The 57671-nt window shown below is 33.6% G+C and carries 57 protein-coding genes and 2 other annotated features (2 of these 59 running past the window's edge); of the genes, 53 read left to right on the top strand and 4 right to left on the bottom strand.

Annotated elements, in window-relative coordinates; all coding sequences use genetic code 11:
• The 21 genes from J2S15_RS18180 to holA form a co-directional block, all read left to right on the top strand.
• Positions 1-446: the 3' end of an ABC transporter permease gene (locus J2S15_RS18180; RefSeq protein ID WP_307411145.1), read on the top strand. The gene continues 982 nt to the left of window position 1, outside the view; only the last 446 of its 1428 coding nucleotides appear in the window; its start codon lies off the left edge, out of view; its stop codon occupies positions 444-446.
• 85 nt (positions 447-531) lie between these two features.
• A complete protein-coding gene (locus J2S15_RS18175; protein WP_307411142.1) occupies positions 532-981 on the top strand; it encodes a MarR family winged helix-turn-helix transcriptional regulator in 450 nt (149 codons plus the stop codon).
• Between the two features lie 35 nt (positions 982-1016).
• Entirely contained in the window at positions 1017-2588 is a 1572-nt protein-coding gene (locus tag J2S15_RS18170) for a DUF1538 domain-containing protein (protein WP_307411139.1), read from the top strand.
• Entirely contained in the window at positions 2557-3279 is a 723-nt protein-coding gene (locus J2S15_RS18165; protein ID WP_307411136.1) for a hypothetical protein, read from the top strand. The genes J2S15_RS18170 and J2S15_RS18165 overlap by 32 nt, the downstream gene beginning before the upstream one ends.
• 91 nt (positions 3280-3370) lie before the next feature.
• Positions 3371-3445: a sequence feature (ribosomal protein L21 leader region), on the top strand.
• A gap of 17 nt (positions 3446-3462) precedes the next feature.
• Positions 3463-3774, top strand: a complete 312-nt coding sequence (gene rplU / locus J2S15_RS18160) for a 50S ribosomal protein L21 (protein WP_307411134.1) — start codon at positions 3463-3465, stop codon at positions 3772-3774.
• A gap of 3 nt (positions 3775-3777) precedes the next feature.
• A complete protein-coding gene (locus tag J2S15_RS18155; protein ID WP_307411130.1) occupies positions 3778-4092 on the top strand; it encodes a ribosomal-processing cysteine protease Prp in 315 nt (104 codons plus the stop codon).
• Between the two features lie 3 nt (positions 4093-4095).
• Entirely contained in the window at positions 4096-4380 is a 285-nt protein-coding gene (rpmA, locus tag J2S15_RS18150) for a 50S ribosomal protein L27 (protein WP_307411126.1), read from the top strand.
• Positions 4381-4428: 48 nt separating this feature from the next.
• Entirely contained in the window at positions 4429-4932 is a 504-nt protein-coding gene (locus J2S15_RS18145; protein WP_307411124.1) for a hypothetical protein, read from the top strand.
• Between the two features lie 4 nt (positions 4933-4936).
• Positions 4937-6220: a GTPase ObgE gene (obgE, locus tag J2S15_RS18140; protein WP_307411120.1), complete on the top strand. Its 1284-nt coding sequence runs from the start codon at positions 4937-4939 to the stop codon at positions 6218-6220.
• A gap of 49 nt (positions 6221-6269) precedes the next feature.
• On the top strand, positions 6270-6719 hold the full coding sequence (gene ybeY / locus J2S15_RS18135) for an rRNA maturation RNase YbeY (protein ID WP_307411117.1): 450 nt from the start codon (positions 6270-6272) through the stop codon (positions 6717-6719).
• Positions 6700-7044 (top strand): diacylglycerol kinase, encoded by a 345-nt coding sequence (locus J2S15_RS18130; protein ID WP_307411112.1) that lies wholly within the window; start codon positions 6700-6702, stop codon positions 7042-7044. The genes ybeY and J2S15_RS18130 overlap by 20 nt, the downstream gene beginning before the upstream one ends.
• Before the next feature lie 69 nt (positions 7045-7113).
• A complete protein-coding gene (era, locus tag J2S15_RS18125) occupies positions 7114-8010 on the top strand; it encodes a GTPase Era (RefSeq protein WP_307411110.1) in 897 nt (298 codons plus the stop codon).
• The gene (gene recO, locus J2S15_RS18120; RefSeq protein WP_307411108.1) at positions 8003-8743 is read left to right on the top strand and encodes a DNA repair protein RecO; all 741 of its coding nucleotides are present in this window, start codon (positions 8003-8005) and stop codon (positions 8741-8743) included. Before era ends, recO begins: the two co-directional genes overlap by 8 nt.
• 163 nt (positions 8744-8906) lie before the next feature.
• On the top strand, positions 8907-10289 hold the full coding sequence (locus tag J2S15_RS18115; RefSeq protein ID WP_307411105.1) for a glycine--tRNA ligase: 1383 nt from the start codon (positions 8907-8909) through the stop codon (positions 10287-10289).
• 13 nt (positions 10290-10302) lie between these two features.
• Positions 10303-12045 carry a DNA primase gene (dnaG, locus tag J2S15_RS18110; RefSeq protein ID WP_307411103.1) on the top strand — a complete coding sequence of 581 codons (1743 nt, stop codon included), beginning with the start codon at positions 10303-10305 and terminating at the stop codon, positions 12043-12045.
• A gap of 1 nt (position 12046) precedes the next feature.
• Positions 12047-13255, top strand: coding sequence for an RNA polymerase sigma factor RpoD (rpoD, locus tag J2S15_RS18105; protein ID WP_370872589.1), 1209 nt, complete (start codon positions 12047-12049; stop codon positions 13253-13255).
• A 4-nt stretch (positions 13256-13259) separates the two neighbouring features.
• On the top strand, positions 13260-13919 hold the full coding sequence (locus tag J2S15_RS18100) for a tRNA (adenine(22)-N(1))-methyltransferase (protein WP_307411099.1): 660 nt from the start codon (positions 13260-13262) through the stop codon (positions 13917-13919).
• A 56-nt stretch (positions 13920-13975) separates the two neighbouring features.
• On the top strand, positions 13976-14944 hold the full coding sequence (locus J2S15_RS18095; protein WP_307411096.1) for a PhoH family protein: 969 nt from the start codon (positions 13976-13978) through the stop codon (positions 14942-14944).
• Between the two features lie 48 nt (positions 14945-14992).
• Positions 14993-15460 (top strand): ComEA family DNA-binding protein, encoded by a 468-nt coding sequence (locus J2S15_RS18090; protein ID WP_307411093.1) that lies wholly within the window; start codon positions 14993-14995, stop codon positions 15458-15460.
• A 131-nt stretch (positions 15461-15591) separates the two neighbouring features.
• Positions 15592-17406: a ComEC/Rec2 family competence protein gene (locus tag J2S15_RS18085; protein ID WP_307411091.1), complete on the top strand. Its 1815-nt coding sequence runs from the start codon at positions 15592-15594 to the stop codon at positions 17404-17406.
• Complete coding sequence (holA, locus tag J2S15_RS18080; protein WP_307411088.1) at positions 17403-18341, top strand: DNA polymerase III subunit delta; 939 nt, start codon at positions 17403-17405, stop codon at positions 18339-18341. Before J2S15_RS18085 ends, holA begins: the two co-directional genes overlap by 4 nt.
• A 79-nt stretch (positions 18342-18420) precedes the next feature.
• Here holA and rpsT read toward each other — a convergent pair whose 3' ends face one another.
• Positions 18421-18684: a 30S ribosomal protein S20 gene (gene rpsT, locus J2S15_RS18075; protein WP_307411086.1), complete on the bottom strand. Its 264-nt coding sequence runs from the start codon at positions 18682-18684 to the stop codon at positions 18421-18423.
• Between the two features lie 121 nt (positions 18685-18805).
• Here rpsT and fmt point away from each other — a divergent pair, with 121 nt between their 5' ends.
• From fmt to J2S15_RS18035, 8 genes are all read left to right on the top strand, one after another.
• A complete protein-coding gene (gene fmt, locus J2S15_RS18070) occupies positions 18806-19732 on the top strand; it encodes a methionyl-tRNA formyltransferase (RefSeq protein ID WP_307411084.1) in 927 nt (308 codons plus the stop codon).
• 1 nt (position 19733) lies between these two features.
• Complete coding sequence (locus tag J2S15_RS18065) at positions 19734-20234, top strand: ECF transporter S component (RefSeq protein WP_307411081.1); 501 nt, start codon at positions 19734-19736, stop codon at positions 20232-20234.
• 15 nt (positions 20235-20249) lie between these two features.
• A complete protein-coding gene (gene lepA, locus J2S15_RS18060; protein WP_307411078.1) occupies positions 20250-22052 on the top strand; it encodes a translation elongation factor 4 in 1803 nt (600 codons plus the stop codon).
• A complete protein-coding gene (locus J2S15_RS18055) occupies positions 22052-22543 on the top strand; it encodes a GNAT family N-acetyltransferase (RefSeq protein WP_307411074.1) in 492 nt (163 codons plus the stop codon). The genes lepA and J2S15_RS18055 overlap by 1 nt, the downstream gene beginning before the upstream one ends.
• Before the next feature lie 228 nt (positions 22544-22771).
• Positions 22772-23194 carry a hypothetical protein gene (locus tag J2S15_RS18050; RefSeq protein ID WP_307411072.1) on the top strand — a complete coding sequence of 141 codons (423 nt, stop codon included), beginning with the start codon at positions 22772-22774 and terminating at the stop codon, positions 23192-23194.
• A gap of 12 nt (positions 23195-23206) precedes the next feature.
• Positions 23207-28141: a DUF4132 domain-containing protein gene (locus tag J2S15_RS18045; RefSeq protein WP_307411069.1), complete on the top strand. Its 4935-nt coding sequence runs from the start codon at positions 23207-23209 to the stop codon at positions 28139-28141.
• A gap of 92 nt (positions 28142-28233) precedes the next feature.
• Entirely contained in the window at positions 28234-29367 is a 1134-nt protein-coding gene (gene hemW, locus J2S15_RS18040; protein WP_307411066.1) for a radical SAM family heme chaperone HemW, read from the top strand.
• Positions 29330-29869, top strand: coding sequence for an NUDIX domain-containing protein (locus J2S15_RS18035; protein WP_307411064.1), 540 nt, complete (start codon positions 29330-29332; stop codon positions 29867-29869). Before hemW ends, J2S15_RS18035 begins: the two co-directional genes overlap by 38 nt.
• 15 nt (positions 29870-29884) lie before the next feature.
• Here J2S15_RS18035 and J2S15_RS18030 read toward each other — a convergent pair whose 3' ends face one another.
• The 3 genes from J2S15_RS18030 to J2S15_RS18020 form a co-directional block, all read right to left on the bottom strand.
• The gene (locus tag J2S15_RS18030; protein WP_307411061.1) at positions 29885-31330 is read right to left on the bottom strand and encodes a TrkH family potassium uptake protein; all 1446 of its coding nucleotides are present in this window, start codon (positions 31328-31330) and stop codon (positions 29885-29887) included.
• A gap of 12 nt (positions 31331-31342) precedes the next feature.
• Entirely contained in the window at positions 31343-32701 is a 1359-nt protein-coding gene (gene trkA, locus J2S15_RS18025) for a Trk system potassium transporter TrkA (RefSeq protein WP_307411058.1), read from the bottom strand.
• A gap of 160 nt (positions 32702-32861) precedes the next feature.
• A complete protein-coding gene (locus J2S15_RS18020; protein ID WP_442319975.1) occupies positions 32862-33710 on the bottom strand; it encodes an NAD(P)-dependent oxidoreductase in 849 nt (282 codons plus the stop codon).
• Positions 33711-33812: 102 nt separating this feature from the next.
• On the opposite strand from J2S15_RS18020, the gene J2S15_RS18015 reads away from it, so the two are divergent.
• The 24 genes from J2S15_RS18015 to J2S15_RS17900 all read left to right on the top strand — a co-directional run.
• Positions 33813-34604, top strand: a complete 792-nt coding sequence (locus tag J2S15_RS18015) for a S1C family serine protease (protein WP_307411055.1) — start codon at positions 33813-33815, stop codon at positions 34602-34604.
• 124 nt (positions 34605-34728) lie between these two features.
• A complete protein-coding gene (gene rpsO / locus J2S15_RS18010; RefSeq protein WP_307411053.1) occupies positions 34729-34995 on the top strand; it encodes a 30S ribosomal protein S15 in 267 nt (88 codons plus the stop codon).
• Between the two features lie 52 nt (positions 34996-35047).
• Entirely contained in the window at positions 35048-35578 is a 531-nt protein-coding gene (locus tag J2S15_RS18005; RefSeq protein ID WP_307411050.1) for a GNAT family N-acetyltransferase, read from the top strand.
• 104 nt (positions 35579-35682) lie between these two features.
• Positions 35683-37857: a polyribonucleotide nucleotidyltransferase gene (gene pnp, locus J2S15_RS18000; RefSeq protein WP_307411046.1), complete on the top strand. Its 2175-nt coding sequence runs from the start codon at positions 35683-35685 to the stop codon at positions 37855-37857.
• Between the two features lie 174 nt (positions 37858-38031).
• Positions 38032-39417, top strand: a complete 1386-nt coding sequence (gene pepV, locus J2S15_RS17995; RefSeq protein ID WP_307411043.1) for a dipeptidase PepV — start codon at positions 38032-38034, stop codon at positions 39415-39417.
• Positions 39418-39432: 15 nt separating this feature from the next.
• Positions 39433-40056, top strand: coding sequence for a tRNA (guanosine(46)-N7)-methyltransferase TrmB (gene trmB, locus J2S15_RS17990; RefSeq protein ID WP_442319974.1), 624 nt, complete (start codon positions 39433-39435; stop codon positions 40054-40056).
• 1 nt (position 40057) lies between these two features.
• Positions 40058-40387, top strand: a complete 330-nt coding sequence (locus J2S15_RS17985; RefSeq protein ID WP_307411037.1) for a thioredoxin family protein — start codon at positions 40058-40060, stop codon at positions 40385-40387.
• Entirely contained in the window at positions 40384-40983 is a 600-nt protein-coding gene (ytpR, locus tag J2S15_RS17980) for a YtpR family tRNA-binding protein (RefSeq protein WP_307411034.1), read from the top strand. The genes J2S15_RS17985 and ytpR overlap by 4 nt, the downstream gene beginning before the upstream one ends.
• Position 40984: 1 nt before the next feature.
• A complete protein-coding gene (locus J2S15_RS17975) occupies positions 40985-41713 on the top strand; it encodes a hypothetical protein (protein ID WP_307411031.1) in 729 nt (242 codons plus the stop codon).
• A gap of 17 nt (positions 41714-41730) precedes the next feature.
• Complete coding sequence (gene murC / locus J2S15_RS17970) at positions 41731-43038, top strand: UDP-N-acetylmuramate--L-alanine ligase (RefSeq protein ID WP_307411029.1); 1308 nt, start codon at positions 41731-41733, stop codon at positions 43036-43038.
• Between the two features lie 43 nt (positions 43039-43081).
• Positions 43082-43453, top strand: a complete 372-nt coding sequence (locus J2S15_RS17965; protein ID WP_307411026.1) for a hypothetical protein — start codon at positions 43082-43084, stop codon at positions 43451-43453.
• Positions 43440-43937: a hypothetical protein gene (locus J2S15_RS17960; RefSeq protein ID WP_307411024.1), complete on the top strand. Its 498-nt coding sequence runs from the start codon at positions 43440-43442 to the stop codon at positions 43935-43937. The genes J2S15_RS17965 and J2S15_RS17960 overlap by 14 nt, the downstream gene beginning before the upstream one ends.
• A 6-nt stretch (positions 43938-43943) precedes the next feature.
• Positions 43944-44939, top strand: a complete 996-nt coding sequence (locus tag J2S15_RS17955) for a LacI family DNA-binding transcriptional regulator (RefSeq protein WP_307411021.1) — start codon at positions 43944-43946, stop codon at positions 44937-44939.
• Positions 44935-45131: a binding site (T-box leader), on the top strand. Its footprint overlaps the gene before it by 5 nt.
• Before the next feature lie 27 nt (positions 45132-45158).
• Entirely contained in the window at positions 45159-46385 is a 1227-nt protein-coding gene (gene tyrS, locus J2S15_RS17950; RefSeq protein WP_307411018.1) for a tyrosine--tRNA ligase, read from the top strand.
• Positions 46386-46503: 118 nt separating this feature from the next.
• A complete protein-coding gene (locus J2S15_RS17945) occupies positions 46504-47739 on the top strand; it encodes a peptidoglycan bridge formation glycyltransferase FemA/FemB family protein (RefSeq protein ID WP_307411016.1) in 1236 nt (411 codons plus the stop codon).
• Positions 47740-47872: 133 nt separating this feature from the next.
• On the top strand, positions 47873-48403 hold the full coding sequence (locus J2S15_RS17940) for a hypothetical protein (protein WP_307411014.1): 531 nt from the start codon (positions 47873-47875) through the stop codon (positions 48401-48403).
• The gene (locus J2S15_RS17935; protein WP_307411011.1) at positions 48396-50033 is read left to right on the top strand and encodes a polysaccharide biosynthesis protein; all 1638 of its coding nucleotides are present in this window, start codon (positions 48396-48398) and stop codon (positions 50031-50033) included. The genes J2S15_RS17940 and J2S15_RS17935 overlap by 8 nt, the downstream gene beginning before the upstream one ends.
• Positions 50030-50731, top strand: a complete 702-nt coding sequence (locus tag J2S15_RS17930; RefSeq protein WP_307411009.1) for a pseudouridine synthase — start codon at positions 50030-50032, stop codon at positions 50729-50731. Before J2S15_RS17935 ends, J2S15_RS17930 begins: the two co-directional genes overlap by 4 nt.
• Before the next feature lies 1 nt (position 50732).
• Positions 50733-51611 (top strand): thymidylate synthase, encoded by an 879-nt coding sequence (thyA, locus tag J2S15_RS17925; RefSeq protein ID WP_307411006.1) that lies wholly within the window; start codon positions 50733-50735, stop codon positions 51609-51611.
• Positions 51611-52081, top strand: a complete 471-nt coding sequence (locus J2S15_RS17920; protein ID WP_307411004.1) for a dihydrofolate reductase — start codon at positions 51611-51613, stop codon at positions 52079-52081. The genes thyA and J2S15_RS17920 overlap by 1 nt, the downstream gene beginning before the upstream one ends.
• Before the next feature lie 95 nt (positions 52082-52176).
• Positions 52177-54042, top strand: coding sequence for an NAD(+) synthase (gene nadE / locus J2S15_RS17915; RefSeq protein WP_307411002.1), 1866 nt, complete (start codon positions 52177-52179; stop codon positions 54040-54042).
• A gap of 71 nt (positions 54043-54113) precedes the next feature.
• The gene (locus J2S15_RS17910; protein WP_307410997.1) at positions 54114-54410 is read left to right on the top strand and encodes a post-transcriptional regulator; all 297 of its coding nucleotides are present in this window, start codon (positions 54114-54116) and stop codon (positions 54408-54410) included.
• On the top strand, positions 54403-56694 hold the full coding sequence (secF, locus tag J2S15_RS17905) for a protein translocase subunit SecF (protein WP_307410994.1): 2292 nt from the start codon (positions 54403-54405) through the stop codon (positions 56692-56694). Before J2S15_RS17910 ends, secF begins: the two co-directional genes overlap by 8 nt.
• A gap of 101 nt (positions 56695-56795) precedes the next feature.
• Positions 56796-57671, top strand: the 5' portion of a protein-coding gene (locus J2S15_RS17900) for a single-stranded-DNA-specific exonuclease RecJ (RefSeq protein ID WP_307410992.1). 717 nt of this gene lie beyond the right edge of the window; the window shows 876 of its 1593 coding nt (coding positions 1-876); the start codon lies at positions 56796-56798; its stop codon lies beyond the right edge, outside the window.

The raw sequence follows: 57671 nt of genomic DNA, 5'->3' as shown, positions 1-57671 counted from the left end.
ATGATTATGGACAAATCGATAGAGAAAGTCTGTTTATTGGAATTAGTGAATATACACCTAGACGCTTTATGTCAACGATAGAATCACCAAAGACAGAATTGAATTTTACAGAACTATGGAAGTTTAATATATACTCACTTGGATTGATTATTTTATACATAGCATTTCTGACTAATTTATTTATGCTGTGTACAACAATTACGAAAAATAAAATTGCATCTGCAGTTCTTATGGCAGCAATTGTTGTTGGAGGTAATGTAATAGTGGCATTAAAGTTTACTAGTAAACTGAGTGTAATTAATCCATTTAACTTCAGCAACCCTGTATATAATCTATCTGGATTAAGTGTTTATTATTGGCCATATGCAATTATTGTGTTGTCGTCATTTACCATTGGATTGTATATTTTAAATCGATTATTATTCAAACGAAAGCGCTTCTATTAAGCAATCAAAGTTTGACAATGAATACCTAACAGTGTTAAAATACTAATAGTGTTAGGTATTTTTATATACCATAAGTGGAGGAAACATGAGTTCTGATAATATGAATGTTTATGATGAGTTAGCTATTAATTTCTGGCAAAATATGAAGCTTCTTCATAAATCGAGGGTGCATAAAGGAATCATTGATTCATTAGAAGGGGAAGTATTTCTACTTCAATACATTATGAAAAACGATGGTGTTGCACTACCTAGTGAGCTTTGTCATGAAGGAAACATCAGTTCTGCAAGAGTTGCAGCTGCATTAAAGAATCTGGAACAGAAATCTTTCATCAGTAGGGAACTTGATGCAAAAGATCATCGCAAACTTTTGGTTAGACTTACTTCAAAAGGGAAAGACGTTGCAAGTGAACAACGTGAAAAAATCAAGAAGAATGTTGTAGACTTACTTACTACATTAAGTGAAGAGGATGCAAAGGAATATGTACGAATTACTGGAATTCTTGCAAATAATCTTCTTGAGAAAATGAAGGATTAGAACAAAATAGCATTACATAGAAAGGTGGTAGATTAATGAACAAACACTTAAAAGAAAAAATTGGTGAATCCCTTTCTTCTGTACTTCCTATCGCAATCATTGTGTTATTGATAAGTATTTTTATTGTGCCTATCGAAACAGGTACAATGATTGTGTTTTTAGTTGGGACAGTTTTATTGGTTTTAGGAATGGGACTATTTACGTTAGGTGCAGATACTTCTATGATGCCAATTGGAGAAGGGATTGGTATTGAATTCTCGAAGTCAAAAAAGATTAAAATAATCGCATTACTAGCATTCTTGATTGGTGTAATTATTACAATCGCAGAGCCTGATTTACAGGTTTTAGTGAAACAGGTACCATCCATACCAGATATGACATTGATATTAACTGTTGCTGTTGGTGTTGGCGTGTTCTTGTTGATAGCTACACTTCGTACGTTCTTTAAATGGGAACTATCAAAAATATTGATTTTATTTTATGGTATTGTATTTATTTTAGCGTTTTTTGTACCCAAAGAATTTTTAGCAGTTGCATTTGACTCAGGAGGAGTTACCACTGGTCCGATTACCGTTCCCTTTATTATGGCACTAGGTGTTGGGCTAACCTCACTTAGAAGTGATAAGGGAGCTCAAGATGACAGTTTTGGTTTAGTTGCGTTAAGTAGTATTGGACCAATTATGGCAGTGCTGATTTTAGGAGTTGTATTAAATCCGAGCGGAGTTACTTATACGAACTATATATCGCATGATGTAATTACTACCCAAGATGTTGCGAAATTGTTTTTTCAAGAACTTCCTGACTACTTAAGTGAGGTGCTAATTGCAGTTATTCCACTGTTTTTAATGTTTATTATTTTCCAATTTGTAACTAAACGATTTAAAAGAGGACAAATCGGACGAATAGTGGTAGGATATCTTTATACATTTGTAGGACTTGTCTTATTCTTGGTAGGTGTAAATGTTGGATTTATTCCAGTAGGATATCTGATAGGAAGCGAAATTGGTGCTTCCTCAACCTCGTGGTTATTGTTGCCACTTGGTGTATTAATCGGGTATTATGTTGTAAAAGCAGAGCCAGCAGTACATGTACTTAATAAACAGGTTGAAGAAGTTACAAAAGGAACAATACCTCAAAAAGCAATGCAGTTATGTCTGTCGATTGGTGTTGCGATATCATTGGCGTTATCGATGATTCGAATCCTTACAGGGATTTCAATCTTCTGGTTCTTAATTCCTGGATATGCAATTGCACTGGCGTTGACATTCTATGTCCCTAAGATATTTACGGGGATTGCATTTGACTCAGGTGGAGTTGCCAGTGGTCCGATGACGAGTACTTTTATTCTTCCGTTAGCCATTGGTGCTTGTGAAGGAGTAGGAGGAAATGTCTTACTGGATGCGTTTGGAGTTGTTGCAATGGTTGCAATGACACCGCTTATCGTAATTCAGATAATGGGGTTAGTATTTAAATTAAAAACACAACGAAGTGAAGCGGATATTGACGAAGATGACGATATCGCTATCGAGTTGGATGATTCTGATGACATTATTGATATAGAGGAGGAACTTGATAATGAAGGATTCGATTATCAAACTGAGACTTAAATTAGTCGTTACAATAGTTGATCGAAACAAAGGATGCAATGCAATTAAACTATTTAAATCTTTAGGCGTACATTGGCACTTCACTGTTTCAGGAGAAGGTACAGCCAATTCTGAAATGATGGAACTGTTAGGTCTTGGGTCTTCCGATAAATCAATTGCATTATGTATTATTCCTCAGTTTAGAGTTGAAGAATTTCTTGAAACAATCAATCGAGAATTGCATTTAGATGTCAAAGGGAATGGTGTAGGATTCACGATTCCAATATCAGGAGTTAATCATCCAATTATTCATAAAATAGAAAAAGAAATCAGTATGGAGTCGATAAAAACTATGAAACAAGAACTTGAACAAATGGTAGAAAAACAAAAGAAAGAAACAATTTATTCTGTCGTTCTTGGTGTAATCAACCAAGGATATAGCGAAGAAGTTATGAGTAGTGCGAAAGAAACTGGAGTTCGTGGAGGAACTGTCATCCACGCCAGAAAAGTTGGGGTCGAGGATGCAGTAAAATTCTTGGGAATTTCAGTACAGGAAGAAAAAGAAATTCTGATGATTGTTACAACCAAAGAAAATCGTCACGACCTTATGAAGAAATTATCAAAAGAACACGGTATCACAAGTGAAACTCATGGAGTTTTCTTATCACTACCAGTGGAAGATGTAATTGGAATTCAATTACCAAAAGAATAAATATTCAAACGAAATACAAGGTGAAGAAAGATGCGAAAAACATTGACTAATCCTTGTATTTTGTGTATCATTACTATGTTGTATGTCCTCTTGAGGATTACAACCGCGCATTATAGGGTTTAAAGTATGTTTTACATCACCTTATTTGGCGAGTCTTAAAACTAAAGAAGGAGGTGCAAATAAATGTACGCAATTATTGAAACAGGTGGAAAACAAATTAAAGTAGAAGAAGGTGCAACAATCTTCGTTGAAAAATTAGATGTTAATGAAGGTGACAAAGTTACTTTTGATAAAGTTGTTCTATATTCAGACAAAACTACTAAAGTTGGAACACCATATGTAAAAGGTGCGAAAGTGAACGCAACTGTTGATAAGCAAGGTAAGAGTAAAAAAATCGTAATTTACAAATACAAAGCTAAAAAAGGTAGTTCACACCGTAAACAAGGACACCGTCAACCATATACAAAACTTACAATCAACTCAATCGAGGGGTAAGTCATGGTTAACGTTAAGATTGGTATGAGAAATGATCAGATTCAATCTGTAGTGATTGAAGGACATGCAGACAGCGCTTGTAAAGGTGAAGATCTGGTTTGTGCTGGTGTTTCTAGTATCGGTGTTGGTGTTCTAAATACATTGGATGAATTGACTCATAACAAATGCCATCTAGAGATGGACAATGGTTATATCAATATCCAGGTTAAAGAAAATAATGATATTGTGCAAACAATATTACATACAGTATGGATTCAGTTGAAGACAATGAGTGAATCCTATGAAGAATATATTATGATAACGAAAGAAGAGGTGTAAACTATGAAATTCAGTTTAGATATTCAGTTATTCGCATCTAAAAAAGGGGTTGGATCTACTAAGAATGGTCGTGACTCTAAATCGAAAAGATTAGGTGCTAAACTTGCAGATGGTCAATATGCAAACGCTGGTTCAATTATTTATCGCCAACGTGGAACTAAAATCCATCCAGGTACAAATGTTGGACGTGGTGGAGATGACACACTATTCGCTACAACAAGCGGTATTGTGAAATTTGAACGTTTGGGTAGAAGAAAAACAAAAGTTTCTGTATATCCACAAGCTTAATACAAATTCCTCACTGCTGTGAGGTTTTTTTATCCAGAGAGGGAAAATATGAGAAAGATAGCAACCGTAATGATTGCTTTTGTATGTTTATTAGGAGCATGCAGCAGTAATGATACTAGTAAAGAGACAAAAGATATTATTTCAAACGTTACTTGGTATGCAAGTGATGGTTCAGCGATGGTACTAAAAGATGATACATTTGCTTGGTATCTAGATGAAGATGTTCAAGATGATAATGTATATAAAGGTACTTATGATGTATATTATGGTGAGGATGCAATAAACTATATTACAACTGATTTAAAGGATTATGGTGTTAGCGAAGATGAATTAGAAGATCAATTCAACCGTAATGATGATCAATCCAAAGAGAATTTGTGTGTATTTGTTTTACATAATACATCAGCTATTGTTGATGGAGAAGAAACTGAATTTGATCCATATGATACCCCTTATTTTGGGTTTTATTATGAAGATGATGATAAGACAACGTTAGATTTAGCAAATATGAATACAGGAAATTATGCAACCTTTAAAAATGTAAAGGAGTGATGTTATGCAATTTATTGATAGAGTAAAAATGAAAGTACAAGCGGGTGATGGTGGTAAAGGAATGTCATCGTTTCGTCGTGAAAAATATGTAGCCTATGGTGGACCCAGTGGTGGTGATGGAGGAAAAGGTGGAAATATCGTCTTCGAAGTAGATGAAGGTAAATCAACGCTTTTAGATCTTCGTTATAACCGTAAGGTTGTTGCCAGTAATGGTGGTAATGGAAAAACAAAGAAAATGCATGGTGCTACGGGACAAGATGCCGTAATAAGGGTTCCTTTAGGAACGATTATTAAAGATATTGAAACAGGACAGATATTAGCTGACCTAACCAGAAATAAGCAACGTGCAGTTATCTGTGAAGGGGGAAAAGCAGGAAGAGGTAACTTCCGTTTTAAATCTTCTAAAAATACAGCACCTACTTATGCTGAAAAAGGTGGAATCGGTGAAAGCCGTGAAATTGAAGTAGAACTTAAAGTGTTGGCAGATGTTGGTCTTGTAGGATTTCCATCAGTTGGAAAGAGTACCTTACTATCAGTAGTAAGTGCGGCAAAACCAGAAATTGCTGATTATCACTTTACAACGATTCAACCAAATCTGGGAATGGTTCAGGTATCGGATGGAAGAAGTTTTGTAATGGCTGATTTACCTGGACTAATTGAAGGTGCAGCCCAAGGAAAAGGGTTAGGACATCAGTTCCTACGTCATATTGAACGTTGTCGTGTTATTATCCATGTTGTAGATATGGGAGCACAAGATGGCCGTGATCCAGTAGAAGATTATCAAATCATTAATAATGAATTAGAAAGTTATCAATATCGTTTATTAGAACGTCCACAAGTTGTAGTAGCAAATAAAATGGATTTAGATGCTGCTCCTGAAAACTTAAAACGTTTCAAAGAAGCATATCCAGATGTAGAAGTGTTTGAAACAATGACACTAATTGCAGAAGGATTAGAGCCGGTTTTATATCGTGCCGCAGACTTATTAGATGAGACGCCATTATTCCCGTTATACGACGAGGAAGAGGACACAGAAGGGGTTCTATATAAATATGAAGGTGAAAAACCTGCATTCTATGTACACAACCTTGGAAATGGTCGCTGGATGATTGATGGTGATGAAATTGAAAATGCATATCGTATGGCAAACCTTGACAGTGTTGAAGGGGAACAACGATTTGCAAGAAAAATGAGAGTCTTAGGAGTTGATCAGGGACTGCGTGATGCTGGTTGTCAGGATGGTGACACAGTAGCAATCTGTGACTTCGAGTTTGAATTTGTAGAATAAAGCACAATGTGCTTTATTTTTTCTTTTCTTCTTGTGATATAATAAGAACATGGAATTAAATATAGTAAATGAATATGACTTTACCTTTGAATATGAACAACAATTCAAAGGTTTGCTGAAGCGTGCAATAAAAGTCACAAAAAGAGAAACCAATATCGTTCTTTCGTGTATTTTTGTGGATGATAAAAAGATTCATGAAATTAACAGAGACTATCGTAATATTGACAGAGCTACTGATGTTATCAGTTTTGCCTTGTTAGATGACGATACGTTTTTAGTACCAGAAGAAGAAGCAATTGAGTTGGGAGATATTTTTATCAGTATTGATACTTGTAAACGACAGGCACAGGAGTATGGTCATTCTTTTGAAAGAGAATTATGTTTTTTGTTTGTACATGGTGTTTTACACTTGTTGGGATATGACCATATGAAGGAAGAAGATGAAAAGGTAATGATTTCACTTCAAAAGGAGATTTTGGATGAAACAGTTACTGGCTAAGTTCTCCTATGCATTTAGAGGAGTCGGATTAGCATTAAAAGATAAAAGTGTGATTGTGCAAGTAGTAATTATGCTTTTGGCATTAGTCTTTTTTTCATTCTTTGATTTATCATTAATCGAATGGTGTGTATTGTTGATGTGCTGTGGGATGGTAATCGTTGCAGAGATGTTCAATACTGTGATTGAAAGAATGATGAATTTTATTCATCCTGAGTGTGATGATCGAGTTAGAGATATTAAGGACTTTGGAGCTGGAGTAGTACTTGCAGCAAGTTTTTTTGCATTATTAATAGGAATATTGATAATTGGTAGTAAAATAATATAAGAAGGCGAACAGAATGTTCAGCCCTTTTTAATGAAGAAGGTAAACAGAAGTTATTGAGGAGGATTTTAAATGAGTTTTAAATCAGGATTTGTAGCAATTATAGGACGTCCCAATTCAGGGAAAAGTACACTTTTAAATACATTAATGCATACTAAATTAGCGATTACATCAGATAAACCACAAACAACAAGAAATAATATTCTGGGTATATTAAATCAGGAAGACTATCAGATTGTATTTGTGGATACACCAGGAGTGCATAAACCAAAAACAGCTCTTGGTAAATCAATGAATAAAGGTGTGTATTCTTCAATGCAAGATGCAGATGTTATTTACCTGGTAATTGATGCAACAAAACCATTTGGTCGTGGCGATGAATTTTTAATGGAACGTATTCGTAACACAGATACAAATGTCTTTTTAGTTGTTAATAAAGTTGATTTATTAAGTAAAGAAGAACTCTTAGAAACGCTTATTAAATGGCAAAACCAGTTCGAATTCAAAGAAATTATTCCGATTTCAGCATTGCAGGATAATAATATTGATGAGTTACTAAACACAACGATTTCTTATTTAGAAGAAGGAGTTCAGTTTTATCCAACCGATATGCTAAGTGATCGCAGTGAAGATTTCAGAATCAAAGAAATCATCCGTGAGAAAGTATTATATTATACACGACAAGAAATTCCACATGGAGTTGCGGTTGTGGTGGAAACCAAAGATGAAAGCGATACATGGGTTGATATCCAGGCACTAATTATTGTGGAACGCAAATCACAAAAGGGGATTCTTATTGGTAAACAGGCAACAATGATCAAAAACATTCGTTTGGCAGCACAAAGAGATTTAAAACAGTTATTAGGAAAAAAAGTTACACTTGAGTTATATGTTCGTATTGAAGAAAACTGGCGTAACAAAGAAAATAAGTTAAGTGAGCTAGGATACAAGGAATACGATAATGAATAACAAAACCGAAGTAATCATTTTAAAAAACAGTGATTATCGTGATGCGGATGCACTTTTAAATGTTCTTAGTAAAGACTATGGAAAGATGACATTTGTAGCTAGGGGGATTCGTAAGCCAAAGAGCAAGAATGCTAATAGTTGTTCTTTGTTTCAACAAAGCATCTTTCATTTTGATCTTCATGAACAAAGAAGTATGCAAAGTTTAAGGACTGCAGAGTTAAAGTATAGCTATCGCAAAATCAGAGAAGATTTAACTAAACAAAGCATTGCTTCTATTATGGTAGAGGCGATGGATAAGATAGATATTGAGATTGTGGAAGAGTCTTTTGAATTATTGGAAACTTCTTTACGTTTTTTAGACACAACAGACAACCCAATGGCACTGTTAGGTTTATATATTGCCAGAATTTGTGAGATGTGTGGTATTGATCCATATGTGGATGGTTGTGTACGTTGTCAAAGAGAGGATCATCTAACAGCTATTTCATTAAATGATGGAGGCTTTATATGTTCTTCATGCTTCAATGAGAATCTGCATATAAAAAAAGATCGTTCCGTTTTAAAATTCTTTCGATTATTCAACAAAGCAGATATTACTCAATTTCCATTAATCGAAGAAATTACTCCATGTAATTATTCGGATATTGAAGATATTTTAGCGTTTTTTATGGAATACAGTGGAGTTAACTTGCGAAGTTTGAAGTTTCTGCAACATATTTCAAATTTAAAGTAAAAAAGTATATTGAATTAGATGGAAACCTCCAATTAAAATAAACTGAAAATAAATAGATAAATAAGAGGTTTCTACCTTGAATAGAGTAGCGAATTATGGTATATTTAAACATACATGTACGTATTTTTTTAGTATGTGTTTGTAGAAAGAAAAAGAGGATGTTATGAGCGAGAAAAATTTTGATACAGTTGTTGCTCACATGAAAAACTCAGGATTCGTTTTTCAGGGAAGTGAGATTTATGGTGGATTATCAAATACTTGGGACTTTGGACCAATTGGTATCGAACTAAAAAACAACATTAAGAACGCTTGGTGGAAAAAATTTATCCAAGAAGATCCTAACAATGTTGGGATACAAAGTGCAATTTTAATGAATCCGGAAGTATGGGTAGCTTCTGGTCACGTGGGCGGCTTTTCTGATCCATTGATGGACTGCAAAAAATGTAAGTCCAGATTTCGTGCGGATCAGTTGATTGAGAATTTTTCAAATGGAGAAGAAAATCCAAGTGGTTGGAGCAAAGAGCAAATGAAGTCATATATTGATGACAACAAGATTGCTTGTCCTAACTGTGGGGCTCATGATTTTACTGATATACGTGAGTTTAATTTAATGTTTAAAACATTTCAAGGGGTTGTGGAAGACAGTAAGAATACTATTTACTTACGTCCAGAAACAGCACAGGGGATGTTTGTGAACTTCAAGAATGTACAACGTACAATGCGTAAGAAATTACCATTTGGAATTGGACAAATTGGAAAGAGTTTCAGAAATGAAATCACACCAGGTAACTTTATTTTCAGAACACGAGAATTTGAACAAATGGAAATGGAATTCTTTGTGAAACCTGGAGAAGATTTAAAATGGTATGAATACTACAAAGAATTTTGTATGAATTTCTTAGTATCGATTGGGATCAATAGAGATAACCTTCGTCTAAGAGAACATGATCAAGAAGAATTGTCACATTACTCAAAAGGAACATGTGATATTGAATATAAATACTCATTCGCTAAGGCGCAGTGGGGAGAGTTATGGGGAATTGCTGATCGTACAGACTTTGACTTAAAAGCACATCAAGATGCTTCTAAAAAAAGTTTGGAATATCAAGATCCTCAAACAAACGAAAAATACATTCCATACTGTATTGAACCAGCCGTAGGGGTGGAAAGAATGATGCTTGCAGTTATGTGTGATGCGTATGAAGTTGAGGAGTTAGAAAATGATACACGTACCGTGCTTCATTTACATCCTTATATTGCACCATACAAAGCATGTGTCTTACCATTACGCAAGGAACTTGTTGAAGAATCAAAAGAAATCTTCGCACAACTTGCAGGTGACTTTACCATTACTTACGATGAGGCAGGAAGTATCGGGAAGAGATATAGACGTCAGGATGAAATCGGTACACCATTCTGTATAACTTATGACTTTGATTCTAGAGATGATAAATGTGTTACGGTTCGTGATCGTGATACAATGGATCAAACAAGAGTTAAGATTACAGAATTAAACGATTTTATCAAAGAAAAAGTAAAATTCTAAGAGGTGAGTCAATTTGGCTAGAATACCAGAAAATGTAATAAATGATATTCGGAATCGAACAGATATCGTTGAGGTTGTATCTCAATATGTACCACTTACAAAAAAGGGAAAGAACTTTGTCGGTGTATGTCCTTTTCATGACGATCATAATCCTTCTATGAGTGTATCATCAGACAAGCAGATATTTCACTGCTTTGTGTGTGGTGCAGGAGGGAATGCATTTGGGTTTGTTCAAAGATTTGAAAACATAGGGTTTCTAGAGTCAGTAAAACGGGTAGCCGATTTATCGAATCTTCCGTTTGATTTTGATGTAAGTAGCTTTAGTCAAGTCAAGAACAAAGAATATCAGCCTCTCTATGATGTGTTGAATGATGCAATTGAATTTAGTTCTTATGAATTACTATCAATTGATGGAAAACCATACTATGAATATCTTACAAAGCGTGGGATTCATGAAGACATCATGAAGAAGTTCTCAATTGGATTCAATCCAAAAGAGAACCGATTATACGAGTTTTTAAAAGCTAAAAAGCACAAAGACGAAGATATGGTTTCTGCCAATGTTGTGAGAATATCACAACAGGGAATGCAGGATGTATTCTTCAATCGAATTACAATTCCAATCCATGATGGATTTGGTAATCCTGTTGGTTTTACTGCCAGGGTTATTGATGATTCATCTGATGCGAAATATATTAATACTGCAGAAACACCAATTTATATTAAGGGTAATCTGCTGTTCAATTATCATCGTGCAAAAGATTCGGCGAAAAAACAAGGTAAAATTTATGTGGTGGAAGGTGCTATGGATGTTATAGCATTTGCCAAAGCAGAAATTGATAATGTAGTTGCTACACTAGGTACAGCATGTACAGGTGAGCAAATTAAGTTATTAAAGTCCTTGAATTCGACTGTATGCATTTTCTATGATGGTGATCGAGCTGGTCAGGATGCAACTTATAAGGTTGGTAAACTAGCAGTGGAGCGTGGATTAAGTGTTGAAATCGTAAAAAACGATCACAATTTAGATCCGGATGAAATTATTGAAGCACATGGAAAAGAGGAATTGAGAGAAGTAAGTAAGAAGACAATTTCATGGATTGATTTCTTATTTGATTTCTTAATGAAAAAATTTAATTTAAATAACTATTCAGAAAAGAAAGAATATGCGAAAATAATAGGTGAAGAGATAAGCAGGTTGAGTGACCAGTTTGAGAAAGACAGTTACTATAACCAATTAAGACAAGTGAGCGGATTCGATTTAAGCCAGGGGCAGAGTGATGCCCAAATCCCAGACAGGCAAAGTCAATATGAACGAAAAAGTGAACTTTTTAGGCCTAAAAATGGTCTTATTAATGCACAGTATCAAATACTGTCATTATTACTTATTTCCAAACAGGCAAATGAATTGTATCGACATGATCTTGGTTTTTTACCAACAAATGTGTATAATGATTTAGCGCTGCAGATTATTGATTATTATCGTAATCATGATGAAATAGTTATTGCAGATTTATTAACGTTTATTAAAGAAGAAGACGTAAAGAAAGTACTTTTAGAAATAACCAACTGGGAATTAGCTCCTACTCGTTATCATGAAGAAGTGATGCAGGAAGCAATTTCGAAAATTAAAAATAGTATGATTTCGGAGAAAATCAATACACTTCTTAAACAATCAAACCAAATTAGTGATCCAATCCAGAAGGCGAAGATTGCTGATGAGGTAGTTAAATTACGACGACAAAGGGGAGATTGATATGGCAAAAGCAAAAAAACTGAGTAAAGAAGTAAAATCTTTAGATCAGGTAAAAGAAGATCTATTAAAAGAATACAAAAAGGAAGGTCATATTCAACAATCTTTGATTGATAAATCGATTCAACATTTAGATTTATCTGAGGATGATACAGAAGACTTGTTTGAATGGTTTAATCAAAATGGAATTGATATCGATGAAGATGATTTAGAAATCGATGAAAGTTTGGTTACCTCAGGGAAGGATGTTATCGACATTGAAGATGTGGATGATGTTGATGACGTAGAAGGAATCGATGATGATGAAGATGATGATAAAAAAGAGTTAACCGATTTGGAAACACTTGAACAATCATTTGCATCTTCTTCACAAAATAAAGTGAATGACCCAGTTAAGATGTACTTAAAAGAAATTGGTCGTGTGGAACTTCTTGATCCAAAAGAAGAACCAGAAATCGCGAAACGTATCCAAGAAGGTGATGAAGAAGCGAAAAAGAAATTAATCGCTGCCAACCTTCGTTTGGTTGTTTCGATTGCCAAGAAATATGTAGGACGTGGAATGTTATTCCTTGATTTAATTCAGGAAGGAAACATGGGTCTGGCAAAAGCAGTGGAGAAGTTTGACTATACAAAAGGATTTAAGTTTTCTACTTATGCAACTTGGTGGATTCGTCAGGCAATTACAAGAGCGATTGCTGACCAGGCACGTACCATTCGTATTCCGGTACATATGGTTGAGACTATCAATAAATTAACTAGAATCCAACGTCAGTTGGTGCAAGATTTAGGTAGAGATCCTACAGCAGAAGAAATAGCTGAAAAAATGGAAGGTATTACACCTGAAAAGGTTAGAGATATTCAAAAAATTGCTCTAGAGCCAGTTTCACTTGAAACACCAATTGGTGAAGAAGATGATTCGCATCTAGGTGATTTCATTGAAGATAAAGATGCTTTATCTCCAGATGAATATGCAAATAATCAATTGTTAAAGGATGAAATCAATATGGTTCTTCAAGGTTTAACAGAACGTGAAGAGAAAGTACTTCGTTTACGTTTTGGATTGTATGATGGAAGAACAAGAACATTGGAGGAGGTTGGAAAAGAGTTTAATGTAACTCGTGAACGTATTCGTCAAATCGAAGCGAAGGCGTTACGTAAACTGAAACATCCAACACGTTCTAAACGGTTGAAGGATTTCATGGACAAGCAATAAAATTATGAAACTAAGTAAACGTTTGAAGGCAATTTACGACCTTGTTGATGAGGGCGCAGTGGTTGGTGATATCGGATGCGACCATGCATTACTATCTTGTGCACTTATGCTGAATGGTAAGGCAAAAAAAGTGTACGCATGCGATATTAACGAAGAACCACTGAAACAGGCAAGAAAATCGATAGAATATTATAAGCTAGAAGATCAGATTGATGTTATTCATTGTGCAGGACTTGATAAGCTGCCAAAAGATGTAGATACAATTGTGATTGCAGGTATGGGATATGAAACAATTCGCATGATATTGGATCATCATCCTGAAAAAATCAAACATTATAAACGCATTATTATCCAATCAAATCGTGATGTAGAGAGTATTCGTAAATACATCAGTGAGCATCGCTATCACATTCAGGAAGAAGTTTGTGTCTTTGATCTTCATTATTATCAAATCATTGTATTTGATTGTAGTGAAGATGAAAAATTAACAAAAAAAGAAATTCTGTTTGGTAGAAGGATGAAAAAAGATAATGTGTTTATGCAAATGTGGTTTGCAAATTACCGTAAATATGAAGCGATTTTAAAAAAATTACCAAAATCAAATGAAAATTATGCCAGTCTTAAAGAAGTGATGGATTTAATCGAAGAAGAAATAGAAGTCTAGGACTATCTATTTCTTCTTTTTTTTAGTAAAATGATTAAGTAGAAAGAGGGAACTGAATGAATAGTAAAATTGATATATCTTTAGAAGAAGTACCTTTCGAGTTGGTTGGTAAACTGTTAGGACCAAGTGAAAAGTATCTTCAAGTATTACGTGATCATTATAATGTAGAATTAATCTATCGCAATTCAACTTTATCAGTACTGGATAGTGATGAAGAAGTTGCCAATAAAATAAAAGCAGTTATCAACTATATGATGGAAGCAGACGAACATGGGATTTCTGTACAGGAACGAGAAATTATGTATGCCTGCCGTCTTGCTGATGAAGGTAAGTTAAGTAGACTAGCTAGACTTTATAAGGAAGTAGTAAATAAAACAGCAAGTGGAAAGACCATATATCCAAAAACATTGGGTCAATCTTATTTATATAAAAGTATGCGAGAGAATGATATTGTATTTGCATGTGGAGTTGCTGGTACTGGTAAAACTTATCTGGCAGTTATGTATGCAGTTTCAATGTTGAAGAAAAATGAAGTGGAGAAAATCATTCTAACTAGGCCTGCAGTTGAAGCAGGAGAGAATTTAGGGTTTCTGCCAGGTGATTTGAAGGAAAAGGTAGATCCTTACCTAACGCCTTTATATGACGCCTTATATGATGCTCTTGGTACGGAGTCGGTTGAGAAACTTATGGAAAAGGGAGTTATTGAAATTGCTCCTCTAGCATATATGCGTGGTAGAACATTAAATGATGCCTTTATTATTCTAGATGAGGCTCAAAACTCTACCAGATCACAAATGAAAATGTTTCTAACAAGAATGGGATTTAATTCGAAAATTGTTGTAACAGGTGATATTACCCAAATTGATTTAATAAAAAAGAAAGATTCTGGATTGGTAAGTGCCAGAGATATCTTAAGAGATATTGATGAAATTGCATTTGTTGAACTTACGAGTGCTGATGTTGTAAGAAATCCACTAGTTCAAAAAATTATTGATTCTTACGAAAAACATGAAAATGATCAATAAAATTTAGGATTAATTATAAACAAATACAAGATAATAGTAGGTGATATTATGAAGTCATTTATTGTTGTCCTTGTATTTGTTTTTATATTTCTGAATCAAAATACATATATTGATTTAAAACAATTCAAAAGGACTAGTGTAACTGTTGAAATTAAAGGAGAAGTAACAACTCCGGGTATTTATGAACTTGATTACAATGCGAAAGTAAAAGATTTAATTGACCAAAGTGGTGGGTTACTTGATACTGCAGATATTTCTGGAATCAATCAATCTAAGAATTTACGAAATCAGGATGTTATAGTTATTGAAAAGAAACAGGAACAAAATAAAGTATCTATTAATGGGGCTAGTTTAGATCAGTTATGCTCAATCCCAGGCGTTGGACCTTCCACAGCACAAAAGATTATTGATTATCGAGAGGAGTTTGGCCCTTTTCAGACAATCGAAGATATTCAGAAGGTAGCTGGAATAAAAGAGAAGACATACCTTAAAATGAAAGATTATATTCGATTGTAATGAAATATTACTATTTTCTTGTTTCATTGTTTATGGTCATAATGTCTATAAATGCCAATTTCTATGGTAATTTTATAATCATTTTTGTATGCCTTATATATTATTACTTTTACTTTCATAACCAATGGTGGATGATTCTAATTTTACTAATAATATTTAATTTTCATTTTTTATCACCAGAAACAAACAAACCTACATCTGAAGTGGTAAAGGTCATAGATATAAAGCAGAATTACATAATAGCTGATACAGATAATGAACAGGTATATCTCTACAATGTGTTTAATGTTGGATATGGTGATGTGTTAGAAATCGAAGGGAATTATGAAGAAGTGTATTCACTTCAGAACTTTTATCTCTATAACTTTATGGATTATAGTCATAAAAAGGGAATACATTATCAGATGTATGTAAATGACTATACGATACTTTCAAAGAACAGAAGTATAAAAAATCTCTTATTTGAATATATTCAATCGATTGACAAAGATGAACTAAGAAGTTATTTACTGCAAATTTTCTATCAGATTAAGGATGATAATTATATTGAACTGTTATTTCTAAGCGGTTTTCATCTGCGCTTTCTTGTGAAAGTGATGAATAAATTAATTAAGGTAAATAAATCATTACTTTTAAGCGTTGTTATGTTAGGTTATACATTTTTGTTTCCAATACGTTTCTTTATACGTTATTTGTTCTTTAGATCAAGTATTGATTTTTTGATGAAACATATAAACACTAAGAATCGATTTGGAGTTACCATAATATGTTTATTGCTTATGAATCCTTTTGTGGTTACAGAGTTTTCTTTTATGGCTATTTTTATATTTAATACAATACAATTATTCAAAGTAAAACGATTATCAAAATTATTGCTACCAAGCTCAATTATGCTCCCACTACAGTTGTATCATTTTCATGAAATAAATATCATGATGCTTTTATGTTATCCAATTCTTCAACGTGTACATCTGCTGTTGATGGTATGTGCAATTGTATCAGTTCTTTTTCATCCGCTATCATCAATTTTTGTATATTTGATAAGTATGTATGAATGGTTAATTTTGGTTTTTCAGGATTTATATACATTTATTGGTAAACCAAATATAGTGTGGATGCTATTATGGTTTCTTGTATTATTAAAAACAACAGTTGAATTAAAAAAGAAGTATATTGTATGCTTTGTTCTATTATTGCTATACCAACAAAACATGGATTCACTGCAACTGTTTGGAGAGGTTCTCTTTATTGATGTAGGTCAAGGAGACTGTATTCTGATTCGAGAACCTATGTTTGGAAAAACGATAATGATAGATGTAGCTGGTTCCTTTCGATATGAGTTAGCAGAGGAAGTAATATATCCTGTATTAAAAGCACGTGGAATTAAGAAGATAGATATGCTTATTGTTACACATGATGATTATGACCATAATGGAAGTTTAGATGATTTAAAAGAGTTAATAACGATTGATGAAGTATATACTGAAATTGATATGTTAGAACTTGATTCAATAGAACTATACAATTTAAATACGGAAGCTAAATTTGATGATAAGAATGAAAATAGTATTGTTTTGTATGGAACGATTTATGGATTTCATTATTTGTTTACTGGTGATGCTGGTATTCCGTTTGAACAAGCGATTATGGAAGAATATCAACATCTACCTGTGGATATATTGAAAGTCTCTCATCATGGTTCTATTTCAGCTACAACAAAAGATTTTCTGCATTTTATTGATCCATTGGTGGGAATTATCTCCAGTGGCAGAAACAACTCCTATGGACATCCTGATGATCAGGTAGTTGATAATCTACATAAACAGGAAACTACAGTACTGGATACACAACAAAATGGGAGTGTACAAATTTATTACTTTCACAATCTACTTTTTATGAGGACAATGAGCAATGAATTTGGTATAATAATAAAGGTGAAATTATGAACTATTTATTAACAGGTGAAGAACAATATTTACTAAATCATAAAATCAAAGAAATTGAAAAAGATTTAGGAATTAATGATATGAATAAAATCGTCTATAATGCGACAAAGCATGATGCACAGACGATTATTTCAGATTGCAATACATTACCATTTTTTAGTGATAATAAATTGGTGATTGTAGAGCAATGTAAATTTTTAAGTGCAACTCCAAATGAGTTTGATATAGATGCACTCATTGCTTATCTTAAAGAACCACTTGCATCAACAACCTTAATTTTAGTGTTAGAAGGTAAGAAAGATGAACGAAAGAAAGTAGTAAAGGAAATAAAAAAATTATGTAAGGATTTTGTGTTTTCTGCACTAAATGAATTTGATAGAAACAATTTCGTGACTCAACAATTAAAAAAACGTAATATTCAAATTGACAGACAGGCATTAAGTGCTTTCTATCAACGTTGTGGTTTTGATTTGAATCGAATTATGCAGGAACTGGCAAAGTTAGAAACATACCAAGATACAGTAACGATTGAAGTAGTAGAACAATTAATTACGAAACCAGTAGAAGATAATGTATTCTTGTTATCGCAGGCAATCATAGAACAGAATGTTAAACGTTGTTTTACTTATGTTAATGATTTTAAGAAAGTAAATGTAGAAGTCATTACATTGATTGCGATGCTTGCAACACAGTTTCGTTTTCTTTCACAGGTGAAAACATTATCAAATATGCGAATGGGGAAACAAGAAATTGCTAGGGAGTTAGGTGCACATCCATATCGAGTGGAGAAAACACTGGAACAGGTATACCGACGTGACTTAGGTCAAATTCAAAAGATACTGAATGAACTTGCTACATTAGATCAAAGAATTAAGATGGGACTGGTTGATAAGAATCTTGGATTTGAAACATTCCTAATTAAGTATTGCACATAAAAAAAACAATCCCTAAAGGATTGTCATCAAAGCAAAATAAAAATCTACTTCTGTAGATTTTTTCTTTCCCACTTATATACTAAGCAATTGTGTTGATAGCTTTTGCTAAACGTGATTTTTGTCTTGCTGCGTAATTCTTGTGGTAGATATTACTAGAAACTGCTTTATCTAAGTGTTTGCTAGCAACACTATATGCAGTTTGTGCAGCATCTTTATCGTTTGCTTCTACAGCTGTCTTAACTGCTTTGATTGCAGATTTTAATCTAGTTTTTTGAGAAGCATTTGCTAAATGTCTTTTATCATTAGTGATAACACGTTTCTTTTGTGATTTAATGTTAGGCATACTTACACCTCCTAATTTTCATGTGCCAACAAATTATAACAAACCCAACATAAAAAATCAATATTAAATCTTTTACTTTTCATATATTAATGAGTATAATTAAATACATTGGAGTGATTATATGAAAAGTTTAAAAATAGTATTTATGGGTACACCGGAATTTGCATGTTCAATTCTTCAAAGTTTGATCGATTCTAGACATGAAGTAATTGCTGTTGTATCACAACCAGATAAAAAAGTTGGACGAAAACAAATCATTCAAGAAACACCAACAAAGAAGTTGGCAATTGAACATAACATTGATGTAATTCAACCAATTAAAATTAGAGAAGATTATGATGGCATTTTAGCTTATAAGCCTGATTTGATTGTAACTTGTGCTTATGGACAAATGATACCTGAAGCATTACTAAATGCACCAGAGTATGGCAGTTTGAATGTGCATGCTTCTTTGCTTCCAAAATTACGTGGTGGAGCACCAATTCATAAGTCAATTATTTATGGCGAAGAAAAGACTGGTGTATCAATTATGAGAATGGTAAATAAGATGGATGCAGGAGACTATATGCTTCAAAAAGAAGTGGTAATTGATGTGAATGATACTGCAGGGTCTTTGTATGATAAATTAATGGTCATTGGAGCTCAGGCAATCATTGAAGCGATTGACTTATTAGTAGAAGGAAAAGCAGTCTTTACAAAGCAAGATGAGGCAAATGTTAGTTTCGCATATAATATTTCAAAAGAAGAAGAAAAAATAGATTTAGACAAATCGTATAAAGATGTTTATAATCATATAAGAGGTTTGATTCCATGGCCTGTAGGCTATATTTACTTTCATGATAAAAAGTTGAAAATACATGGAGTTAAACTAAGTGAAATAAAACGTGATATTCCAATTGGTGAACTGTTTGTAGAAGACAAACAATTATTCTTATCATGCCATGGTGGAGTTGTACAATTGTGTGAAGTGCAGCTGGAAGGTAAGAAGAAATGTTCAGCAAGTGAGTTTATCAACGGAAACAAGTCGAGGATAATAGGGGGAGAATAGTATGAGTATACGTAAAATTGTAATTTGTGGCTTTGGAGCTGCACTAACATTCTTATTAACAGTATTTATTGTTTTGCCAATCCCTGCAATGGGATATGTTAATTTTGGTGACAGTATGATTTTGTTGTTTGCAACGATTGTGAATCCAGCAGCAGCTGCCTTTATTGGTGGCGTTGGTAGTGCACTAGCGGATGTATATCTCGGATATTCGCAATACGCAATTTTTACGTTGATTATTAAAGGAGCAGAGGGTTTAATTGCTGCTTATTTATTTCATGCTTTACCAAAGAAGATACGTATTGTTGCTTTTCTGGCTGGAGCTTTGATTATGATTGGTGGATATTACATCACAGATGTCATCTTAATTGGTGATTTCATTGCTGTATTACCTGCCGTTCAAGGAAATCTAGTACAAGGAGGATCTTGTTTTGTATTTGCATGTATTGCATATCAACCATTCCTTCGTATCAGTAAACAACAAGTACAATTATTTAAAGAATAGATGAGGAGATTTGCTATGAAACAAAAAAATATTCGTAATTTCTCTATTATTGCCCATATTGATCATGGTAAATCAACTTTGGCTGACAGAATATTAGAGTTAACCGATACCGTTCAACAACGTGAAATGAAATCACAGTTGCTTGACAGTATGGATTTAGAAAGGGAAAGGGGAATTACCATCAAGCTAAATGCTGTACAGTTAAACTACCACAGCAAAGATGGAGAAGACTACGTCTTTCATTTGATTGACACACCAGGTCATGTCGATTTCACTTATGAAGTATCGCGTTCGCTAGCAGCGTGTGATGGTGCAGTACTGGTTGTAGATGCTGCACAGGGAATAGAGGCACAAACCTTGGCTAATGTATACTTAGCTTTGGACAATGACTTGGAAATTCTACCTGTTATTAATAAAATAGACTTACCAAGTGCAAGAGCAGATGAGGTAAAACACGAGATTGAAGAAGTGATTGGACTTGATGCATCTTATGCGCCAATGATTAGTGCGAAGAGTGGTTTGAATGTAGAAGATGTACTAGAAGCAGTTGTAAAGTATATTCCTGCACCAAAAGGTGATATCAATAAACCATTAGAAGCACTTGTGTTTGATTCATTATATGATGCGTATCGTGGTGTTATAGCATATATTAGTGTAAAAGAAGGAAGAATTAAGGTTGGAGATACTATTCGCTTTATGGCTTCCGGAGCTGAGTATGAGGTATTAGAAGTTGGGATTCGTAATCCCAAAGAAGTTAAGAAAGATGAACTTGTATGTGGGGAAGTTGGTTGGATTAGTGCAGCGATGAAATCAATCAAGGATGTTCGCGTTGGTGATACGATTACAACGGTTGCAAACCCAGCGAAAGAACCACTAGTAGGGTATCGTGTAATGAATCCAATGGTTTATTGTGGTCTATATCCAATTGATAATGCGAAATACAATGATTTAAGAGAAGCACTTGAAAAATTACAATTAAATGATGCAGCATTACAGTTTGAACCTGAAACATCACAAGCACTAGGATTTGGATTTCGTTGTGGTTTCTTAGGTTTATTACATATGGATGTTATTCAGGAACGTATTGAACGTGAATACAATATTCCAATGATTGCAACAGCACCAAGTGTTGTGTATCATGCTTATTTAACTGATGGAAGCAAAGTATTGGTAGATAACCCTTCATTACTTCCAGATCCACAAAAGATTGATCATATTGAAGAACCATTTGTGAAAGCATCTATCATGGTGCCAAATGAATATGTAGGACCAATTATGGAATTATGTCAGAAGAAACGTGGTCAATACAAAGATATGATTTATATTGATGATACTAGAATGAATATGATTTATGAACTTCCTTTAGGAGAAATCGTATTTGATTTCTTTGATCGTCTGAAATCACTAAGTAAAGGATATGCTTCCTTAGATTACGAACTTATTGGTTATCAAACATCAAGACTTTCAAAAATGGATATTCTATTAAATGGAGAAATTGTCGATGCACTAAGTGTAATTGTTCATCGTGACTTTGCTTACCCACGTGGAAAAGCAATTACGGAAAAACTAAAAACCTTAATTCCAAAACATCAGTTTGAGATTCCGATTCAAGCTGCAATTGGTGGAAAGATTATTGCTCGTACAAATATCAAATCATTACGTAAGAATGTACTTGCGAAATGTTATGGAGGAGATATCAGTCGTAAGAAGAAACTTCTTGAAAAGCAAAAAGAAGGAAAGAAACGAATGAAATCAGTTGGATCAGTAGAAGTGCCACAAGAGGCATTTATGGCTGTACTATCAATGGAGGAAGAATAATGATTGAAATTACAATGGTAAAAGATATTGATGTTGCTTCAGTTGCTAGTTTGGCAAAAGAAATATGGGAAGAACATTTCACACCAATTATTGGTGAAGATCAAGTTGCTTATATGGTTGATAAATTCCAATCAGAAACAGCAATTACAAATCAGATATTAAAGGAAGGTTATACTTACTACAAGATTGTTGAAGAAGGACAACTGGTTGGATATATGGCAGTAGTCTTCAATGAAGAAGAGACATTCTTAAGTAAACTATATTTACACAAAAGTGTTCGAGGTAAAGGATATGCATCGTTTGCGCTAAAATACTTACAGTTATTATGCAAAGAGCGAGGCTGCCATTCAATATGGTTAACCTGCAACAAAGACAATGCAACTACAATCGCAAAATATAAAAAGATGGGATTTGAAATCTTTGATAGTGTTGTGAATGATATTGACAATGGATTTGTGATGGATGATTACTATTTAAGAAAAACATTTTAAATTTTAAGAGAACAACCGTAATGGTTGTTTTTTTTATCAAAAAATTGAATTATAAGAGAACGAAACAAGAATGGAAACTGTCTTATAGTGTGAGTGAATGAAGTGGAACTGATAATTATAAAATAGTAACTAAATTTATTTTAATTGTTGAGATACTAATTCTAATGATTAATGAAACTAAATACTATATAATAAATTCATAGGAAATCATTATGAAAGGAGAAGAAATTGAGTAAAGTTGAAATTGTATTAAGTGTTAAATCTAGCAGTAAGCGTAAAAAGTTTATTGATCAACAACTAGTTGAAGTGAATCAAATCAGTAATATTAATGAACTTATATCACAGATTGTAAGTGATAACGTAGATGCATATAATGAAATGCAAACCGATAAAAAACTATTTCAATACCTTAGTAAAGAAGAAATAGATGATATTGCCCATACTGGAAAAGTTGGATTTCAAGATCGAAAGAATGAAAATCAACAAGACAAAGATGAAGCAATTGAAAATGCATTGCTTGCATTTAAGGATGGAATCATAAGAGTTTTCGTAGATGAAGAAGAAGTTGAATATGACAGTGTTTACAGTTTGCAACCACATGCCAATGTAACGTTTATTAAAATGGTTATGTTAGTGGGAAGAATGTGGTAGAAGGAGGGACCAGTGAGCAGCGAATTGAAAAAGAAGAATATAAAGTATACACAGGAATTAAGTGAGAAGTTATTAACAGTAAAAAGTGATAAAAAAACAAAGCAGTTACTTGAGTTAATTGTAAAGATTAATAAACGTCAGGATTTTGAAACAAGTAAACGTCTTTTTTTTGAACACATTCAAATTGATAATTTAAGTTTGAATGAAGTGTATAAACAACACATACAGCAAGTTTATGAAGTTGCGTTACATAAAGATATGCAACCAATTTTCAAACAAATGTTTTTACGTTTGGATGAATACTCATATCAGAATGGATTGTTTAGAAGATCATTACATACCAAATATCCTATTTATTTAAAAGAACGCGTACTAGATTTTGCGATGGCGATCTATTTTAACTATGATGATTTTAATATCATGAGTTTCTTAAATGATTCTGAAAGCAATCGTTATGACTACTACAAACCATCACAATTTGTTATTGAGGCAATGATTGCTCAACATATTGATAATGATAATAATGAAGTTATTCAAACATTAAAAGATATTATTAACAGTGAAACAAACACAATATCTTTTACGCATGTTATGTTAAGGGGAATCAGTAAAAGTACAAATACGGATTTATATAATGATGTAATGAATCTATTAGCAGCAGCGAAACTTCAAGAGGGAGTTCGTCAGATGGTATTAGAAGCTGCAGATTCAGGGACCATTGATTACTTTAAACAGGTAGTGAAAACAATCATAGATTTAGATTTAACACGTTTTACATCGTGCATGAGAGCAATCAATACATGGATTGGGTTTGGATATGACACTGACAACAAACGTGAAATAAAAAAAGTAATTGAATTAATTGATGAATATTTAAATGATGAAAGCAAACGCAATGTAGTATTAGATACAAACCACACATTGGAATTGTATTTATCTTTATGGGCTACTGGTGTATATGAAGCAGTAGATGCACTGGAATTAGTGAATGTATATCTAAAAGGAAATAAGCATCAGAAACTGATTGCTGCATATTTCCTTAATCAGTTACGTGCACCTTCAATGACGACAACAGCAGTGATTGATTATATTGATGAAGAAGATTTAGATGTCTTTGCATATCTATCCAGATGTGTTGTTGTTTCTAATGCGAATTTATATAATCGTAAAAAGCAAGAAGTAAAGCAATCTGTAGAGGATAATCTAATTATCCATGATCAGAACAAACGACAACAATTGTTTGATGTATATGCAGAAAAAGTAACTACTATTGCGAAAGATGGATACCATATTTTAGGGAAACCATTTCCTTGGACAGCGTTTTCTTTGCATCGTGAAGAACTATTGCGTTCGATGTTGTTTTTATGTATCTTAAACAAAACAAATGATAATGTTGATAAAATGATTGAGTTGGCTAGTACTACTGACTCAAATGTAAGAATCAATATTATTCGTTATATATTAGATGCAAGTGATGAGAAGGATAAGCAAGACCTATTAGCGTACCTTGATGATAAAAGTGGTCCAGTTAGGGAAACTGCGATTAACGAATTAAAAGATGTTGCATTGACTGATGAAGAAATTTTAAGAATCAGTGAATTATTACGATTGAAGACAGGTGGAATCAGACAGACAATTATAGAATTAATTGCTGAACAGGAAACAAAACGTCAAGAAATGATTATTGGTACACTTGTGAAGGATAAATTAGTTACTAAACGTTTAGCTGCACTTGATTTATTAATGAAGATGAGTAAACAAGATGAATGTAATGAATCCTTTATTCAGGATAGTATTGCTCTAATTGAAAAGCCGACTCAAGAAGAGTTGATTTTAATTAACCAATTAAATGAAGAAGATGCAGAAGATGAATATACCAAAGAAAATGGTTATGGCTTGTTTGATCCTGAATATCGTCCTACTTTTGATTTCGTTTATGACGACACCAAAACGATTGACGAGTTTGTGAAAGTTCCAGTAAAACGCTTGATTGAAATCCTAACAATTTTTAGTAAGTTTATTGATGAACATAAAGATTATGAATACGATATCCAATACTATAATGGAAGTCGTGATCAAGTTGTTTTTGGTAGTGGAAACCAATGGCGAATTCCTTTTGATAAAGGAAAGATAAATAATAATGATGCTCCATTTGAAGATTATGTATTGAGTGATAAAGTAGAAGCGTTGATTATTGAACATAATCTTCAACCAATGGAGTTATTGAGAGTAAGGTATTTAAATCGTATTGGTAACACAAACACTGGAATGTATAATCCTTCTTATTATGAAAAATATACAAAGTTATTCAATGAAATTTTTAATACTGAAGACTTTAATGAGTATTATGAATTATATAAAGATATTCCATATCGTGAACTTGCATCAAATATGATTGTGAAGTATACAAACTTAAAAATTGATAATGAAATATTTACAATATCTTCAAATATATTATCGGACTTTATAGCTCGTTATGGAGACCAGGATATTTTTATTGAAAACATCAAAGATATGAGTAAATTTAGATATTCTGCCTCTGAACTACAACTGTTGAGTGCTGCAGAAATTAATTTCTTTATTAATATTAAAGGGAATACTCATAAAGATGCAGATAATTTTAAAAAGTCAGTTGCATTAAGTTATAAGTTAGCTAGTTTACAAGATTATGTATATATTGGTTTAGATGTGCTAGATATTACAAGAGCGGTTGAAGAAAAGGTTCTTCCTGTAAATGAGTTATATCGAACATTCTTTAAAGTGGATCCAGTTCAAAAGATGAGAAATTATTCAAATAAGGAATCAAGATTTGCGAAGGAACATTTTAAGCGATATCCAATCCTAGAAGAAGTAACAGCAAATGTAGTTAATCGTGTAATTGAAATTGAAATGAAACGTGGAGATAGTGCCACCGATGTAAGTGCAATGGCAAAAGCGATACGTGTGCATTATGGAATTGATCATTTTGTGAATCTGTTGGTTGCTTTAGGTAAAGAAAGTTTTACTCGTGGTTATACCTATGGTAGTACCAATACGAAGAAAGAAGTATTATCTTCTTTGTTAAAGTCTTGTTATCCCGCTGAAACGGACACACAGGAATACTTCAATAAGTCAGTAAAAGGTGTAATAAGTGATCAAAGATTAATTGAAGCAATTATGTATGCACCAGCATGGTCTGATTATTTAGAAAACTATTTAGGGTGGGATGGAATAAAAAGTGCTGTCTGGTACTTCCATGCACATTCCAATGATAGTGTATCAGTTGAATACGAAAGTGAAGTTGCAACATTCTCGCCAATCTCTAGAGTTGATTTCCAAGATGGAGCGTTTGATATTAACTGGTATACAAACACTTATAAGATGCTAGGGAAGAAACGTTTTGAGTTATTCTTTAAGAGTGCTAAATACATTAGTGGAGGAAGTTCGCATCGTCGTGCCCAATTGTTTGTGGAGGCTGTTCAAAATAAACTAAAAGCAAGAAGTCTTGAAAAAGAGATTATGGACAAACGTAATAAAGATAAATTACTGTCGTATGGATTAATCCCTTTAGGAAGAAATCTGGAAGGTGAAGCGTTGAAACGTTATGAGTTTATTCATAAGTTCTTAAAACAAAGTAAAGAATTTGGAGCACAACGAAGAGAAAGCGAAAAGAAAGCAAGTCATATTGCGCTTATCAATCTTGCACAGAACTTAGGTTATGATGATACAAATATCTTCTCTTGGCGAATGGAATGTGCGAAGTTAGAAACAATTAGTAAATACTTTGAAACAAAGCAAATAGGTACATATGAAGTTGCTTTAGAAATTGATGAAGAAGGTAGTGCTTCGATTCTTGTTATGAGCGATGGAAAACAACTAAAGAGTGTTCCACCTAAATTAAAGAAAGATAAATATATTTTAGAATTAACAGAAGTACGAAAATCTTTAAAAGACCAATACAAACGTGCAAGGGAAAGTTTTGAAAATGCAATGATAGGTCGTACGTCATTTGTGTATGAGGATGTAGTTGCTTTTACTCATCATCCAGTTATTAATGCTATTATGAAAAAACTGGTATTTATTAGTGGTGATAAGTTTGGTTTTATCAGAGGTAATGAATTTGTTAATGATAAGAAAGAGAATATGATTCTGAATGATAAAGATTTATTGTATGTAGTACATCCCTATGATTTAATGATACATAATGTGTGGTCAGATTATCAGAAATATATTTTTGAAGAGGGAATTGTTCAACCTTTTAAACAAGTATTTAGAGAGTTGTATACTGTAAATGCAGACGAGAAAGAAAGTAATACAGTATCCAGAAGATATGCTGGTCATCAGATTCAACCTCAGAAGACAGTTGCGTTATTGAAAACCAGAGGTTGGAATGTGTATTATGAAGAAGGACTTCAAAAAGTTGATTTCAAACATAATATAATATCAAGAATGTATGCAATGGCAGATTGGTTCTCACCTGCAGATACAGAAGCACCTACATTAGAAACAGTAGAATTCTTTGATCGAAAAACAAGAGAGCATGTAAGTTTTGATACGATTGATCCAATTCTATTTTCGGAAACAATGAGAGATGTTGACTTGGTAGTATCGGTTGCTCATGTTGGTGGAGTGGATCCAGAAGCGAGTCATTCAACAATTGAAATGAGAAGAGTACTAGTTGAAGAAACATTACGTCTTATGAAGATTGATAATGTGACGTTCAGTGAGAAGTTTGCGAAAGTAAAAGGTCATTATGGCGAATATAACATTCACTTGGGTAGTGGACAGGTACAGATGCAGGCAAAAGGAAGTATCAATATTCTTGCGGTTCAATCGCAACATCGTGGAAAACTGTTCTTACCGTTCTTGGATGAAGATCCACGAACTGCGGAAATTGTTAGTAAAGTGGTATTGTTGGCGAATGATACGAAAATTAAAGATCCAATGATTTTGGATCAAATAAAATAATAAATATGTAGTTAAGGAGAAGTTGTCAAGACTTCTTCTTTTTCTTAGAAATGATAAGTATACAAATTTATAAAATGAGGTATACTATTACTATGACAAAAGCATTATATTTACACGTACCTTTCTGTAACACAATCTGTCACTACTGTGATTTTAAACGAAGTGTATATCAAAAGGAAATCGTTGATCAATGGTTAGAAGCAATTAAGAGGGATATCTTGAAGAAAGATATCAAATTTTCTTTACAGACGATTTATATTGGTGGAGGGACACCGACAGCTCTATCATTAGAACAGTTAGAGAAACTCTTAGAGTTATTAGAGCCTTATACAGGAGCTGTTGAAGAATATACAATTGAGTCTAACTTGGAGTCTATAACAAGCGAGAAACTGGCTCTATTAAAGCGATACGGTATAAATCGTATATCATTAGGTGTGCAATCCTACGATGATACGCTACTTGCGTACATGAACCGAAAACATACAGTTGAAGAAATACCTGAAAAGATTAAGTTAGTTCATAAGTATATTGAAAACATCTCTGTAGATTTAATCTATGGATTTAAAGAACAAACGATTGAAGTATGGAGAGAAACATTACAGCAGGTGATTCAAGACCCTTACATCCAACATGTATCTATTTATTCACTAACAATAGAACCAGGAAGTGTTTTCTATCAGCGTGGTGTTGATTCAATTGAGAATCAGATAGAAGCCGAAATGTATGAAATAGGAAAAAAATTACTGGAATCAGGAGGATTTCATCAGTATGAAGTTGCCAACTATGCGAAAGAAAATAGAGAATCACTTCACAACCAAGTCTATTGGCATTACGAAGATTTCTATGGTATTGGTGTTGGCGCAAGTGGAAAAGAACTTCATCAGCGATACGCGATCACTGGTAGTGTAAATGACTATATTTTAGACACTTACTCACAAGAAACAGAGGAATTAACATTAAAAGATGAGATAGTTGAGTTTCTGATGATGAATTTCAGGTTGATAAAAGGTTTTGATATAAAACGTTTTGAATCACTGTTTCAGAAATCTTTTACTGAATTATTTCCAAACACAATAGCTACAATTCAAGACAAAGGCTATGTAAAATCAATCGATACTTATTTAACCTTAAATGAACAAGGGATTTTATTACTACACGATATATTAGTTTTATTTATGGAGGAGTTGGATGAAAGAGAAGACATTAGTACACAACGTAGTTTATGATGGAAAAATCATACAAGTTGATGTAGATGAAGTTGAACTTTGTGATGGTTCAACCTCAAAACGCGAAGTTGTTCATAACAATGGTGGTGTATGCGTATTGGCACTAGATGAAAATGAACAAGTAATCTTAGTGAAGCAATATCGTTATCCCTCTGATGAAATACTGTATGAACTTGCTGGTGGTAAACAGGAGACAGGGGAAAGTTACATTGAAAGTGGATTAAGAGAATTGGTAGAAGAAACCGGATATGTAAGTGATGATTGTGAATATCTAGGATATTTATATCCAACAGTTGCCTATAGTACAGAAGTTATTCATATGGTTCTTGCAAGAAAATGTGTTTACAAACAAAAGTGTTTAGATACTGGAGAGTTTGCAGATACAATTATTCTTCCAATGGATAACATTTTGGAAATGATTGATAATAATGAAATTAAAGACGGGAAAACGATTGTTGCTGTATTAAAATACCTACAATTTAACCGAAAGAAAAAGCTGTGAAAAATTTTCACGGCTTTATTTTTTCCAAACACTAGGTGAGAACAACAATAGCATTGGGATTAATTCCAGTCTTCCTGCCAACATATCAAAGGTTAAGATACCTTTGGACATGATAGAATAATCAGCAAAACTGCTCATTGGACCAACTTCACCTAAACCTGGACCAATATTATTGAATGTTGCACTTACGGCACTAAAGTTGGTTAATGCATCAAACCCATCAAGTGAAATAAACAGAACCGATAATACCATAATAATTAAATAGATTACCAGATAAGAACTAATGGACTGAATTACTTCACGTTCCACTTTTTTACCATCCATCTTCACTACTCGAACACTACGAGGGTGAACAAATGATTTAATTTCGTTGATTGTATTCTTTACTAAAATTGTAAGTCTTGAAACTTTAAATCCACCACCAGTACTTCCAGCACAGGCTCCAACAAACATTAAGAATAATAAAATCATTTTAGAAAACTGTGGCCATAAGTTAAAATCAGTAGTTGCATAACCAGTAGTTGTTATAATTGATCCAACTTGGAAAGAACTTTGTAATAGTGCAGTTCCAAGATCGCCAACCTGACCGATAATATTAATTGTAATAAGAATAATCGCTATAGTTATAATTGCTAAGTAAGCACGAAGTTCTTCTGAACGAAGAAAGTCTTTAAACTTTTTTAGTAATAATAAATAGTACAGGTTGAAGTTAACTCCAAATAAAATCATAAAGATTGTCAGAATAATTTGTAAGTGGGGAGCGTAGACTCCAGCACCTGCATTTGAAATTGCAAATCCCCCAGTACCTGCGGTACCAAACGCCATTGTTAGAGAATCAAAGATTGGCATTCCACCAACAATAAGTAAAACAATTAAAATAATTGTCATTGCAATATAAATACCATATAAAATTTTAGCGGTTTGCTTGATTCTTGGAACTAGTTTACCAACAGTAGGACCAGGACTCTCCGCACGCATTAAATGCATGGTTGTTCCAGAACTATTGTTTTCCATAGGAATGATAGCAAGGACAAATACAAGTACTCCCATACCACCAATCCAGTGCGTGAAACTTCTCCAGAAGACCATACATTTCGATAATGCATCAACATCTTTCACGACACTTGCACCAGTTGTTGTGAATCCTGATACAATTTCAAATAATGCATCATAGAAGTGGGGGATTTCACCACTGATTACAAAGGGCATAGCACCAACTACACTTAGTAATATCCAACTAAGGGCAACCGCTACAAACCCATCTCTTAAACGAAAAGTACGATTCTTTGGCTTTTTGTAAGAACAAAGAAAACCCACAACTCCTGCTACTGCTAATGTAATCAGAAAAGCAAATCCACTTTCTTCCTGATAAATAACAGCAGTAATTAAAGGAAGCCCCATACAGACAGCTTCCAGTCGTAATACCCATCCAAGGATATACTTAATCATTGAAAAATTCATATTGTTATCCCTCTACTTCAAAATATCTTCAATATCGTCTAACCCACGATTACTAGTAACTACAATTACTGTATCACCAGGGTGTAACATATCGTTACCACGAGGGATGATAATCTTTCCATTTCGATTAATACAACAAATTAATAAATTATCTTTTGTTGGTAAATCAATCAATGGTATATTTATTACCTTACAATTATCACACACTTTAAATTCTAAGGCTTCTGCTTTATCGTTTACAATTCGATATAACGTTTCCACATTACTTCCCATTGAATTCTGTAGGGAGCGTACATAACGAATAATCGTATAAGAAGTAATTAACTTTGGTGATATTATACTTCCCAAAGGCAATGAATCAATAATGTTGTCAAATGTTGAACGTTTGACTTTAGTAATCAGCTTAATATCTTTGGTTACATTCTGTGCATACATTGACAACATAATGTTTTCTTCATCCATATTGGTTAAAGAAACAAATGCATCTGCATCATCCAAACCTTCCTCAATCAATAAGTCCTGCTCAGTTGCATCCGCAAATACAATATTTGCTTTCGGCAACAGGGAACTAAGTTCTTCACAACGTTCTTTGTTTTTTTCAATAATTGTTGTTTCAATTCCCATTTCCAATAATTGCTTTGATAAATAATATCCGATTGTACTACCACCAGCAATCATTGTTCTCTTTACTGGTTTTCTTTGAGCACCGATTTTTCTGAAAAGTTTTGTAGTATTTTCAGGTGTACCAACAATATAAATCTTATCGTTTTCACGTAGAACTGCATTTCCATCAGGAATAATAACTTCTTCACCACGTTCAATGGCACAAATCAAAAACTCCGTTGTTACTTGTTTTGTCAGATGTGCAATCTGTAAATTAATCAAAGGTGAATCTGCATTAATTACATATTGCAGAAGTTCTGCTTTTCCTTTCGCAAACGTATCAATTTTTGATGCTGATGGAAAACGTAATAATCTTGCAATCTCCATGGCAGCAGTAAACTCTGGATTAATAATCATTGATAAACCAATCGCATCCTTAATGAATCCTGCTTCTCTCTTATAAATAGGATTACGAACACGAGCAATTGTATTTAGATTACGACCTTTCTTAGCCATTACACAGCATAAGAGATTCAATTCATCATAATTGGTAACTGCAATAAACAAATCTGCATTCTCAACTCCAGCCTCTTCCTGAATTGTATAACTTCCTGCATTACCAACCACACCCATTACATCAATGTCATTACATACTTGTTCTAATATCTCAGCACGCTGATCAATTAACGTGATGTCATGACCTTCTTCATTCAAGGTTGCTGCTAAAGTAGAACCTACTTTACCACAACCAGCGATAATAATATTCACTTATATTTCCTCCCAAGCTTAAATAAATTATCTACATCATAGCATTTAAAGATAGTGTTCGCAATATGAATGGCATATTTCAATCATGTTTTGGCAGAATTGATTTTCATGGCGAAAAAAGAGTTGGATAAATGAAAAAATAAACATCCACAAAGGATGCTTATTTCTTATAGTATTTAATTAGTGCCTGGGTACCATAATCACCAAAACCATTCTGTTCAAGTTCATCATACATATTATAGACACTATCTAGCATTTTTAAGTGAACTCCAGTTTTTTCAATTTCACTTTTCGCAATTCGCATATCTTTCGTGAAATGTTTAATAAAGAATCCAGGGTCAAGATCGTTATTTAAAACACGTGGAGCCATATTGTTTAACTGCCAACTTTGTGCGGCACCACTACCAATTGCTTTTAATACAGTATCAGCATCTAAATCATAAGCATCCATATATACCAGTGCTTCACTCATGGCAGCAGTTGCCCCAGCAACAGCTATCTGATTACACATCTTACAGTGTTGTCCTAGACCGTGTGAGCCAATATAGTTGACATTGTTTCCTAATAGTGAAAAGATATCATTCATTTTATCAAAGGTATCTTTGTTACCTCCTACCATAATTGATAAAGTGGCATTCTTTGCACCAGTATCACCACCAGAAACAGGTGCATCCAATACTTCGAAATCATTACTGTGTTTTGCTATTTTGATTGCCAGGTCTGGGGATGATGTAGTCATATCAACTAAAATTGCGCCTTTCTTAGCATAATCCAATATTCCATCATTAAAGTAAACTTCTTCTACATCTTTTGGATATCCCACCATTGTGAATACAATATCACATTCCTTTACACAATCTTTAATCGATGTATATTTATACGGCGTAGGAATATCATCCATCTTTGCAACCGTACGATTATAAACATGTAACTCATGTCCTGCATCAATTAAATGAGCAATCATTGCTTTTCCCATTACTCCAGTACCAATCCAAGCTATTTTCATCATATATCACCTCTAAAATCATTATATGCTTTTTTTCACAATATTCTAGTGTTTTTCATACAGACTTCACATAAAAATACAATAATAGTGTCAGGAGGTAATTTTATGAAAAAAAGAAATGGTATACTAGCAACGCTTATACTTTATTTTTCAATATTTGCTGTAGCATTTACAGGGGGATACTTAGGAATGTCATTATCTAATGGTTCTCTTGGTGGATCTTCAGACAGTGATACTCTAGAATTAACTAAAACAAACACGACAACAAAGGCTGAAACTGACTTAACAGAGGTATCAGCAAAATGTAAAGAAAGTGTAGTCGAAATAAAAACAGAAACAATGACTCGCGATCGTTTCTATGGTAACTATGTTAGTGAAGGAGCAGGTAGTGGTGTTATTATAAGTAAAAATGGATATATTATCACAAACTACCATGTAGTTGATGGAGCAACAACGATTTATGTTACATTAACAGATGGTACAGAGTATGAAGCTACTTACATTGGCGGAGATGCAGAAAATGATATTGCAGTATTGAGAATTGATGCAAAAAACTTAACTGCAGCAACCATTGGTGATAGTGATGCACTAGTGGAAGGTGAAGATGTAATTGCAATTGGTAATCCATTAGGCGAATTAGGTGGTACGGTTACAGAAGGTATTATTAGTTCAACATCACGTGAAATCACAATCGATGGTGTGAAGATGGACTTACTTCAAACAAGTGCTGCAATCAACCCAGGAAACTCTGGTGGTGGATTATTCAACATGGATGGAGAATTGATTGGAGTTGTGAATGCAAAGAGCAGTGGTAGTGAAATTGAAGGATTAGGTTTTGCGATTCCAGTGAATACAGCAATAGAGGCTGCTGAAGCAATTATAGCTAATGCGAAATAAAACGATTGTTGTTGACTTTGTAAGCATAAACGTGCTATTATCAAAAAGGTTTTACTCTAGGTTGTTTGGATACCTCAACCAATGACTTGGAATAGAATGTCATGATAAATAGGAGGAAACATTTATGTTATTAAAAGCTGAAAAACAAGCAATCATGAAAGAATATGCAACACAAGAAGGAGATACAGGTTCTCCAGAAGTACAAGTTGCTGTATTAACTGAACAAATTAACCGTTTGACTGAACACATGAAAGAACACAAACATGATTATCATTCACAACGTGGATTGATGCAAATGGTAGGGAAACGTCGTAATCTTCTAAAATATCTTAGAAATAAAGATTTGAACCGTTACCAAAGTTTGATTCAAAGATTAGGTTTAAGAAAATAATCGGAAAAGTTACGTTCATCGTAACTTTTTTTATAAGTATGGGGGATTAGTTATGGGAAAATTATATTTTGTTGAACCTTCAATAGAAATATTGAAAGATATTCAACAGTTAAAAGATGAGCATATAAAAAATAATGAAATTACTATCAATGGTGCAGTAATGCTGGATCAGATGAGTGTAGAAGACTGGCTTGCATTTGAGCACAGTTGTAGAAGTAAAGATACGGTTCAGGAAGGTTGGGTAGATGCAGCTACTGCGGTTGCGTTTGATGAAGATGGAATTGTAGGTATTATCAATATGCGAAACTATCTGAATGATTTTCTGCGTTCATATGGAGGGCATGTTGGTTATTGTGTTACTCCAAGCAGGAGAGGTCGTGGCTATGCAAAAGAAATGCTGAAACATGCGTTGGAATATTATCGTTTACATACAAATGAGCGTAAGATTATGCTTTCTTGTGACAAGGATAATATTGCATCAAAAAAGACAATCCTTGCATGTGGTGGAGAATTTGAAAAAGAGTTCTTGCACGAAGATGGAAATGTTGTTGAAGTGTATTGGATTACAATCAATCAAATATAAGGAATATTAGGGAGAAGAATATTTAAACGTTCTTCTTCTTTTTGTTTTGTTTGGTTGTAAATTGTGGTATTATAACTAAGAATGAAAAAAGAGGTGAAAATAATATGGCGAAAGAGGTATTTCGTTTAGATTTCTACGGTCGGGGGATCGTAGTAGAAACAGGAGAATTAGCAAAACAAGCAGGTGGATCAGTATTGGTTCGTTATGAAGACACAGTAGTTTTATCAACTGCAACTGCAAGTTCTCAAGCAAAATTAGATTTGGATTTTTTCCCGTTAACTGTATTATATGAGGAAAAATTGTATTCAGCAGGAAAGATTCCTGGTGGATTCCTGCGTCGTGAAGGTCGTCCTTCAGAACGTGCTACATTAACTGCACGTATGATTGACCGTCCAATTCGACCATTATTTGCGGATGGATTCCGTAATGAAGTTCAAGTTGTGAACACTGTATTATCAGTTGACACAGATTGTACTCCAGAAATGACAGCAATGATGGGTGCATCATTAGCGTTATCAGTATCAGATATTCCGTTTAACGGACCTATTGCAGGTGTGAACGTCGGTTATATCGATGGTGAGTATGTGATTAACCCAACTCCAGAACAAGCTGAGAAGTCGCTTATTGACCTTGCTGTAGCTGGTACAAAGTATGCAGTGAACATGGTTGAGTCAGGTGCGAAAGAAGTTAGCGAAGAAGAAATGCTTGGTGCAATTATGTTTGGACATGAAGCAATCAAGAAATTGGTTGAATTCCAAGAAACAATTGTTGCTAAAGTTGGGAAAGAAAAACGTGAAATTGCATTGTATACAGTTGAAGAATCTATTGATGCATTAGTTAGAGAAAACTATGAAGCTGCTATTCGTGAAGCAGTATCAATTGAAAAGAAGTTGGAACGTTATGGAAAAATTGATGAACTAACAGATGCTGCTGTAGCAATGATTGAAGAAAAAGAATACGAAAATGATAAAGAGAAAGAGCGTGCTGGTAAGCAGGCAAAACAAATTTGTCACAGCATTGAAGCTGATGAAGTTCGACGCTTAATCATTGAAGATAAAATCCGTCCTGATGGACGTAAAATCGATGAAGTTCGTGCATTGGACTCACAAATCGATTTACTACCTAGAGTTCATGGTAGTGCAGTATTCACTAGAGGTGAAACACAAGTTCTTAGTGTAACAACACTTGGCCCAATGAATGATGAACAAATTATTGATGACTTAACAGACGTTGATAGAAAACGTTTCATGCATCATTATAACTTCCCACCATATTCAGTTGGTGAAACAGGAAGAATGGGTGCTCCAGGACGTCGTGAAATTGGTCATGGTGCGTTAGGTGAACGTGCACTTGCTCAAGTTCTTCCAAGCGTTGAAGAATTCCCATACGCAATTCGTGTGGTTGCTGAAGTATTAGAATCAAATGGTTCTTCTTCACAAGCTTCCATCTGTGCGGGTACAATGTCACTAATGGCTGCAGGGGTTCCGATTAAGGCACCAGTTGCTGGTATTGCAATGGGACTAATCATGGATGAAGATGATAACTATACAGTACTAACTGATATTCAAGGAATGGAAGATCACTTCGGTGATATGGACTTTAAAGTTGCTGGAACATCAAAAGGTATTACAGCACTTCAAATGGATATCAAAGTAAATGGTATTACAAAAGAAATTTTTGAAGAAGCGTTAGCTCAAGCAAGTGTTGCTCGTGCTCACATTCTTGAAAATATGATGGGTGCAATTAGTGAACCTCGTGATGAAGTATCACAATATGCTCCTAAAACACATATCATGCATATTAATGTAGATAAGATCAAAGACGTAATCGGACCTGGTGGAAAGATGATTAACCAAATCATTGAAGCTAGTGATGATGTGAAGATTGATATCGAAGATGATGGACAAGTAATTATCTATCACTACAACCAAGAAGCGATTGACACAGCTGCTAAGATGATTGCAGATATTGTTAAGGAAGCTAAAGTTGGAGATATCTACGATGCTAAAGTAGTTAGAATTGAAAAATTCGGTGCATTTGTTAACTTATTTGGTGCAGTAGATGGTTTACTACATGTATCAAAAATCAAACACGAACGTGTTGAAAAAGTTGAAGATGTTCTAAAAATTGGTGATATCGTTAAAGTTAAGGTTATGGAAATTGATGATCGTGGAAGAGTAAATGTTTCTGCGAAAGCACTAATTGAAAGACCTAAAAAAGAAGAAACTAAACCTGCAAAAGAAGAAGAAAAGAAAGCAGAAAAAACAGAAGAAAAATAATCTGTAGATAGAAGAGTCATCAAATTGGTGGCTCTTTTCTTTTAGAGAGTGTAAACTTAGAGAAGAAACAAAAGACAGATTAGTAAATAATGTAGAATATATCGTACATTCTCCTATAACATAATGGTTTATAAAAGATAGGAAATATGCTAAAATGTAGAACGAGGTGAAATTATGAATTTCTTAGAACAAGTAAAACAATATGAAGAACAATTTCTTAGTGATTTAAAGGGATTAATTGCAATTCCTTCGTTAGAAAATTTTGATACAGCCACAGAAGGTGCGCCTTTTGGTGTGGATGTTCGTGAAGCATTGGATTATATGCTGAACTTAGGACGTGAAGCAGGTTTTGAAGTAATTGACTATGATGGATATGCTGGTGCCATTGTATATGGCGAAGGCAGTGAAAGTATTGGGATGTTAGGACATTTAGATGTTGTACCATTTGGTGAAGGATGGAGTAAAGAAGCAACAGATATGCAAATTCATGATGGTTATATTTTTGGACGTGGAGTATTAGATGACAAAGGTCCAACAATGGCTGCATTCTACGCAATGAAGTTATTAAAAGATAATGGGACAAAGTTAGATAAAAAACTTATTCTTATTTTAGGAACAAATGAAGAAACGGGAATGCGCTGTATGGATTATTACAAAGAGCATGGTGAAATTCCTACAGCTGGATTTACACCAGATGCAGATTTCCCAGTTATTTATGGGGAAAAGGGACATTTAGGTGTTGTGATTTCTAGTAAAGAGCCAACTGTAATTAAAAGTATGAAGGCAGGAGAACGTCCAAATATTGTTATTGGAAAAGCTGCAGCTGAGTTACCTAAGATGAGTCAGGAAGATATTGATTTATTTAAATATTATTTAAAAGTGAATCATTTGAAAGGTGAAATTTACCATAATGATGATAGTGATACAATTGAAATTGAAGGTAAGTATTTCCATGCTGCAATGGCATACAATGGAATTAATGCTGCCGTTCATGTTTTAAACTTTGTAGGTGCAACCTATGATGATAAGTTGGCACAACAGTTATCAGTTCTTTTAGATGACTGGAAAGGTAGTGGATTTGGAATTGATATGGAAGGTGGATACATGGGCTTCCTTACAATGAATACTGGAATTGTAGAAGTTAACAATGGTGAAACAACAGTAACAATTGATATTCGTTATCCAAACATTACAGATGGTGATGCACTAATCGCAAAAATGAAGGATGCACTAGCTGCTTCTACTGTGAAGATTGAAATGGTATCAGCTGATGATTCAGTTCCATTATTTGTGGATCCTGATTCAAAACTGGTAAAAACACTTGAACAAAGCTATCGTGAGTATTCTGGTGATTATACAACACCAAATAAAACAATTGGTGGAGGAACCTATGCACGTAAGTTTGATAACTTTGTAGCCTTTGGTCCTGAATTTCCGCAACACGAAGAAACAAGTTTCTTTGTAGGTGGACCACACGAAAAGGATGAAGGTGTCAAAATTGAAAGTTTGATGAAGGCTGTTGCAATTTATGCAAAGGCTGCTCAAGACTTGGCAAAGTAGGTTTCATTAATGAGGATGAGAAGATTAAAGTGGGCAAAGGAATACATCGAAAAAAGTGAAGATGTAATCATGAACCCAAATGAATATAAAGGAAAATGGAGTTCTTTCTTAAATCGAGAACGAATTCATGTAGAAATAGGAAGTGGGAAAGGTGATTACTGGATTGGTATGGCTGCTCTCTATCCAGAGAGTGGATGGATTGGTGTCGAAAAGAATGAAAGTGCCTGTGCCTTATCACTTCGCAAAGTAGAAGAAACAAGAGAAAATGTAAAGTTTATCTATGGTGATGCATCAGTAATTGATGAATGGTTTGCTGATGGTGAAATTGATGTGATTCATCTTAATTTCTCTGATCCATGGCCGAAACGAAGAACTTCTAAACGTCGATTATCGAATGAACGTTTTATTAAGAAGTATTTGGATATTTTAAAAGAGGATGGCGAAATCCGAATGAAAACAGATAATCGTAAGTTGTTTGAGTATTCAATTATAGAATTTCAAAACAATGGATTTGAGTTAATTGAGATTGATTTGGATTTTCGCAGTGAACAACATGATGAAGATGTTATTACAGAATATGAAAGCAAGTTTATGGAACTAGGTCCCATTTATCGTGCTATCTGGAAAAGGAGAGCGTAACATGAAAGAATTAATGGATCAACTAACTTCAGTTGAAGAATTTGAAGAACAGTATAAAAAGGATGGAGTCACAATCTTTGTATTCAGTGCTAACTGGTGTCCGGATTGTGTATACATCAAACCTTTTATGCCAAAATTAATTGATAAATACAAAGATTATAAATTCATTTATGTGGATCGTGATCAATTTATTGATTTAGCAATTGGTATGCAAATTATGGGTATTCCATCATTTGTTGCAGTAAAAGATGGAAAAGAAGTTTCTAGATTTGTTTCTAAGTTAAGAAAAACGGAAGCGGAAATTGATGATTTCTTGGGAGGTATTGCATGATTGTACGTGCATTCTACAACAGACAGTCATTTCCTGACGTATTATATGTAGTATTGCATGAACGTGATGTTGCATCGATTGAGAAACAAGAAAATGTTACTAAATTATTGGATAAAGATAATGAAATCGTTGGTTACAATATTGAACTAAAGGATTTCAAAACTGATAAAGATGGATATCAGCCAATGACATTTGATTTATTACGTACAATTAATAAAGAATTGAATCGTGTCTTTCAAGAAGAACTGATTCACGACTTTAAGGATTATATAGTAGTTGGTGAAGTGAAAGAATGTAAGGAACATCCTGATTCTGATCACCTTCATGTTTGTCAGGTTGATATTGGTGATGATATATTACAAATTGTTTGTGGTGCTCATAATGTAGCACAAGGACAAAAAGTTGTTGTGTGTCTTGAAAATGCTGTTTTACCTAATGGTCAATTGATAAAAAATGGTAAACTTAGAGGAGTGAAATCTTCAGGAATGTTAGCCAGTGAATATGAATTAGGATTGATTGAAGAAAAGAAAAAGGGTATATTAGTATTAAAGGATGACTACCAAATTGGTAAACCATTTTTCGAAAGGGTGAAATAATATGATTATAATTGATAAAATTAAGAAACTTCTGTTTACAGAAGAAGAAATTGAGGAATATGTAGAGGAAGTTGAGGAAGAACCAAAACTACAAAAAAATCCTCCACAGCAACAACCAAAACAACAAAAGCAACCAGAACGTCGCCAACCGGTTACTGAAGTAAAAAAGGAAAGAGAAGTCGAAAGACCTACTCAACCAAAACGTACAGAATCATCAACAATCGATATTAAAGTTGATGTTCCAGTAACTGAAAAGAAAGTTGAAAAACGTCTTCAACCGATCGAACGTAAAGATTTTGAAATACCTCAGGTAATTTCTCCAATCAGTGGATTGAAGGAAGATGAAATGAAAAAAGATAGTGAAAGCACTAAGGTTCAGACGACACGTCCTAAAAAGGTGAAGGATCCATTTTCTACGGTTATTTCGCCATATTATGGTGTTGATGAATTAGAAGAACAAGCAAACAAAGCACAAACAGAACTGGCTGGTGACAAATTGGAACAAGCACAAGAAACAACTGCACCAATTCATGAGGTAGTTGATGTAGAAGATGAAGAAATGGAAAACATCAGTTTGGATCAGATTGTTTCAAACCAAGAAGATGAGGAAGAGGAAATGATTCAATTCTCTTTATTTGGTGACAATGCACCGTTAAGAGAAATCAAAGAGAGTGAACCAGTAGAAGACTCTTTTGATGATGAAGAAGAAAAAGATGACTTACCATTTTAGTAAGTAAGAGGAATTATATGTATTATTTTATTGGAATCAAAGGATCCGGGATGGCTTCTCTGGCTCTCATTTTACATGACTGTGGGGAAGAAGTAAGTGGATCTGATATTGAAAAATATATTTTTACCCAAAAGAAATTAGAGGAACATCAGATTCCTTTTTTCGCTTTTAATAAAGACAATATAAAAGATGGAATGACTGTTATCATTGGTAGTTCATTTGATGAAACCAATGAAGAAGTGAAGGCTGCAAAAGATAATCCAAGCGTATCTACATTTACCTATGCAGAGTTTTTAGGAACATTAGTAGATAAGTATCATTCAATTGCAGTCAGTGGAACGCATGGGAAGACAACTACAACTGGTATGCTTGCGCATGTCTTTGCCCAAACACGACCAACTGGTTATCTGATTGGTGATGGTACAGGTGTAATGCCAAAAGGCTCTAAAACTTTCATTTTAGAAGCATGTGAGTACCAGCGCCGTTTCTTAGCGTATCATCCAGACTATGCTATCATTTTGAATGTGGAACTGGATCATGTTGATTATTATAAATCAATGGATGATTATTTGTTGGCATTTTCACAGTTTACAAAAAACATTAAAAAAGGATTGGCGATTTTCGGTGATGAAGAAAATACAAGAAAACTTACAATTGAGACTCCACACTTGTTTTATGGAGTAAACGATAATAATGATGTATATGCAACAAACATTATCGAAGATGAAAAAGGTGTATCCTTTACTTGCGTGTACAAAGGTGAAAAATTCTATGATTTTAAACTTCCATTTTATGGAATCCACTTGCTTTATAATGCACTTGGAGTTATAACAATTGGAATTATGAATGATATGGATCCTGAAACCCTGCAGGATGGATTGGCTACATTTGAAGGAGTCGATCGTCGCTTTAATGTGGAAGAGGTAGGGGATAATGTATATATTGATGATTATGCTCATCATCCTACTGCAATCAAACTTACAATTGAAGCAGCAAAACAAAAATATCCAAATAAGAAAGTAGTTGCTATTTTTCAACCGGATCGGTTTTCAAGGATTCACTATTTTATTGATATGTTTAATGATGCATTTAAAGATGCAGATGCAGTATATTTATGTCCATTCCCTGAAAATGCAAAGAAGGAAGAGGGGATTGATATTGATATCAATGACTTAATAAAACGTGTGGATGGCTCTAAAATCTGTAATATGAAAGAGGAAGATATTGAAAATCTTTCAGCCGAAGGACCAGCTGTTTACTTGTTTATGAGTAGTAAAGATATTTACAAATTGAAAGATCATTTGAAAGATTTTCAAAATCATTGAAAATGCTTTCAAATTAAGTTAAAATAATGAAAGAGGTGGAAATATGGGAAGCGATCAATTAATTGAATTACTAAGCCAAGTGTCTTATAAACTGTTGCCAGTAGCAGGACTTATCCTGTTAATTTTTCTGATTGTTTTTTTCAAAGGCCTTATAGATGCTATGAAAAGTTTAAAGGAAACTTTGGAAACTACAAATGAACAAATCAGAAAATTAGATAAGCCTCTTGAAACAGTAGAAGATTTATCGAATACAATTGATAAAGTTCACAATGCTTCAAAAGGAGCAATTGGAAAAGGTATCAACATCGCAAAAGATGGGTTGGATACAGTTGTAGAGAAGATGCAAAAAAAGAAAGAAAACAATAGTGGTAGTACGATTATTGTAGAGGAGGTTGTGGAAGATGAAAAAGAATGATTTTGATGATTTCGAAGAATCCACAAAATTTGAAGTTATAAAACTTGAGAATGAAACGAAGGATCATGATCGTAAAAAACAGATTGTTGATAATCTTTCTAACGAATTAGATCGTATTTTTTCTAACACAAAGAAATTTGTGAATGATGCGAAATCAAGTGAAGAAGCGGAAGAAGCATTTGATTCAGCAAAGGAAAAGGCAGATACATTATTTGAAAGAACAAAGAAGGCTTTGAAAGATTTTAGAGATGATGATCGAGTACAAGATGTGATTGACAGTATTAATCGTACGTTTGATTCGATAGTTACTTCCATATCTGAAAATGAAACAGTCCAAAATGTAGGGAAGAAAGTTGATGATTTTGTACATAGTGATAATGTGCAGGATGGTATTCAAACAGCAAAAAGAGTAACCCTTGATCTTGCTGATAAGGCACATGATGGATTAAAGAGCCTATTTGGTTCAAAACAAGACAAGGAGTAGTGGTGTATGAAAAGAATTACTATATATGATGTAGCAAAGGAAGCAAGTGTATCATTAGCTACTGTCTCGCGAGTAATCAATGGCTCGGAGGTTGTACGTGAAGATACAAGGATGAAAGTGCAGGAAGCAATTGAAAAACTTGGTTATAAACCAAATGCAATTGCGCAAGGATTAGCTTTACAAAAGACAACAACGATTGCTTTTGTAATTCCAGAAGCGAGTTTTTTCTATACTGGTCAGATTATCAATGGACTTATCGATGTAGCTAAAATTTATAACTATAACATGGTGTTACATACGACAACCGAAGGTATCTCAGCAACAAGTGATATTATTGAAACAATAATTAAATCACGTGTTGATGGAGTTGTTATCTTCAATGATAAATTGGACAAGGACGAAATTACGACTCTTACAAACTACGATGTTCCAATTGTAGTAATTGGAAATCGTATTTCTGATAATAATATCTGTTCTGTATATGTTGATTATGAAACATTAATCTATGATTATGCAACTCGTTATTATGATGCAGGAAAAAAAGATATTGCTTTAATTGAGGATAGAAAAAATCCGGCAATGATTGAGCAATTACAACATGGTTTACAAAGAGTATATAAGGATCATGGAGAAACATTTAAGAATTTTGTGAAAATTCCTAAGGAATATCGTTCTTCTTATGAATATTTAAAAGAATATTTTAAGACAAACAAACATGATTTAATTGTTACTTACCGTGATTCACAAGCAATGGCTGTATTAAATACTGCAAAAGAACTAGGTATTAAGATTCCAGAAGATATGGAATTGGTTTGTGTTCTTGACAGCAAATATAACGCTATGGCAAGACCTCAGATTTCTGGATTTAAGATTCCGGATTATGACTTAGGTGCTGTATCGATGCGAATTATGACAAAAATGTTGCAAGAAGGCGAAAAAGACGGTTATAATAGAGAAACAGAGTTGAGTTATGTATACACAGCTCGTGAAACAACTAAATAAAGCGATGAAAAGACAGAGTACTCAAAGAATTGTATGCTAGAGAGATGATGGCTGGTGAAAATCATTGATACAATATTGAGGAATACACCTTGGAGCTCCTTAAAGGCGTGACTTCTGCGTTAAAGAGGTTGAGTGCATGTAGACTTATGTTTATATGAATTAAGGTGGTACCGCGTATTATACGTCCTTATAGGGCGTTTTTTTATTGGAGGAGAAGAAATGAAATTATTTGATGAATTAAAATGGCGTGGACTGATTAATGATATCAGTAGTACGGATTTAGAAGAAAAACTAAATGCTGGAGGGATTACCTTCTATATTGGAACTGATCCAACTGGAGATACTCTTCATATTGGACATTACTCTAGTTTTTTGATTGCCAAACGTTTAAAAGATGCAGGACATCATCCAATTCTTTTAGTTGGTGGTGGAACTGGATTAATTGGTGATCCAAAGCCAAATACAGAACGTCCAATGATTACAAAGGAACAGTTGGATTACAACTATAAAAAACTTAGAAAACAAGTAGAAGAATTATTTGGTTTTGAAGTGGTTAATAACTATGACTGGATGAAAGATATTCATTTTATTGATTATTTAAGAGATTACGGTAAATACTTTAACTTAAACTATATGCTGGCAAAAGAAACGGTGAAATCAAGAATGGATATCGGAATTACGTATACAGAATTCTCTTATATGATCCTTCAGGCACTGGATTTCCTGCACCTTTATGAACATAAAGATTGTGTATTGCAGGTAGGTGGTCAGGATCAGTGGGGGAATATTACTGCTGGTATTGAACTGATTCGTAAGAAGTTAGGGAAAGAAGCGTATGGTTTCACAATGCCACTAATCACAAAAGCTGATGGTACAAAGTTTGGTAAGAGTGAAGGAAATGCAATCTGGTTAGATAAAGAACAGACATCTTCATATGAAATGTATCAGTTTTTAGTAAACTCAGAAGATGAAAAAGTTGTAGATTACTTAAAGAAACTTACCTTCTTAGATAAAGAAGTAATTGATGAGTTAGAAGAGAAAGTAAAAACTGAACCATTCCGCAGAGAAGCACAAAAAGTGTTAGGACGCGAAGTGGTAACCTTCTTACATGGTGAAGCAGAATATGATAAAGCAGTAAAAATTACCAATGCTTTATTCAAAGGAAACCTAAAAGACTTGTCGCAAGACGAAGTTGCAGATGCAATTAAAGGATTTGAAATCATGGAAGTAAATGATGGACTTAACTTAGTTGATTGTTTAGTTGATGCTAACATTGCTTCTAGTAAACGTGAAGCAAGAGAATGGATTAGTGGAAACAGTATTCAAGTAAACGGTGAAAAAATCAGTGATGTTGATTACATCGTTGATAAAAATCAATCGATTTACAAAGACTATTCCATCATCAAAAGAGGAAAGCGTAACTACTACGTTGTAGAAAGTAAATAGCAGATAATTATATAATTGGAAGTCATTCGCAAGAATGACTTTCTTTCGTCTTGAGATATCAATAGTTAACGTGTATAATAGTGAGGAAATGAAATTAGGAATAGTTAGCAGGTGACAAATGAAATTTGAAGAAATATCAGTTGCGGAATTTGATGCATTCGCAAGCACTCATCCCTTAAAGAATTATTTACAGTGTTCAAAGATGGATCCTGTATCGAAGGCTACTGGGTGGGAGAATGTATATTATGTTGGAATCAGAAGAGATAATGCATTAGTTGGTGCTGCTCGTCTGATTGCGTTAAAAAACAAAGCAAATCAATATTACTTTTCGGCGCCTAGTGGACCTTTATTGGATTTTAATGATAAAGAGCTAGTTGCTTTTTTTACTACGGAAATAAAGAAGTTTGTAAAGTCAAAAAAAGGATTTGAATTAAATATGAATCCTCTGGTAATTCATAAAGAGCGAAACATTGATGGAGATATTGTTCCTGATGGAGAGGATAACGGAACATTGGTTGATTATTTGAAAGAACTTGGATATCGTCATAATGGGTTTATTACTCAGTATGACTATACAAAAGATGTTCGTTGGGTTTTTATGCTTGATTTAGAAGGTAAAGATGAGCAAACAATCTTTAAAGAGATGAAACAGAATCATCGTAATATTATTAAAAAGACTGAGAAGTTCTGTATTGAAATAAAAGAACTTGGATATGATGAATTAGGCGAGTTTAAAAAGATTACAGAAGATACGTCAAAACGTCGTAACTTTGAAGATAGAACACTTGAATATTATCAAAGTGCTTACAAACAATTTATTGAAGATGATCAGATTAAGTATTTAGTCGCTTATTTAAATGTTGAAGCATATATTGAAAAAATGCAGAATGAGTTAAATAAAGAAGAAGAAAAATATAAACGTAATTTTGAGAAGAATCCAGATTCGGGAAAAACCAAAGAACTTGGAGTGTTGGTAAACAGTTTAACCAAACGATTAAAAGAAGCAGAAGAGCTACGAGCAGATGGTGAAATGATTCCATTGTCTGCAGCCATGTTTATTATGTATGGTGATGAGATTACATATATGTTTAGTGGAAGCTATGACAAGTATATGAATTTCTATGCTCAATATGCAATACAATGGTATATGATACGTTGGGGAATTAAACATGACTATAAGCGTTATAATTTCAGAGGTATCACTGGATGTTTTGATAAGAAAGATCCAGAATATGGTGTGTATGAATTCAAAAAAGGATTTAACGGATATGTTTGTGAGTATATTGGTGACTTTATGCTTACAACAAGCGTTTTTAATACAATTTTAAAAATTGCGAAAAAAGTAAAAGGATAGAAATGCATAAGTAAAGGATATTCCTTTGCTGTGCATTTTTAATTTATAAGCTGATCTTTGATGTTTCGATTATCACTTATTTTTCTTATTTTTCTCTTGGTGAATTGTGTTATAATCATAACGAGGTAGTGATATGAAAAAAATAATTATTCTATCATTGTGTGTGCTCTTTTTAATAAGTGGTTGTGGATCAGATGACAACGGCAATGATGAAGCAAAATATAGTCTTTATGAAGAATATAAGAATCAGTTAATATCAAATAATGGAACATTATCCTATAATATTCCATTTAGTTATCGTATGGAAGTTACACAACTTGATAATGGTAAGTACTCTTATACAGTTATTGTTGATGAGCCACAGATTATTATGAATCAAGTGAAGCTTATGGCAATGAATGTTAATTATGATAATGATGCGAATATGATTCCAAATGCAGGAATTCTTGATGATGATACATATTCGCTGGTGCCTAATCAAGTGGATGCAGAAAAAGGATATCCTAAAGGACTGGCAGTGAATGGTTTGTCAGATACAGGAGACTTTAGCGTTTATGTAATTGTTTCTTTCTATAAGGATTCACAGACAAGTACAGAAACAAATGTATTTTTTACATTTAATGTGGTAAATGGGGAAGTTGTAAGCGAGGTTGGCAATGAGTAACAGAAAACAATCATTATTAACTGGTGGATTGATTTCGAGTGCTGGTTTATTAATTTCTAAATTTTTAAGTTTATTTTATACAATTCCTTTTGATGCAATTCTGCAGACAAGTGAAAATAGAGCAATTTATTCTGAAGCATATAATGTGTATTCTTATATTCTAATGATTGCATCTGCAGGTTTACCATTTGCAATTGCTACATTAGTATCTCGTTATTTAACACGTGAAGATTATAAAACAGCATTGCTGGTAAAGAAAATTTCTTTTTATACAATGCTTGCATTGGGATTTATCTGTATGTGTTTTATGGTAATATTCAGTACACCAATCGCAACTCAGATAGCTGCAGATGAAAGTTCAATCCCAGCAATGAGAATGACATTGATTTTATTGTCACTGGCAATTTTCATTATTCCTGTCCTTAGTAGTTTTCGAGGCTTTTATCAGGGAATGAAGGAAATGCAAATATATTCAGCTTCTCAGGTTGTTGAGCAGATTGTTCGTATTGTATTTCTTTTAGGAGTAAGTTGTATTGCAATTTATGTATTTAATGCAGATAGAATATGGGCTGTTTATTTTGGAGTTATTGCAACTTCAGTAGCTGGATTTCTGACTATTCTATATATCAAAAGTTATGATCGAAAAAAAGTATTACCAATTAAACGTTTAGCGAAACAACAGGATGGAGAAAGTAGAGATTCTAAAGAATTATTCAAAGAATTAATTTTTCTGGCAATTCCGTTCTTAATTACTGCGGTTTTTGGGTATTGTGATACCATCATTAACCAGTGGGACTTTGTACCAGGTATGAAAGCCTTTGGTATTAGCGATGCTAGTGTTATTAATCTCTATAAAGATGGAGTTTATTATAAGGCAATGAAATTAATTGCAATACCTATGATTCTAGCTCCTGGGTTTAGCTCAGCTATTTATCCATATATTACGGAAGCCAGAGAACGCAGACAACCAGGATTGGTTCAAAAGTATATTTCCAATTGTGTTGAATCAGTTGTATATATTGCATTACCAATCTGTTTTGCATTATTTGTATTTGCGAAACCGATTATTTATACATTATACGGACCAACTGGAGAGAATTTAGAGACCTATACAATGATATTAAAGTGGTTTGCTTTAGAAGGATTATCAGCAACGATTTGTCCAATCTTCTCATCACTAGTAATGTCAGTAGGTCAAAGAAAGAAAATTATCTTCACAACAATGATCTTTGCACTTATTAAAATCGTGACCAACCGTTGGCTTATTTCAATGGTTGGAGTAGGTGGTATGGTTCTTTCGAGTTTTATTGCTTATGCAATATTTGCTGGATTAAATATCATTATTATTCAAAGAAATTATAAAGTGAAATGGCGCTACACCTTACGTAAAATTATATTTATGTTAATTGGTATTGGTGGATTCTACTTAGTAAGTCTTGTATTTAATTTCTTTGGAATGATTGATTACACTGGAAACAGAATTATCAGTCTGATTTATTTAGGTATTATGGGAATCATTTGTTGTCTTGCTTACTTTGGAATCACAGCATATTGTCATATTCCACAATCGATATTTGGATTTGACTTAAGTACAATAAGTGAAAAGTTCAAAGGAAGATTCAGAAAATGATGCGATTAGATAAGTATTTGGCTCATGCCAAATTAGGAACCAGAAAAGAAGTAAAGAAATTAATACGTCAGGGTTTTATCACGGTTAATGGTGAAGTCTGTCGTAATGATGATACAAAAATTGACGAAATAAATGATAAGATAGTATATGATGAAATGCCTGTTTTTTATCAGGAATTCTACTATTTGATGTTGAATAAACCTGAAGGCTATATCAGTTCAACTGTAGATGAACTTGATCCAAGTGTACTTCATCTGATTGAAGAAGACTTTGCACTGGATTTGTTTCCAGTAGGTCGTTTGGATGTTGATACAGTAGGTTTGCTGATACTTACAAATGATGGAAAGTTCTCTCACAATTTACTTTCACCAAAACATCATGTTGAAAAAGAATATTATGTAGAACTTGAGAAACCACTAAGTGATGATGATATTATCAAACTAGAAACTGGTGTTCTGATTGATGAAGAATATACAAAGCCAGCAAAAATAATAAAAAAAGAAGATACGATAGTTCATATGATTCTGACAGAAGGAAAATTTCATCAGGTCAAAAGAATGTTCCATGCAGTAGGAAATGAGGTATTATATCTAAAGCGGATAAGAGTAGGCACATTACTCTTGGATTCATCGCTAGAAGAAGGTGATTATCGTTTTCTTAGTGATGAAGAAATTATGCAATTAAAAGGAGAAAAGTAAAATGAAACAATATTTAGACATGTGTGAGTACATTTTAGAAAACGGTGAAGACCGTGATGATCGTACTGGAACTGGTACAAGAAGTGTATTTGGATATCAAACAAGATATAACTTATTAGATGGATTCCCACTAATGACAACAAAGAAATTGTTTTTAAGACCAATCGCAGAAGAGTTATTGTGGTTCTTAAAAGGAGATACAAATATTAAGTATCTGGTTGACCGTAATGTTCGTATCTGGAATGAATGGCCATACGAAAACTATACAAAGTCTGATGATTACCAAGGTGAAACATTAGAAGAGTTTGTAGAAAAGATTAAAGAAAGTGATGAGTTTGCTGCGAAACATGGCGAATTAGGTCCTGTTTATGGTAAACAATGGCGAGACTTTAATGGAGAAGGAATTGACCAGGTTCAACGATTAATTGATGGGTTAAAAAATAATCCTTTCTCAAGAAGACATATTATTTCAGCGTGGAATCCAGCACAAGTTGATAAAATGGCTCTTCCACCTTGTCATGCATTCCTGCAGTTCTATGTAAGTGCAGATAAGAAATACTTATCTTGTCAGTTATACCAAAGAAGTGCAGATGTATTTTTAGGAGTACCTTTCAATATTGCATCATATGCACTTATGACTGCAATGATTGCTCAAGTATGTGGGTATGAAGCAAAAGAATTTGTTCACACACTTGGTGATGCACATATCTACAAAGATCACTTTGATGTAGTAAGAACACAAATGGAAAGAGAACCATTACCTTTATCAAAACTAGTATTAAATAAAGATGTGACTTCAATTTTTGATTTCACAATTGATGATATTAAGCTTGAAGATTACCAAAGTCATGGTAAATTAGTAGGGAAGGTTAGTGTCTAATGGTTTCACTAGTTGTAGCAATTGGCGATAATCATGTGATTGGAAAAGATGGCTGGATGCCTTGGAATCTTCCAGAAGATTTAAAGACATTTCGTGCAATCACACTAAATCATGACATCGTAATGGGAAGAACAACCTTTGATGCAATGAAGAAACCACTGCCAAAACGTCATACTTATATTATTACCAGAAATGAGGACTATTCATTTGATCATGAAAATGTAACAGTGGTTCATGATTTTGATAAGTTATTGGAAGAATATAAGCATAAAGACGAAATTCTTTATGTATGTGGTGGAGCTAAAATCTATGAATATGCATTGCCTTGGGTAGATGAGATGTGGATTTCATTAGTGGATGAGCACTATGAAGGAGATACATTCTTTCCAATGTTTGATGAAGATGATTTTATAATAGAAGCAAAAGAGAAAAAAGAAGGATTTACATTAATTCATTATATTAGAAAATAAAGTATAAAATGAATGATGCAGCAAAAGATGAGATGAATATTTCATCTTTTCTTACGATAGTGATAAATCGAAGTTTTTATAAGAGAGGTAGAAGTATGCAAATAGCGTTAGTTCAAATGAATGTGAAAAGTGGGAAATGTGAACATAATTTTGAAGTGTTAAAAAATTATGTTGAAAAGGCAAAAAATGACCATGCAGATATCGTTGTATTTCCTGAAATGTGCATCAGTGGATATATGTTACAGGATCAGTTTCTTGATCATGCATTCTGTGAAGATGTAGCTTCCTACAATGAAAGAATTAAAGAGTTATCAGATGGTATTGGTATTATCTTTGGTAATCTTTACTATTCTCCAATTGAAAATGTTGAACGTGGTAGAGATGGCAGAAAAGCGCGTTTCAATGCTAGTTTCTTTGCATACAACAAACAGTGGGTAAAAAAAGAAAATGGTCTTCTTGATGGGATTCACATCAAGCATTTGAATCCTGATTATCGTTTCTTTGATGATTCACGTTACTTCTTAAGTGGTATTGAAGTATCCAACTACTTATTCCAAACAATGGATGGATTAATTTCGCCATTCCTGTTTGAGCATCAAGACAAAACATATCGTATTGGTTTAGAAGTTTGTGAAGATATCTGGAGTTTTGACTACAGTGTTGATGTTACAAGTATCTATGCTAATCAGAACGTTGATTTTATTGTTAATGTTTCAACAAGTCCTTATACGTTGAATAAGGAGGTTTCCAGAAACAAACAACTAAAGAAGCATGCACAACAGCTAAAAGAGAAGATGCCAATGGTATTCTATCTAAACGCCTGTGGAATGCAAAACACTGGAAAGAATGTTGTTGTGTTTGATGGTGATAGTAGTGTTTATGATCAACAAGGAGATTTAGTGTTCTCTTTGAATGATGAGTTTAATGAAGAATATAAAATTTTTGATTTTGAAAATATGTCAATTGCACAACGTTGTGAAAACAAGATATTAAGTGCACTGACGCATGCAGTATATGAATTTGATGCTCAAGTGTTTCCGTTTCAACCAAAATGGATTATTGGTTTAAGTGGAGGGATTGATAGTTGCATCAATGCTGCTCTGCTTGTCAAAGCATTAGGAAAAGATAGAATAACTGGGTATAACCTTGCTAGTAAGTACAATTCAGATACAACTAAAGGCAATGCTCGATTATTAGCGGAACGTCTTGATATTGAAATACGTGAAGGCAGTATTGAAGATATCAACAAGGCATCTTTAGATACGCTGGAAGCGTATGGTTATAAACCACCGTATCACACCTTAACTGAAGAGAATATTCAAGCGAGAATTCGAGGACATTTGTTGTCAACGTTTGCGTCTGTTGAAAATGGAGTGATTGTTAATAATGCAAATAAAATTGAAGTTGCTCTTGGCTATTGTACATTGTATGGTGATAGCATTGGTGCAATTTCACCAATTGGGGATTTAACCAAAGTCCAGGCATTTCAAGTTGCCAGAGATTTAAATGCTTATTTTGAAAAGGAAGTAATTTCGAATTCACTAATTCCAGAAATTGTTGATGGTGAGATTAAATGGGAAATGCCTCCAAGTGCTGAGTTGAAAGAAAATCAGTTAGATCCAATGAAATGGTACTATCATGATTATATATTACAGAAGTTATTGGAATATCCAACAGGGAATATAGAAATGTTTATGGAGTCTTATTTAGATGGCAGTATTTACCAGACTGAAATTGGTAAATGGATCATGCATTATGGTTTAAATGAACCTGAAGCATTTATAAATGATTTGGAATGGTTGCTTAGAACATTCCATAATGCAGTGTTCAAACGAATTCAAATGCCACCAATTGTTGTACTAAGCAGAGGTGCGTTTGGAAGTGACTTTAGAGAGTCACAATTAGGACATATAAAAACAAACCAATATGAAAAATTAAAAGAAAAAATCTTAGCAATGTAATATCTTACAATTTTTTTTGGTTTTTTGATGAAAATGTTTTATAATATTACAGTATGTATTGAGGAGAAGATATGGTAAGTGATAAAATCTTAACAAGTAAGGATGTTCAGTTGGCCCTTACGCTAAAAACAAATCAGCTGAAAAGAGAAAAACTAGCTTCACTTACATACAGACAAGTATCTCGTACGCTTACGGAATTTGTCTGGAGGAATAAAAATGTTACAAACATGAATGATGCAGTAAATGATATTATGAATTTGGATGTAGCAAAAGTAGTTACGTATTTGTCTCTGAATGCCATCGAACAGGGTTCGAAACTAGAGTTAGATAGTATTAATGGAATACTGAGAGGAGAATTGGATGATTAAGAAAAGACTGATTGTATTTGCATGTACAATGTTAGCCTTAATCAGCATTGTTGGTATCTTTGCACAAAGTGCCATCAACAACATGAATTTAGGGTTAGATTTAAAAGGTGGTTTTGAAATTCTATATGAAATAAAACCACTGGAAGGTGCTAGTAAAGACAGCGTAGATATGTCAGCTGTAGCAAGTGCCGTTTCTAAAAGAATTAACGTATTAGGGGTTAGTGAACCAGAAATCACTGTGGAAGGAAATCGTATCCGTGTACAATTAGCTGGTATATCAGATAATGAAGAAGCACGTAATGTTATTTCAAGCACTGCAACATTATCATTTAGGGACACAAGTGATAATTTATTAATGGATGCTACTGTTTTAACAGAAGGTGGAGCTTCTTTATCATATCAAGATGGTTCACCAGTTGTTCAACTGAAGATTGCAGATACTGATAAATTCTATGAAGCAACAAGTGCATTATCACAAACTTCAGATAAGCTTATGGTTACATGGTTGGACTACAAAGAAGGTCAATCGTATGCAGCAGAATCAAAAGTATCAGAAGATGATGGAGGTCCTGCATATATTTCAACAGCTACTGTAAGTGAAGGTTTAAACAGTGATACAGTTGTTATCTCTGGTGGATTTACAGAAGCAGAAGCTCAACAATTAGTAGACTTATTAAACTCTGGATCATTGAATTTCCAAATGACTGAAGTTTATTCAAATGTAGTAAGTCCAAACCTGGGAGAAGGTGCGTTCGACTCGACAATCCTTGCTGGTGGAATTGGAATTGCTGCAATTATTGTATTTATGATTTTATTATACCGTTTTACAGGTATTATTTCAGGAGTGGCTGTTGCTGCTTATACACTTGGCGTACTGGTTGTATATACTGCAATGGGTGGTGTATTTACCCTTAGTGGTATTGCTGCCTTAGTACTTGGGGTAGGTATGGCTGTTGATAGTAGTGTTATTACCTTTGAGCGTATAAAAGACTGTTTGTTGTCTGGTCGAAGCGTAAAACAAGCTTATAAAGAAGGAAACCATAAATCGTTATCTACGATTCTGGATTCTCAAATTACAACATTATTATCAGCTGTAATTCTGTATTCTTTTGGAACTGGAAGTGTAAAAGGATTTGCTACGATGTTAATGATTTCAACAATCTTAGCAATTGTATTTAATGTTTCTATTGTTCGTTTCTTACTGGGACAAGTTGTTAAGAGTGGATACTTGGACAACAAGAAGAGCTGGTTTGGAATTAAAGAATCAGATATTCCTAACTTAACTTTAGGTGAAACAAAGAAAAACAATTCATTCTTTGATAAATTTGACTTTATTAAGAATGCAAAATATTTCTGGATGGTTTCAATTGCTATCTTAGTGTTTGGAATTGGTTCAATGGCTGTAAATGGTGCTGGAGGAAATGGAGTATTTAACTTAGGTATTGATTTCTCTAGTGGTACAAAAATTACAATTGATGCAGATCAGTCATTGAAGTCTTCAACACTGGAAAAAGAATTTGAAGATCTTGGTATTAAAACAAGTAAAATTACGATTTCAGGTGATGATAATGATGTAGCTACTGTATCAATCAAAAAAGCAATCACTGAAGAACAACGTGATGCAGTGAACGCTTATATGAGTGAAACATACAATGCAGAAACATCAGATTCTACAGTTTCACCAATTATTGGTCAGGAATTAGTAAAGAATGCATTTATTATGTCAATTCTTTCATGGATTGCGATACTGATTTATGTTAGTTTCCGATTCAAATGGGATTATGCAGCTAGTGGTATTGTTGCGCTTATTCATGACGTATTGATTATCTTGGCAGTATTCGCAATCTTCCGTATGGAAATATCTACTGATATTATTGCAGTAATTCTAACAATTATTGGGTATTCGATTAATGACTCCATAGTTATTTTTGATAGAATGCGTGAAAATGTTGCTTCATATGGTCGTAAGGCAATTACCAATGATCAATATCGTGAAATTGTTAATAAGTCACTTCAAGAAACGGTTGTTCGTTCAATCATTACAACAGTAACTACAATTATTCCAGTTATTTGTTTGTTAGCGCTTGGAAGCCGTAATATCTTTGACTTCAATATTGCACTTCTAGTTGGACTTATCGCTGGTGCAAATTCATCATTATTTATTGCAGCACAACTGTGGTATCGTTTACGTATTAAATTCAAACATAAAAATAAAACGAAAAAGAAACGTAAAAAAATTGATGAAGTAGAAGAACATATTATTCCAGGAGTGAATGATTATTAAAAACTAATTACCAGAAGAGAATCTCTCTTCTGGTTTTTCTTTGGCAAAAAGTAAACCAAGGCTTACGTTTTATGGTATGATAATCACAGGAGTTTTTTACTATGATATATGAAGAGTTAGAGATAAATAATTATAAAGAATTACAAGAGAAATATAAGTTAGGTACAATTGCTTCAAAAGTACTTGCAAGCAAGCATCTTGATGATCTGATGATTGATCAAATCTTACATCAGGATATGCTTACATCACAATTTGATTTGAGTTTTCTTGACCCAATCATTGATAGATTACAAGCTGCGAAAGTAAACAATGAAAAGATTATGATTTGTGGTGACTATGACTGTGATGGAGTTTGTTCAACAACAATCCTGTATGATGCTTTAACGCGTTTTGGCTGCCAATGTGGGTATTATATTCCTGACCGATTTAAAGAAGGGTATGGAGTAAGTCTTGATACTGTAAAAGCAGCTGTAGAAAAAGATTATAGTATTTTGATTACAGTGGATAATGGTGTAAAGGCAACTGAGGAACTTCAATATGCAAAAGATCATAACGTTACTGTTATATTAAGTGATCATCATGCATATGACGATGAAGATTTAGTATATGATTATTTCTTACATCCAAATGTGTTGGATCCTTTCTATGGAAGACTCTGTGGTGCAGGATTAGCATATTTAATTAGTAAACGTTTGATTGGTGATGATCCATATCATACCGTTTTAGCTTGTATTGCGACAATCGGAGATATGGTAGGAGCATTAGATGCAAACCGTGTCATTATCAAAGAGGGAATTCAGTTGTTGAAGCAAATGGATTTTCCTGCGATTACATTATTAGCTGACACGAGTAATCACTGGGATACAACAAAGATTGCATTTCAGATTGTACCAAAATTAAATAGTTTAGGAAGATTGGCTGATCAGGCAAATGTGAACACACTTGTTCGTTATTTGCTGATGAGAGATCATGATTCA

The organism is Breznakia pachnodae, from assembly GCF_030814225.1.
Classification (GTDB): Bacteria; Bacillota_I; Bacilli_A; order Erysipelotrichales; family Erysipelotrichaceae; genus Breznakia; species Breznakia pachnodae.
The sequence above is the reverse complement of the archived record's forward strand: the minus strand, read 5'-3'. Positions and strand labels throughout refer to the sequence as shown.

Bases quoted from the DNA above. Each gene is read 5' to 3' on its own strand.
- J2S15_RS18175 (WP_307411142.1), top strand. From the start codon at position 532: ATGAGTTCTGATAATATGAATGTTTATGATGAGTTAGCTATTAATTTC.
- J2S15_RS18170 (WP_307411139.1), top strand. From the start codon at position 1,017: ATGAACAAACACTTAAAAGAAAAAATTGGTGAATCCCTTTCTTCTGTA.
- J2S15_RS18165 (WP_307411136.1), top strand. From the start codon at position 2,557: ATGAAGGATTCGATTATCAAACTGAGACTTAAATTAGTCGTTACAATA.
- rplU (WP_307411134.1), top strand. From the start codon at position 3,463: ATGTACGCAATTATTGAAACAGGTGGAAAACAAATTAAAGTAGAAGAA.
- J2S15_RS18155 (WP_307411130.1), top strand. From the start codon at position 3,778: ATGGTTAACGTTAAGATTGGTATGAGAAATGATCAGATTCAATCTGTA.
- rpmA (WP_307411126.1), top strand. From the start codon at position 4,096: ATGAAATTCAGTTTAGATATTCAGTTATTCGCATCTAAAAAAGGGGTT.
- J2S15_RS18145 (WP_307411124.1), top strand. From the start codon at position 4,429: ATGAGAAAGATAGCAACCGTAATGATTGCTTTTGTATGTTTATTAGGA.
- obgE (WP_307411120.1), top strand. From the start codon at position 4,937: ATGCAATTTATTGATAGAGTAAAAATGAAAGTACAAGCGGGTGATGGT.
- ybeY (WP_307411117.1), top strand. From the start codon at position 6,270: ATGGAATTAAATATAGTAAATGAATATGACTTTACCTTTGAATATGAA.
- J2S15_RS18130 (WP_307411112.1), top strand. From the start codon at position 6,700: ATGAAACAGTTACTGGCTAAGTTCTCCTATGCATTTAGAGGAGTCGGA.
- era (WP_307411110.1), top strand. From the start codon at position 7,114: ATGAGTTTTAAATCAGGATTTGTAGCAATTATAGGACGTCCCAATTCA.
- recO (WP_307411108.1), top strand. From the start codon at position 8,003: ATGAATAACAAAACCGAAGTAATCATTTTAAAAAACAGTGATTATCGT.
- J2S15_RS18115 (WP_307411105.1), top strand. From the start codon at position 8,907: ATGAGCGAGAAAAATTTTGATACAGTTGTTGCTCACATGAAAAACTCA.
- rpoD (WP_370872589.1), top strand. From the start codon at position 12,047: ATGGCAAAAGCAAAAAAACTGAGTAAAGAAGTAAAATCTTTAGATCAG.
- J2S15_RS18100 (WP_307411099.1), top strand. From the start codon at position 13,260: ATGAAACTAAGTAAACGTTTGAAGGCAATTTACGACCTTGTTGATGAG.
- J2S15_RS18095 (WP_307411096.1), top strand. From the start codon at position 13,976: ATGAATAGTAAAATTGATATATCTTTAGAAGAAGTACCTTTCGAGTTG.
- J2S15_RS18090 (WP_307411093.1), top strand. From the start codon at position 14,993: ATGAAGTCATTTATTGTTGTCCTTGTATTTGTTTTTATATTTCTGAAT.
- J2S15_RS18085 (WP_307411091.1), top strand. From the start codon at position 15,592: ATGATTCTAATTTTACTAATAATATTTAATTTTCATTTTTTATCACCA.
- holA (WP_307411088.1), top strand. From the start codon at position 17,403: ATGAACTATTTATTAACAGGTGAAGAACAATATTTACTAAATCATAAA.
- rpsT (WP_307411086.1), bottom strand. From the start codon at position 18,684: ATGCCTAACATTAAATCACAAAAGAAACGTGTTATCACTAATGATAAA.
- fmt (WP_307411084.1), top strand. From the start codon at position 18,806: ATGAAAAGTTTAAAAATAGTATTTATGGGTACACCGGAATTTGCATGT.
- J2S15_RS18065 (WP_307411081.1), top strand. From the start codon at position 19,734: ATGAGTATACGTAAAATTGTAATTTGTGGCTTTGGAGCTGCACTAACA.
- lepA (WP_307411078.1), top strand. From the start codon at position 20,250: ATGAAACAAAAAAATATTCGTAATTTCTCTATTATTGCCCATATTGAT.
- J2S15_RS18055 (WP_307411074.1), top strand. From the start codon at position 22,052: ATGATTGAAATTACAATGGTAAAAGATATTGATGTTGCTTCAGTTGCT.
- hemW (WP_307411066.1), top strand. From the start codon at position 28,234: ATGACAAAAGCATTATATTTACACGTACCTTTCTGTAACACAATCTGT.
- J2S15_RS18035 (WP_307411064.1), top strand. From the start codon at position 29,330: ATGAAAGAGAAGACATTAGTACACAACGTAGTTTATGATGGAAAAATC.
- J2S15_RS18030 (WP_307411061.1), bottom strand. From the start codon at position 31,330: ATGAATTTTTCAATGATTAAGTATATCCTTGGATGGGTATTACGACTG.
- J2S15_RS18020 (WP_442319975.1), bottom strand. From the start codon at position 33,710: ATGATGAAAATAGCTTGGATTGGTACTGGAGTAATGGGAAAAGCAATG.
- J2S15_RS18015 (WP_307411055.1), top strand. From the start codon at position 33,813: ATGAAAAAAAGAAATGGTATACTAGCAACGCTTATACTTTATTTTTCA.
- rpsO (WP_307411053.1), top strand. From the start codon at position 34,729: ATGTTATTAAAAGCTGAAAAACAAGCAATCATGAAAGAATATGCAACA.
- J2S15_RS18005 (WP_307411050.1), top strand. From the start codon at position 35,048: ATGGGAAAATTATATTTTGTTGAACCTTCAATAGAAATATTGAAAGAT.
- pnp (WP_307411046.1), top strand. From the start codon at position 35,683: ATGGCGAAAGAGGTATTTCGTTTAGATTTCTACGGTCGGGGGATCGTA.
- pepV (WP_307411043.1), top strand. From the start codon at position 38,032: ATGAATTTCTTAGAACAAGTAAAACAATATGAAGAACAATTTCTTAGT.
- trmB (WP_442319974.1), top strand. From the start codon at position 39,433: ATGAGAAGATTAAAGTGGGCAAAGGAATACATCGAAAAAAGTGAAGAT.
- J2S15_RS17985 (WP_307411037.1), top strand. From the start codon at position 40,058: ATGAAAGAATTAATGGATCAACTAACTTCAGTTGAAGAATTTGAAGAA.
- ytpR (WP_307411034.1), top strand. From the start codon at position 40,384: ATGATTGTACGTGCATTCTACAACAGACAGTCATTTCCTGACGTATTA.
- J2S15_RS17975 (WP_307411031.1), top strand. From the start codon at position 40,985: ATGATTATAATTGATAAAATTAAGAAACTTCTGTTTACAGAAGAAGAA.
- murC (WP_307411029.1), top strand. From the start codon at position 41,731: ATGTATTATTTTATTGGAATCAAAGGATCCGGGATGGCTTCTCTGGCT.
- J2S15_RS17965 (WP_307411026.1), top strand. From the start codon at position 43,082: ATGGGAAGCGATCAATTAATTGAATTACTAAGCCAAGTGTCTTATAAA.
- J2S15_RS17960 (WP_307411024.1), top strand. From the start codon at position 43,440: ATGAAAAAGAATGATTTTGATGATTTCGAAGAATCCACAAAATTTGAA.
- J2S15_RS17955 (WP_307411021.1), top strand. From the start codon at position 43,944: ATGAAAAGAATTACTATATATGATGTAGCAAAGGAAGCAAGTGTATCA.
- tyrS (WP_307411018.1), top strand. From the start codon at position 45,159: ATGAAATTATTTGATGAATTAAAATGGCGTGGACTGATTAATGATATC.
- J2S15_RS17945 (WP_307411016.1), top strand. From the start codon at position 46,504: ATGAAATTTGAAGAAATATCAGTTGCGGAATTTGATGCATTCGCAAGC.
- J2S15_RS17940 (WP_307411014.1), top strand. From the start codon at position 47,873: ATGAAAAAAATAATTATTCTATCATTGTGTGTGCTCTTTTTAATAAGT.
- J2S15_RS17935 (WP_307411011.1), top strand. From the start codon at position 48,396: ATGAGTAACAGAAAACAATCATTATTAACTGGTGGATTGATTTCGAGT.
- J2S15_RS17930 (WP_307411009.1), top strand. From the start codon at position 50,030: ATGATGCGATTAGATAAGTATTTGGCTCATGCCAAATTAGGAACCAGA.
- thyA (WP_307411006.1), top strand. From the start codon at position 50,733: ATGAAACAATATTTAGACATGTGTGAGTACATTTTAGAAAACGGTGAA.
- J2S15_RS17920 (WP_307411004.1), top strand. From the start codon at position 51,611: ATGGTTTCACTAGTTGTAGCAATTGGCGATAATCATGTGATTGGAAAA.
- nadE (WP_307411002.1), top strand. From the start codon at position 52,177: ATGCAAATAGCGTTAGTTCAAATGAATGTGAAAAGTGGGAAATGTGAA.
- J2S15_RS17910 (WP_307410997.1), top strand. From the start codon at position 54,114: ATGGTAAGTGATAAAATCTTAACAAGTAAGGATGTTCAGTTGGCCCTT.
- secF (WP_307410994.1), top strand. From the start codon at position 54,403: ATGATTAAGAAAAGACTGATTGTATTTGCATGTACAATGTTAGCCTTA.